Raw genomic sequence first — 56,654 nt, 5'->3', positions numbered from 1 at the left:
CAGGCCGTGGACGGGCCCGGACATGGCGATGCCGAGGCCGAGTTGTCCGGAGCGGCGTAGGAACGCGCGGCGGTCGATCGGCATGCGGTGCCTCCAGGGATGCGGGCCGGATGAGAGGGGGAGCGGGGTGCTCACCAGGGCAGGTCGGTCTGCGTGGCCGGCCCGACGCGGGCGCGGTGGGTGGTGATGTGCCAGTCGGCGGCGTCGATGGCGGTCTCGGGGTCGGGGTAGGCGCCGCCTTCGCGGACCGCGGTGAGCGCGACGAGTTCCCCGGCGGAGACCCGGCGGTAGGCGTGGACCTGGTCGCGGCAGCCGCCGTGGGCGGGGTAGTGGCGGATCGCGCACTGCCCGGTCGGTGGTCCGAGGTCGTCGCGCACTGCGCGGGGCAGCACGTCGACGGCGTGGTCGGTCATCCGCACCTCTGCCTCGCCGGGGTCGGCCGTGGCGGGGGTGTGTGGGGGGCGGGCCCAGCGCTGGGTGGTGGGCCCCGGCCCGGTCAGGGGGTGGGTGCTGACCAGGACGTGGCCGGTGCCGGTGCGGCGCAGCTGTGGCGTGGTGCCGGTGCTGGTCGCGGCGCCGGTGGGGGTGAGGGTTTCGCGGGTGCGGACGGTGAGCAGGACAGTGGTGGAGATCCACCAGGCGTCGGTGTCGTGCCAGTACCGCCCCGCGCTGTCGCGGCGGGTCACGGCGGCGTAGGTGCCGGCCGCGAACACCGGCCCGGCGGTGGGCTCGGCGGTGTGCCCGGCCGCGGACAGGGCGAGGCGCGCAGGTTCGGGCAGCCGGTCCCAGCCGACCGGCTCGTCACGGCGCCAGCGGATCCGCGCACCCTGCGCCGGGCCTTGGGCCGGCTGGGCGGTGGGCGCGGTGGGCGCGGTGGCGGGTGGGCGAGGTGTGCGGCGGGCCAGGAACCCCATCAGCGGACCTCCTCAGGACGATGGTGGCGGGCGCGCCGGTGCACGGCGGCAACGGTGAGAACGCGGACGGTCCAGCAGGCCAGCGGGATCGCGGCCGCCGTCCCGACGACCAGGGCCTCGACCGGTGCGCGGTCGTGCCCGGCCAGGGCCAGGGCCGCGGCGAGGAGTACCGCCGCGAGGACCGCGGCCGCGGCGAGCGGTCTGTGCGGGAGCGGCGCGAGCCGCCAGATCCCCAGCAACAGCCGACCACCCACGCGGTGGACGTCGATCTGGCCCACGGGCCACCCCGCCGGCCAGCGACCGCCCGGCGGGGCAGCGCCGGGCCCGCAGCCGTGCCCCGGGGCGGGCCGCCTGACGTGGTGGGGCCTGACGTGGTGGGGCCTGACGTTGTGAGGCACGGCGGGGGTGGTCGGGAGGTAGTCGTCGACGATGACGGGTGGCCCGGCCGGTGCGTAGTCGTCGTAGCGGTCGCCGTCGTCCCCGGCGCTTGTGCCCGTACCCGGGGCCCCGACGTCGTGAGGGGCAGCCTGGGCGGCGCGGATGGCGTCGTAGTCGGCCCGCCGGTGGGGGTGCGACAGGACGGCGTAGGCGGTGCTGACCTGCCCGAACCGCACTGCGGCGGCGGGGTCGGGGTTGCGGTCGGGGTGCAGGGCCATCGCGAGGCGTCGGTAGGCGCCGCTTAGCTGCCCGGGTGTGGCGTCGGCACCGACGCCGAGGTCGGCGTAGAGGTCACGCCCGAGCAGGTCCGGGTGGAGGGTCATGGCCCGACCTCCGCGAGGGCGGCGGTCACCGGCCCGGGCGGCGCCGGGACCCCGGCGGGGCCGGCGATGTGGCGGACGTGGGTGATCTTGTCGGCCCAGTCCGACAGGGGCTGCAGGATGACCCCGGTGCTGGAGTCGTAGGCGTTGACGACCAGGCCGTTCCCGACGTACATGCCGACGTGGCGGGGGTTGGTGGGGGAGCCGAGCGAGCCGGGAATGAACACCAGGTCGCCCGGGGCGATGGTCGCGGGGTCGGCAGGGGTGCCGGCGTTCTTCTGGTTGACCGTCCCGGCGGGGATCGGGACGCCTGCGGCGGCCCAGGCGGCGAGCATGAGCCCGGAGCAGTCGAACCCGTTGGGGCCCTTGGCGCCCCAGATGTAGGGCTTGCCGAGCTGGGCCAGGGCGTAGGTGACCGCGGCGCGCTGGGCGGGGTCGGAGGGGCCGACGAAGCCGGGCGGGAGCCGGGTCGGGTCGATGTTCGACGGGGCCAGCGGGACCCCGACGCCACCCTGGTCGGGGCAGGCGAACGCGGTCGAGGCCAGCTGCACGTCCGGTGCGGCACCGGGTGCGGCGGGGACGGGGTTGTCCGGGCCGACCCAGAACCGGTCGACCAGCGCCGCGGCCGGTCCTTCCTGGGGGGCGTAGCGGTCGGGGAACGCCGAGCGCTGCACCGCCTGCGCCGCGGTCCCCGGCGGCATGGTCGCCCAGCCGGGCAGGGCGATGAGGCGATCCAGGAAGATCCGGGTCGCGTAGTCGGGGTTGAGGACCTGCTCCGGTGAGCCCCAGCCCTGCGAGGGCCGCTGCTGGTAGAGGCCCAGTGAGTCGCGGTCGCCGTGGCCGACGTTGACCAGTCTCGATTCGACGATCACCGTCGAGATCGCGATGACCGCGGCCCGTTTGGGCAGGCCCTGCTGGACGACGATGTTGACGATCGTGGCGGCGTTGTCGGTCTGCTCGGCGGTCCAGTCGGTGCCGCCGATGGACTGCGACCCGCCGCCCAGGCCGCCGTCGCCGCCGCAGCCGCCGCCGGGCAGGGAGCCCCCGGCGACGATGGTCATGGCCATGCCCATCGTCAGCACGGCCCCGGCGAAGACGAGGATGACCGCGCCGATCGCCAGGGCGATGGTGCCCTTCTGGTCCACCGTCAGGTCACCCGCGTGGCTGGTCGCCGGCGGCGCTGCTGCCGTTGCCGTTGGTGGAGGAGTGCACCGGCACGAGTCGGCGGCGGGATGGGCGCTCGGCCAGGTGGGCGCTGTACTGGCGGGCTGGGTCGCGGGGCTGGTCGTCTCGTGAGCGCAGGCCTGCGTTGGTGTCGAAGATGGCGCGCTCTTTCGGGGACAGCACCGTCTGGATCTTCATGCCGGGGCGGTTCTCCAGCTTCCACAGTGCCCGGCCCTGGCCCTCCATCGCCCAGCCGGTGAGCACGGCCTGCTCACGCTCGGACAGACCCAGCTCATCGGCGAGCTCGTCACCGACCCGGGTGGACTGGCCGAGCAGGATCCGGGTCGAGCACAGGGCCAGCAGGTCCTTGGCGATGGAGACCTCCTGGGAGCCGGCGGCGCCGACCGAGAGCAGGTCCGAGGGCTTGTGCATCACCAGGAGCTGGATCTTGCGTTCGGCCCGGGACAGCCGCAGGTCGGAGTCGACGGCCTGGACGGCGCGCAGCCCGAGGCGCATCTGGCGCCACACCTCGTCCCGGACGACGATCCGCACGTCGCCGTCGTCCTGCAGGTCGGTGATCATCGAGGACCAGGAGCCGAGGCAGGTCAGAGCGACCGCGATCGCCTGGTCGCCGCGGCTGCGCAGCAGCGACAGGTCCATCGACTGGACCGGGGCGTCCCAGTCCAGGTCGAAGTTGGTGGGCTCGTCGAACAGGCCGCTGAGAGGGCCGACGACCAGGTTGGACAGGGCGTCGGTGATCTGGCGGGTGTGGTCGAGGAACTGGCGGTGGGAGGCGAAGCGGGTGGCCTGCCACAGGTCGTCGTCGGGGTGGGCGAGCTGGTCGACGACGTCGGGGATGATGATCGGGCGCAGCTCACTCGCGCCGCGTTCGGCGCCGACGAGCCGGTTGAGCACGGTGGACAGGACGTGCTCGTCGGTGACGGTCGGGTCGTAGCCCTGGGCCTCGGCCAGCGCGGTCAGCAGCCTTGTCCAGCGGGCCAGGATGCCGGTGAGTTCCTCGCGCTGCCGCTCAGCGCTCCAGGTGCCCCACCTCGATCGGATGGGCCCGAGGTCCAGGGCGTTGAGGCGGTGGTGGCTACCGCGGCCGAGCGCGATCGGGGTGATCCCGAGCGAGCGCAGCAGCGGGGTGTACTCGCCCTTCACGTCGCCGGAGATCAGGGAGCGGACGCCGAAGAGCATCATCCGCAGCATCAAAGCGACGACGGTGGAGGACTTGCCGCGGCCGGGTTCGCCGAACACCACCAGGTTCGGGTTGGTGACCATCTGGCGCAGCACCCACTCGGTGGGGTGGACGTAGAAGGCGCCCCCGGACTGGGTGTCGTAGCCCAGCCGGGCGCCGATGGCCGGGACGCCGTTGGAGGCCAGCAGCGGGAACAGGCCGCCGACCTCGGCGGTGGTGGCCCGGTAGACCGGGGCCCGGCGGGCCGCGTCGACCGCGGCCCATCCGCGACCCGGCTCACGGTGGCCCTGGCGGGGCGCGGTGGCCTGGTTGACCCGCCGCCGGCCACCTCGCCGGCCGTTGGCGCGCTCCTCGTCGGCACTGAGGGGGTCGGCGGGTGCGGAGACGGGGATGCCGTCGAGGTCGGTGAACTGGCTCAGCAGTTCGCTGGTGGTGCGCGGCTGTACGTGGCGGCGCTTACCGAAGATGCTCATGAGTCGAACGCCCTGGTCAGACGGGGCAGTCCGATCCCGACCGGGAGGGCCGCGGCGACGAACGCGGAGTCCTGGGCCAGTTCCAGGCGCAGCAGCCGGAACCGGCCCGAGGAGTCGTTCTCCAGGCGGGCGGCGTGGTCTTCGAGGTTCCACTCGGCGGGCACCGTGAGCGAGGAGGCGACGGTGAAGCGGACCAGGGCGTGCCCGGCGGCGACGGCGGCCTCCTGCTCACGGGCGCCGGTCTGGCGGCGGGTGTCGACGGCGGTGGTGTTGAACCCGCGCTGAGCCTTGGCGTCGACCAGGACGTTGTTGCGGAACCGCTGGGAGCGCACCTCCCGGGCGGCGGCGGCCTGGGACAGGATCTCGTAATGGATCTGCAGGGTGCGGCGCTCTCCTGCGGTGCGGACCGCGAGCAGCGGGCCGAGCGACCCGAAGATCGTCCCGGATTCCGGGGGCTGCACCGCGTAGGCCACCGAGGAGAACCCGTCGTGGTGATAGGCCCGGGCAGCCGGCGCGGGAGCGAGGGCGGGGCCGGCCTGAGAGATCGGTAGCCCCACCGAGCCGTCCGGGTCGGGCCGCATGAGGTGCTGGTACTGCAGGGAGGCAGCGGTAGCGGGATTGAAGCCGGTCTTGATGGCCTCGGCGACCCCAGTGGAGGTCAGCCAGGTCACCGACTGCACGCCCAACCCGCGCAGACCGTCGGCGACGGCTTCCAGGACGCGGTAGAGCGCGTAGGCGCGGCCCGCGACACCGCCGCCGGCGGCCTTGGCCGGACGGCGCAGCGCGTCCTCGGTGCCCGACACGGTCACGAACAGCTCGGTCCGCACGCTGACCGAGGCGACGTCGCGGTCGATCTCGGTGGTCACCTGCCGGGCCAGGGTGGGGGCGTCGGCGCGCTGGTGGCGCTCGCGCCACACGCTGTATTCGGTGCCGTCGTCGGGGACGGTGCGCACGAGCAGCGAGATGCGGTCGACGACCTCGCGGTGCCCGAGTCCGACGAGCATCGAGCCGAGGCGGCGGGCGAGCTCGGCGCACTCGTCGTCAGACAGCATCCCGACACCGGAGTGGGTCAGGCGAGCGGTGGCACCCCAGCGTCCCTGGTCGGTGTCGTGGATCAGGCAGATCCGCGAGCCGTGGAACTCCGGGCCGTCGGGGAACTCCAGGCGCGACAGCACGCCGGGCAGGTCGGGCTCGCTGCGGTCACCGGCCAGCCCGGCCGCGGCGCGTGATTGCCAGGGTGACCAGCGCATCAGCACTCCTGTCTGGAACATGATCAGGTCCGCGCACCAGCGGAACGCGGGGCGGCCGTGGACGGGCACGACGATCAGCACGACCGTGATGGCGGCGAACACGCCCCAGCCCAGCGCGGCCGACCACTGGTTGCGCGACATCGCGATCAGCGCCGGGGCACACACAGCGATGACCAGGAACGCCTGGACCGGGGTCATCCCGGCGATCCAGCCCATCCCTTCCTTGAGGTTGAGCCCGCGATACACCCGCGGGCCGTGGGTCTCGGGCATCGCGCTCATCGGTCACCGTCCTGAGGGGCGGGTCGGGCGGGCTCGGGGGCCCACGCCGTCGTGGTCGGGGTCGTGCTGGGGGCCGGTTCCGACGGGCCTGCGTCGGGGCGCCCCGCCTCGGGCGGCCCGGGATCGACGACCGGCGGCTCCGGACCAGGCCCTCCGCGACTGGTGCTGGTGTCGCCAGGCTCGATCGGGCCGTGGTCGCCGCTCGCGGGCTGGCCGGACAAGCCATCGGTCGCCGTCGCGCCTGCGTAGGCGCCGCCGGCTGCCGAGCCGATGTCCCCACCGCCCGCGGCGGGGGCGGGGCCGGGGTGCCCGACGCCGATCTGGGCCATCTGAGACGACCCGTAGCCGCCCGCGGCACCCGCGGCGGCCTTGGTGGCCATGTAGCCACCGACCACCGCCGCGGCGGCGACCCCACCGACCGCGCCCAGCCCGGCAGCCGCGCCACCGGCGGCCGACCCGCCACCGGCGGCGCCGGCACTGCCTGGGGCCGCACTGCCTGCGCCCGCACTGCCGGCGCTTCCGGTTCCGCCGGCACGCCCGGCGGCCGCGGGAGAGGCGGCGGTCGAGCCACCGAGCTCCCCACCACCCCCGGCCGAGGCGCCACCATCAGCGCCGCTCCCGGAGCGGGCCATGCGGGCGACGTTGATCGACTCACTCGTGCCGCCGTCCGAGCCCGGCGCCGAGGAGCCCCGGGAACCGCCACCGGAGCGCAGGGCCATCCCGGCGCCGGTGCCCGGGTCGACGAAGGCCAGCAGCCGGAAGATCACCATCGGGCAGAACAGCGACACCAGCAGCACCGCGGTCCCGGCCAGCAACCCCGCCACGCCGTGGGCGCGGGCCATCACCGAGACCCCGATCAGCAGGACCAGCGCGAGCGCGGGTTTCATCAGGATCGCCGCGAGCAGCCAGCGCAGCCCACGCCAGAACGACGAGGCGGTGGAGTCGGCGACCAGCATCGCCGCCAGCAGCGGGATCGTCGCGACCAGAACCAGGATCGCGGCCTGGCGGAAGATCATCTGCAGGGCGAAGCCGATCCCGGCCGGGATGACCCCGAACAACGCGGCCAGCCCGAGGATCATCGAGCGGACGTTGTCCTCAGCGCTGCCCAGGTCGGGGTTGTCCCCGATCCGGGCGGCGACGGTGTCGTTGGCCAGCGTCGCGCCGAAGGTCCCGTCACCGCCGAGCTGGGACAGGAAGAACGTGGTCATGCCGTCCGCGGCGCCGAGCAGGATCGCGACCATGCCGGAGGTCAGCGCGATCGCCATCCCGAACTGCAGCGGCCCGGTGAACGCCCGGAACATGCCCCGCCCGCCGCGCAGCGCGACCGAGATCAGCTGGAAGAAGAACAGGCCCAGCGCGATCAGCGTAGCCAGCGCGACCAGCGACGACCACAACGACAGACCCTGCCCACCCGCTGCGGCGGCGTCGACGGCGGCGGCGGGGTTGGGCGAGTCCGGGCGCTGCTCGACCCGACCGGTGATCGTGCTCGGGTCGACCCAGGACACCTGGTCGGCCAGCTCGAACCCCGCACGCAGGACCCACACCCCGGCGTCCCACACCTTCTGCATCGCGGCATCGAACGCGGACTGGACGATCGAGCCCAGGATTCCCGAGCCGGAGCCGCCTTTGCCTGATGACCCGCCGCCGGGGGAGGGCTCGGGCAGCGGAGGTGGCACCGGGGTGGGGTAGCGGGTCAACGGCATGGAGGTCATCGCTGGATGTCTCGCCATCCTGCGGCGACGGCCTCGTCGCTTCCGGGCCAGGCGCTGGGTGCGATGGCCGCGGTCGGACCGGAGGCGACCCTCCACTGGTCGCCGACACGTCGCATCGGTAGGCAGTCGCCCCAGCCGAAGGAGACGACCCGGCCGTTGTTGTCGGCGACGAACTCACCCAGTGCACAGGCCACGACGTAAGTGCCGTCGGCGGTGCTGCCCTTGACCATCGCACTCGTCGGGGCCCACGACATCCGCAGCCCGCTCGAGGACGCCCCGGTGGGTCGCAGGTGCGCACCGCGCCGAAGGTCGGCAAGGTCGTTGCTGGTCGTGGTCCGGTTCGCAGGCTGAGCGCCGGGTTCGGCGAGGGAGTTGTAGATCTGGGCCCAGACCTGCGGGTCTCCACCGGACAACCCGGCCTTCATCAGCTCCACCAGTTGCGCGACCGCCCCCTCAGCGGTGTCGGGGAACCCGATCGGGACCAGGGTCGCGACGAACTGCTGTGGCTGGGGAAGCACGATCGGGGGGCCCGCGGTCCGGGTGGACAACGTGTGGGGCTGGATCGCAGCCAGGGGGACCTGCAGCATCGGGCGGGCAGCGAGCTCGGCCTCCGCCGCAGGCCCGGACCCCCCGTCGCCGGTCCCGATCGGCGCCGGCTGCGCCGGCGCAGCTGCCGACGGATCCTGCCGATCGGAGAACATGCCGGTCAGCGACAGGACCAGCACGACGACGGTCGCGAGGGCCAGGGCTGTGACCGCGCCGAGGATCAGCACCGCACGGCGACGGCTACCCGAATCCGGGCGGCCCGTGCGCAGGTCAAGACGTGGTCGGTGGGGGTTGGTCGGTGGGGCCATCAGCGGGCTCCGGCGGCGAATGCGGTGATCAGGGTGTAGCCGAGTCCGAGCAGTACGGCGAGGACCAGGCTGGAGACGATCATCTGTGCGCCGCGGCGGCCGGAGCCGTGGTGGTCATAGAGCCGTCCCGCGGTGGAGGCGATGATCCCGCCGAAGAACAGTCCCAGGACGCAGACCCCGGCGATCCACATGAAGTAGCCGACCACTCTGGTGAGCATCTGGTTGCCGGGTGGTGCGACCGCGCTGATCTCGGGAATCGAGGGTGGCGAGGGCGGCGGGTCCTGCAGGGGCAGCAGGTGGATCTGGTTCAGCGACTCGCTGATCACGTGGATGGCAGACATAGCGTGTGCTCCGCAGGAGGGGTGGGGTGGATGGTGTGGTGGGGCGAGGTGTCGGGGGCTGGTGCCGGCGTGGGGGAGCCGGACACCTCAGGCCAGACCAGGGGGGACGGCCCGGTCGCTGGTCAGCGGCGTCTGGGGGAGGTGATGAGCTGCCAGGAGGCGAGCAGCGGGCGTAGCGCGTCGACGGCTTTCGCCGGGCTGGGTTCGTCGCTGACCCCGCCGACCTCCCAGGCCGGGACGTGCGGCACGAACAGGGCCTCGTCGAGCAGCGCGGCGATCCGGGGTCCGGCGGCGCCGGTGACCCCGGTGGGCCACTTGCGGGCGCCGTTGACGACGAGCTGGTAGATCGGGGTGGCCAGCCCACGCCGGATCCACGGGTCGAGGCGGGTCAGGAGTTGCTCGGCCTGGCGCAGCGAGGGCCGGGTCGGGCGCACGACCAGGATCGGGCGCTGGGTGGGCAGGCCGCGGCGCAGCCAGCCCCCGGCCCCGTAGATCGGGGTGGCGGCGGTGCGCCAGCCGCCGTGGCCGAGGTCGACGACGGTGGCGTGCAGCGGGTCCGGCGCGGGGTCGGGAAGCCAGTCCGGGGGCGGGGGCACCATCCCGGGGGTGATCGTCGGCAGGGCGGTTTGGAGCCGGGCCAGCAGGGCGTCGTCGCGCCAGCTGTAGCGCACGGTGATGTGCTCGTTGATCTGCCGGGTCCAGGGCCCGTCGACCGAGGAGGCGGCGGCCAGTCCGGAGCGGGCGGGGTCGTCGGCGTCGATCAGCAGGGCACAGCGCTGGTCCTGCTGCAGCGCATCGGTGATCGCGGCCGCGACACAGGACGCTCCTGCCCCGGCGGAGCCGGCCAGGACGGGGATCAGGGGCCCGAACGCGGCCCAGGACACCGGGCGGGACTCGGGGAATACTGTGCGCGCCCGGTCCTGGGCGGTGTCGGTGGCGGCGCCGAGCTCGGCGGCGACGTCGACCGGGTCGGGGCCGTAGCCGTAGTCGGCGGCGGCGGCCGCGGATGTGGTGTCGACGATGGCTTCGTTGTCGACGATCTCCAGGCCTCCGGGGGCGTGGGAGCGCGCCGCGGATCCGAGGAGCTGGTTGAGCTCGTACGGGCTGCGGGGCCGGGAGGTTCCCCAGCGCTGGTGCGGGTCTGCCGCGTTCCTGGGTGAGGTCATCAGCTGTTCCCTGCTCGAGGTGCGGTCTGGGCGATCGCGGGGTCGGGCGTGGACGGGCTCGGCGCCGGAGCAGGCGCGGGCTTGGGCAGGAGCGCGGCGGAGTCGGCGGCCTCGTACACCGCTCGGGCGGTGTCGTCGAAGCGCGGGGAGACGAGGGTGGTGTCGTCGCCGCCGGAGACGACCCCGACGACCTGGCCGCGGCCGCGGGCGGCGTCGGGGCCGGCAAGCCAGGGCCCGCCGGAGGCGCCCTCGGTCATGTCGCAGGTCAGGGCGAGCACCTGCCCGGACGGGCGGTCAGGGCGGTCGAAGGGCTGCACAGCGGCGTCGCCGTCGCAGCCGCGCAGCGACTGTCCGTCGTAGATGCCGGTCGCGGGGTAGCCGAGCGCAGCGACCGGGATCTGGCGGTCGGGGGCGGTGAAGCGGATGCCCTGGGCGCCGAGGACCTGCTCGGGCAGGACCCCGTCGCGGGGGAGCAGGGTCACGAACGCGAAGTCGGTCGGGGCGGCGACGTCGTCGATGGGGGAGTTGGCCTGCTGCCAGGCCGGGGGGACGTAGGCGGTGTCGACCGCCCACCGGCCGTAGGGCTCCTCGCCGGCGGCGTAGCCGGGGATGAAGAACGCACCGTCGACCCGCCAGCCACCGTCGAGCCACACACAGTGCGCCGCGGTGGCCAGCAGCCTGCGCGACCGGGATGCGACCACCGCGGCCGAGCACTGGTGGCGACCGCCGTCGACGACCAGCACCCCGACCGAGGTCGCCGAGAGCCCGCCGACCACCGGGCCGGCCTGGCCCTGCACCGGGGGCCTGGGCGCAGCCAGCGCGGTGGGTGTGCTCGGGCCGGCCGACCCCCACGGTGCGGCCGACCCGAGTCCCACCACCCGATCGCCCTGCGGGGCGTCGGAGGTCCACGACGCCAGCGCGATGACCGCGATGACCGTCATGGCGATCGCCACTCCGGTCACGGAGGTCCTCGACGCTGCGCGCCACGTGCGGTTGGTCATGGCTCAGGCCAGTCCCAGCTTCTTCGAGCACGCCGGCCACGCCGAGTAGCCGCCGCGATCGGCGCGGACCTTCTCCGCGACCGCGATCTGCTGCTCGCGGCCGGCCTCGTGCGCCGATCCGGTACCGCCGTAGGCCTCCCAGGTGGCCTGGTCGAACTGCAGGCCGCCGGAGTAGCCGTTGCCGGTGTCGATCGCCCAGTCACCGCCGGACTCGCACTGCGCGAGCCGGTCCCAGGTCGCCGCCCGGGTGCTGTCGCCCGCGGCGCCGTCCGTGGCAGCCGTGGGGGCCTTCTCCGGGTCGCGGGGCTGCTGCCCGTCAGCCGACCCGGCATCGCCGGTCCGGTCCTGCCCACCCGAGGGGGCACCGTCCGGACCGTCACCGCGAGCCTCGTCGCCGGACGACGTCGTGTCGTCCTGGCCCTGGCCGCCGTTCGACTGGCCAGCGCCGGTGTCGGTGTCGGTGTTGTTGCTGCCGGTGGCGCCGGGACGCTGGATGGGCTCGCCGGCCTGCGGCTGCTGCGCAGCACCCGAGCCCTCCTGCGACCCGCCGGAGCCAGGCCCGGTGCTATCCGCGCCAGCGCTGCTATCCCCGTCAGCGCTGCTGTCCCCACCTCCGGTGGAGGGCTGCTCCGCGCTGTCCGAGCTGCCCTGCCCCGCGTCCTGCTCATCGGGTTGGGCGGAGCCGCTGTCCGGGCTGACGCTGCTGGAGCTGGAGCTGGAGCTGCCGGTCCCGTTCTGCGAGCCGATCCCCGCGGCGTCGAGCTTCTCGGCCAGCTGCTCGGCCAGCGGGTCGGCGTCGGCGGCCTGGTGAACCTGCTCGGCCAGCTTCTCCGCGCCCACCTCCCAGGCGTCGCCGGCGCTACCGTCGCCTGCGGACTCGGTCGAGGGCTGCTGCGTCGACCCCGGGCTGGTCCCGCTACCCGCAGAGCCGTCAGACGAATCGGAGCCCGAGCCGGTGGACGAGCTGGAGGAGTCAGGGCTGCTGGAGGAGTCGCTGCCGGTCGGATCGCTGCCGGTGGTCTCCGTCGGCGAGTCCGGCTCCGACGAGTCCGGTCCGGACGAGCCGGATGAGTCGGGGGAGCCCCCGCCCGGGGTGGTGAGGTCGCCGAGCTGGTCGATCTTGTCCAGGTCCGCGGGGTCTGCGCCGAGCTTCTCGAGCTTGTCGCGGTCGAGCGCCCCCAGGATCGAGGTCCGCAGGTCCCCTGCGCCGGCGTCGGGGCTGGCACCCAGGGCCTGCATCAGCTCCCCGACCAGCTGGATCGCGATGCGCGCCTTCTCCAGATCCTCACCGGATCCGCCGCTGCCGCTGCTGCTGCTCGACGTCGAGCTGGACGAGCTACCCGAGTCTGAGTCGATTCCGGAGGAGCCATTGGAGGTGCTGCTGGTCGGGTCGCCGCTGTCGTCGGTGTCGCTGGTCGGGGGCTCATCGGACCCGGTCGAGCTGCCGGTGTCGGGCTGGGCAGCGGCGTCGCCCGAGGACGTGCTGCTGGGCTCGGGAGTCGGTGTCGGTTCGGCGGCAGACGACCTCGGCGCTGCCGGCACCGCCGGTGCTGCTGGGGCCGGATCCGGGGCCGGCTTCTGCGGTGCCGGCCGTGCTGCTGGTGCTGCTGGTGCCGCCGCGGCGGGGGCGGTGGTGGCTTCGGCGTGGCTGACGCAGGTCTCGGGCAGCGGGGGCTCGGCCTGACGGCGCGGGTTGGGCGCCGCCGGTCCTCGGCTGGTCTTCGAGCTGTCCGCGGCGGGCTTGGGCGCGGTGGCCTTGTCGAGCGCGTCTCCGGCGCCGGTGACGGCGTCGACCGCTCCGTCCGCGGCCCCACCGAGGGTCTGGCCGAGCTCGCCGATCGGGCCGGGCTCTGGTGGTGGGGGCTGGGTGGGCAGCATGTCGGCCGGGGTCGGGCCCAGGCCGGCCCGGGCCAGACGGGCCGCGACCTGACGGAGGTGCGGGTCGGCGGGGTCGAGGGTGTTGAGCTGGTCGGAGACGTCGACGGCCTTCTGCCGCCAGCCGGCGGGCTGGGTCGCGGGGGTGAAGCCGAGACCGGCGATCTCGCGGGCCAGGCCCTGGGCGCGGGTGTCGTCGCTGACGGCGAGGTCGGCAAGTAATGCGCGGGTCTGGGTGCGGGTCTCGCGGGCGGCGGCGAGGGTGCGGGCGGCCTTGCCCTCGTTGCAGCCCAGCGCAGCCAGACCGAGTTCGGCCGGGAGCGGGCTGAGAGAGAACGCGGTCACCCCGACCAGCGCTCCGGCGGTCAGGACCGCGACCGCGGCGCGGCGGGCGGCCGGACCTTGTGAGGACGGGGGCAGGTGCTCTGCCCAGGAGGGGCGGGGCTTGCGGTTTCGGGGCATGTCACAGGTCCTCTGTCGTGTGATCCGGGGGCTGACTCACAACCAGGTCGGGAAGGTCGGTTTGTTGATCAGCCGCTCCCGCGCGATTCACCGCCGCCGGAATCGCCGCTGCCGGTGTCGCCGCTGCCGGTGTCGCCGCTGTCTTCGCCGGCACCGCGACCGCTGTCCCGGCCGCCGCTGTCCGAGCCGCTGTTGCCGCCTGTGGTCAGGTCTGCCCCTGCGTTGACGCCGTCCTGGCCCGCGGAGATGTCGACACCCGCGCCCACCCCGCCGTCGGTGAGCTCGTACTGGCGGACCCAGTCGACGTGCATCGCCGCGCCGCCTGAGGCGTCGCCGCCGAAGTAGTCGAGCTGGATGGTCAGGTGCATCGGCCCGGGCGGGTTGTGGGAGGTGTCGTCGTCGGTGAACCAGGGCTTGCCGTCGACGAGGTAGGTGATCTTGTCGGGGGTCCACTCGACGGCGAAGGCGTGCCACTGGGTGGCGTCGACCTGCACCGAGCCCTGGGTCTGGGAGTTGTCCGAGCCGTAGTGCAGGAACCCCTCGACCTTCTGCCGGGTCCCGTCGGAGATCTCCATGAAGTCGACCTCGCCGCCCTCGGGCCAGTTCTCCGCGGTGGGCCAGAGCAGGAACAGGGTGTGCAGCGACCCGGCCCCGGGTAGGGACTGGGCGCAGCCCTCCCAGCGCCCGTACTGCTGGCTGTGGGGCGACCAGGCCATTCCGCCGGCGTCGCCGTTCTCCGAGCCGGTGATGGTCAGCTGCCCGTCGGCGACGCTGATCGCGTCCGGGGTCCGGCGGCCGTTGCCGCCGTGGCCGGGCCCGTCGTAGGCGTTCCAGTCCCCGGAGATCGAGGTGCCCTCGAACTCATCAGCCACCTTCGGCTCGCCCCAGCCGAGCGTGTCCGCCGCGGTGGTCTTGCACTTGCTGGCAGCTCCGCCGCCCGAGCCCGTCCCGCCGCCAGAGCTGTTCCCCGGGTCGGAGCCGTTGCCTCTGGAGCCGTTGCCTCCGGAGCCGTTGCCTCCGGAGTCGTTGCTGCCCGAGCCGTTGCCTGTGCTCGGGGCCGTACCGGTGTCGCTGGAGTCGTTGCCGGACCCACCCGACCCGCCGGAGCCGGACCCGCTGGAGTTGCCGGTGCCAGGCTCGTAGCACTGGGCCGGGATGAAGCCGGGCTTGTTCGCGCCCACGTCGAGCAGGGCTCGGCGCAGCTTCTCCGCCCGCGCGGAGGTGTCGCCAGTGAGCTCGGCAAGCACGTGCACCGCGGTGATCCGCCACCCGCACTCCACCCCGCCCTCGGGGGCGGCGGCCGGGACGAGCCCGGACGCGGTCAGGGTGGTGGTGAGCGCCAGCGCGGCGCCCACCACCAGCTGCGGGCTGATCACCGGGGACCACCGGGGTCGGTCGGCGGGGTGCGGAACCCGTGGCTGGCCAGCCCGTGGGTGCGCCGGCCCTGGAAGCCCTCGGCGACGGTCGCGGCGAGCTCGAGCGCGGCGTCGCGCGCGGCGGGGGTGAGGGCGTCGAAGTCGATGATCCCGCCGGCCTGCAGGTGCGGGTCCGGGGGAAGGACGATCACCGCGCGGCACCGTTCGGCGAAGAAGTCGCGGATGACGCGGTCGTCGATGTCGGGGCTGTGGCGGTCGTAGGACAGCACCACCACCGCGTCCTCGGTGAGGTGGCGGTATCCGTTGGCGGCCAGCCAGCGGAAGGTGCGAGCGGCGCGGGAGGCGCCGTCGTTGGTCGGGGCACCGACGATGACCAGCGAGTCGGCGTGGCGCAGGCTGCCCTGCATCGCCGAGTGCACGATCCCGGTTCCGGAATCGGTGATGATCGCGTTGTAGTAGCGGGCCAGCAGCCGCAGCGCGGCCTCGTAGTCGCCCGCGGAGAACGTCTCCGACAGCTCGGGCTCCTGCTCGGAGGTCAGAACCTGCAGGCGCCCGGCGAGATGGGTGTAGCCGGCCAGGTCGGTGTGGGCGCGGATCTCGTCCAGGGCGTAGAGCAGGTCGCGCACGGTGGTCTTCGCGGCCAGGGTCTCGCCGACGAGGCGGTCGCCCAGGGTGCCGGCGTCGGGGTTGGCGTCCATCGCGATGACCCGGTCCCCGCGGTACTCCGCGAGCGCGAGCCCGAGCAGCGCGGAGACGGTGGTCTTGCCGATCCCGCCCTTGATCGAGCCGACGACGACGCTGTGCGGGCCGGGCAGCGGGGTGCGGATCTTCTGCAGCTGATCGCGCAGCCGGGCCTCGGCCTCGGACAGTCCGGGGTTCCAGCGGCCGCCGGTCAGCTGGTAGGCGACGTGGCGCCATCCCTGCTGCGGACGGGCCCGCCGCTCGCGGACCACGCCCGACAGCACGCCGGTCTGCTCGTCCCAGGCCGGGCGGAACGCCTGCGGATCCTCCGAGGCAACCGGGCCCCGATGACCCGGGGCGGGGGGAGGTGCCACTGGGGCCGGACCTGACGGGGACGGCGCCGACGATGACGGCGCCGCCGGGCCGCCCGGCTCCACGGTCGTCAGCGGTGACTCGGCAAGGAAGGGCTCCGGTGCGGGCACCGGGCGAGACGGCGAGCTGCTCGGCCAGTTCGCCGACGCGCTCTCCTGAGCGGCCGGGGGCTCGGTCGCGGGGACCTGTGCCCCGTCGTGCCCGGCGGTCGGGGCGGCCCATCCAGCGCCCGCGTCCAGCCAGGACGGGGCGGCGGGGGTCTTGTTGTGGCCGTTGGAGGAGGACATCAGCAGCTACCTCTTGGTGGGGGTCAGGAGGAATCGGTGGGGCGCAGGTGCGGGTCGACGACCAGGTGGCCCTCGTCGTCGCGGGTGACGGGAACCGTCATCCGGACCCAGTTCGCCTCGACCGCCGTCCACGCCGGGTCCGCCTCGGGCGGGGCGCACGAGGGGCCGAGCAGCCCGGGCACGTTCACCTCTGCGGACCCGGCGTGGCGCGGGGTCTCGGGAGGCGGGCAGGCGCGCGCGTACGTGGTGACCCGCACGATCACCTCGACGAACACCACCGTGTCGCCGGGCCGGTAGAGCCGGCCCGGCAGTGGTGAGTCGGCGCGCTGCCTGCCCGCGCCCGACCACCCCCAGGTGCAGGCCTGGGGGTCAGCGAGCAGAGGCCGCAGTACCTCTGCCCGACGGCTCGGGACGTCCTCGTCGAACGACTGGAAATCGGTGGCGAACCGTCCCGCGAAGCTCGCCGCCTCCAGGTCCGAGATCGGCTCCAGGGATCGCACCGAACGGGAGAAGGAGTCCTGGCCAGCGGTGTAGCGCGTCACGGAGGCGTCGGCCGCAGCGGCGCGAGTACGGCGAGGTGGGACCCGCTCGCGGGGGAGGTCGGTGTCCAGCCGCACCTGGGATCGCGCGAGCGCACCGGCGGGCTCAGAACCGGCGGCGGCGGTGTCGACGTCGGCGGGCTGCTCCGGCGCCGGTGGCGGTTCCACCTCCTCCTCTCGCGCCCGCGCGGCCTCGCGGTCGGTGGCGGCAGGCGGAGCGGAATTGTGAGGCGGCGGTCGGAACAGGGCAGGAGCGGGTGCGTTGGCCGCGCCGTGGCCGCGGTGGTCGTCCGACTTGCTTCCGCCGTCGACGGCATCGATGCCCGAGGTCCTGTCGGCTGGTGCAGCGGCTCCGTCGGAGCCCAACCCGGGGGCAGTGCGCCACGGCGCGCTGGGAGCCGGTGCGGGACGGGACCGGATCGGCATCACACCCACCGCCCTGCGCGGTGCCGCCGAGACGTCGGTGCCATGACGAACACTTCCTCCATAAAAGTAGATCAGAATAATCCCTGGATCTGGAATACGAGACTGCGAGACGCAACTATCCGCGCGGAGCGACAGCTGGTCAACCAATCGTGTGCGAGATCCGGTTCCTAACCTGCGGGTGGGCGCCCCGGCTGGGATCCGGCGTTGGGCGCCGCTAGCGTCACAGCGTCCCGTGCCACGACCACGGGGTCGGCGCGTTCGTACGGAGGTGACTGGTGGCAGACGAGCCTCGCGTCGGCGACGCGCCGCGGACGCTGGCCGAGAAGCTGAACCACCTCGCCCGCCCGCCCGGTAGCACCCGTGCTCTCTACCTCGACGAGATCGTCGAGGGGATCGAAGCCGTGGGCGGGCAGGTCTCGCGCGCCACGCTGAACACGATGATGCGAGGACGCAACACCAACCCACGCCGAAGCACCATCGAAGCCCTGGCCACCTACTTCAAGGTTTCGGTCTCCTACCTGCTCGACGACCCGCATCCCGCCCTCACCGACAGCGAACACGAGCTGCTCGCGAAGTTGCGCGACCCCGACCTCGTCGCACTGGTCAGCGGCATCAGCGAGCTGCGCCCCGAGACCCGTCGGTCCCTCGCCCGGATCGTCGACGACCTGCGGCAGATGCAGAACAGCGAACAGGCTCACCGCTCCTCCTGAGTGACCGCGGCGCGTGCTTGGAGCGCCTGATGGGCCGTGAGTGCCGACTCGAGTGCCTCCGCGGCGAGACTCAGCCACCGTTCCGTGCTCTCGCCCCCTGGCTCCGCGGCACCGGTACCTTTCGCATCGAACGTCTGTTGAATCGAGGTCAGCGCGTGGACGGCTGCGCTGGACAGCGATGTCAGCTCGCCCTCCAGCCTGCTGATCAGCTGGGCCGTACCTCCGTTCTGCTGCGACGCCGGCTGAGCAACCGCAGATGTCAGTCCAGGAGGCGACTCGCGCCGCGGGGGCGACAGTTGCCGCTCCGCCGGACCTTGCGGTCGAAGCGAGGGTGCGCGGCGCTCACGCGCAAGCAGTGCGGCCTCCTTCGGGGCCGCTCCGTCAACGGCGCTGCGGGGAAGTAGTGCCTCGACACCTCGGGCTTCGGCGGCGGGCGCATCCTCATTCGCAGGAAGCGCGGCGGCGGTCGGCCTGGCTCCCTGCGCTGGTTCGCTGGTGTGGAGGAGGGCGGGCAGGGCCTCGTCCGGCATCGTGCACCTCGCCTCGGGCTCGGTCAGGATCGGAGAACTCCCGCAGCTTGGTGCGGTGGTCCGGCAGAACCTGGCAACTAGATGGAGATCGATTCGCGTGAGCGAAAGACGTGTGACCACTACGGTGTGGCGTCCACGTACAAGATCAGGCTGAGCTGTCGTCGACGCACCCTGAACCTGCTGTGTCGCTGAGGATGCACCGCACCTGAGCAGCGCCGATGATGGCAGCGACGGTGCCGGTAGAGCGGGGTCGGAAGGTAACACCTGACATGCATATCAGCGAAACAGCGCTGCGGCAAGATTCGCTAGTGCGAGGAGCGACGAACGTCCGAGGCGACGATGGCCCTGGCGGGCGACGTCTCACCGGCTACGCTGCGCAGCAGGCCAGAGGAGAAGGGGGACGCGGATGTCCGAGTCTCACGAGGAGAATCCCGCGCTCGGTTCGTTGGCTGAACGCATCAACTACCTGTTCGCGTCGATAGCACCTGAGCATGGCGACCGGCCGGAGTACACCGGGCAAGAGGTGATCAGCTGGCTGCGCCAGCGCGGATACGAACTGTCGGCATCGCATCTTTCGGAGTTGCGACGGGGTATCAAGACGAACCCCACCATGCGGGTTATCGACGGGCTGGCGCGATTTTTCGCAGTCCGCGTTGGCTTCTTACACGGCGACCCTGACGCTGTCCGTGACGTGATGGCAGAGATTCGTCTACGGCGTGCCCTTCGTGAGGCACAAGTGACAGACATCGCGGCAAGGGTTGCTGGCCTCGATCCCGAGCAACGCCACGCGGTCGCCGACTTCATTACCCAGATCGTGTACGAGCAGACCACGGGTAAGAAGGGAGACCTACCAGGTCGAGGCACCTCAAACAAGTAGAGAGGTGTCGAAACGTCGGAAAGATACTGAGATGATGGCCCGAACGGAATCTTCGCGGAACGAGCCGGATAGTGTCGAGACCCGTATGCGTCGATTGCTCGCACTGTTTCGTGTACCCATGGAGGGCGATGGTCCACCGTATTGGGTAACGCTCGGCGTACACCTCACAGCTGATATGGAGGTCACTTCTGTCAAGTGGGCAGGGGTGATCGGCCCCTCGATATCTGGTATCGGGGCTGCTCAGGGCGGTTGTGGGCCCGACGGGGCCGGGTGGGTGGAGGCGTGTCGGCTCGACGCGCGGTCAGACTGATATACGCGGGTTGGTCACCGCATGACCGGGTGTTCGTCGGGAGCGTTCCGCGAGTCTAGGGGCGAGCGTCGCCTCGTCCCGAGCTGATCGGGGCTGAGCTGCTCATAGCTGTATCGCGGGTCGCTCCTCGCGCTGCCTGCATCCTCTCCCGACTCCCGCCGGGGTCTGTGGCGGCCGAGCCAGAGGCTCAGCCGGTTCTCGCTGCGGCCGTTTCCTCGAGGGTGGCCAGGCTCCAGCACCAGCCGGCGAGCTCGCGGGCGACCGCGACGACAGCCACGGTCGGTCGCTTGTTGCGGTGGTCCAAGCGGGTCCAGCGCTGGTGCAGGCGCCGGTTCCCGGCGTCGGCGCGGTCGCGGACCACGGCGGGTTGCCCATCGGCGCGTCGGGCCCGTTCCCGGCTCGGGCGCAGCGGGCGGCGGTGGTGCCAGGCCGCTTCGACCAGCAGCCGCCGGGCATGCGAGTTACCGGTCTTGGTGATCCCGCCCTGGACCCGCCGCGACCCGGAGGAGAACTCCGAGGGCACCAGCCCGAGGTAGGAGCCGATGGTGGCGCCGGTGAACCGGTGCCAGTCGGCGACCTCGACGCACAGCCCGGTCGCGGTCAGCGTCGAGACGCCCCGCAGACACGACAGCCGCCCGACCGGCCCGGCCAACACCGGGTCGCTGGCGGCCATCTCGACGATCGCAGCGTCGAGCCGAGCCCGGCGGGCATGGACGGTGAACACCGCATCCAGGGCCTCGTCGAAGGCGAGCTGGACACCGCGCCGGTCGAAGTGGTGACTGCGCAGCCAGACCTCGTGCGCGGCGGTCCAGGCGGTGTTGTCCCAGACCAGGCCCTGGCGCAGCAGCAGCTTGGAGAGACGGTGGCGGGCCCGCATCAGGTCGCTGCGGCAGTCCTCGCGAGCCCGGACCAGGTCCCGGGCGGCTTCTTCGGCCTCGGTCGGGACCCGCACCCCGGGGACCTCACCGATCCGCAGCAACCGCGCCAGCCGCTCCGCGTCGCGCCGGTCGGTCTTGACCTTGTCCCCGGACGGTCGCTCGATCTTCGACGGCGCCACGACCTCGCAGGCCACACCCGCGGCCCGCAGCGCCCGCGCCAGCCCGAATCCGGTCGGGCCGGCCTCGTAGCAGGCCATCACCGGACCGGGCTGCGCACGCACCCACTCCACGATCTGCTCAGTCCGCGCCCCGATCCGCTGCGTCCGGATCTCAGCTGCACTCTCCTCGATCGCGCAACCGATCACTGATCGCGCATGGACGTCCAACCCGACCCACGTACCCTCGCCCGACACCGGCGCCTCCCCGTAAATGCGGCACCGTCACCCAACGACGGCGACCCGCGCCAACTTACGAGCGGAGGCGCCGGCCTCCATACGGTCTAGCCTGAGAGGCGGCAAAGAGTTGAATGACGCTGAGCTTATTCTATCGTCGCTCCTCAATCCGGGGACGGTGAACACGACACCGTCCGTGGATGCGGTGGATGTAGTACTCCGCTACATCGGCGGGCCTCAGCGCTATTTCGATTTGACGCAGCCCCGGTTCGAGTCCGAGACTCGTCTACTGCTGGCGCAGTTGGAAAAAATGGGCGTTTCTGCGTTTCGCATGTGTCGAGCGTATATGCGTGAATTTGATCGTGTTGCCGCATTGGAACTCCTCGTCGACGTGACAAGCAGCGTCGCCCCTCGCGCCCACGAAATCGGGTCGGAGGGCTAAGATCACGCGTCAGGGGTAGCAGGACGACTGGACGGGGACAGAACTCGATGAACGAGCGTCAACTCCGTAGCCGGGCCCGAGAGCTCCTGCGCGACTTGGGGTGTCGCCGCACCCCTTCGCCCACCGAGCTGTGTGCGCGTCTGGCGAGACGTCTCGGTCACCCGATCGAGCTGGTCGGCAGGAGCCTTCCTTCCGTCCGCTCTTTCGGCTGCGTCTTACCATTTCCCGACAAGTACCTCATTACATACCTTACTGACCTGTCAGAAGAGCGTCAGAACTACACGATCTATCACGAGGTCGCGCATATTGTGCTTGGTCATCTTCTCGTTGGCGAGACCGGCATGCCACTGTTGTGCGGATCCCTCCTTGTCAATCAGGATGATGACCCAATTGGGTCGCACTACGACCAGCGATCCGAGTGGGAAGCAGAAACGCTCGGAGCGATTCTGTCAAGCTGGTCCAAGCTGCCCATCCGCGCCGAGTGGGACGACCTAGGGCGAACAGGCAGTGCTCTTGGGCGAGCTCTCGGCGGACAGGGAGTATGAGAGAGATGTCGTACTTCCTGGCAGTGGCATGCGGAGTCGTTTTCATGTGGAGGCTGCTCCATGCATTGAGGGCGCCCCACTCGCCAGATCCCTGGGCTTCAGTGCTTTTCAGCGCCGGCCTCGGCGTGATGGTCCTACTCAACCGGCCGGATTTTTCTAAATGGGTTGACGAAGTTCTGGGATCTCACGCAGCCGGCATCGTGCGCAATCTCGTCATTGTCGGCGCTTTCGCGTCGATGCAGCTGTTCTACTTTCGTAACATTGCCGAATACAGACCGCGGCAACGCCGATACGTCGAAATCATAGCGCTGACCGCGACCGTACTGGTCATCCTGATCGTGCCGCTGTTCGTTACGGCGCCGTTCGAACTGAGCTTCACGAGTCGTGATATTCAGGACCCAGCGGTGCTGGTGTTCTTCATATCTGTAAGTGTATATCTCGTATACGCTTGTATTACGCAAGTATACTGGGCTACCCGGGACAGTGTTACGCTCTACCAAAAACAGGCTTGGGATTTCCTTGTTGTTGCAATTTCGCTCGCGGTGGGCTGCGGTGTCTATCTCATCTTGTTGGGCGCGCGAGTCTCGTATTACACGCAGGCCCTCTTCGGCTCTGGTTCTGTGTCTATAAACATGTGGTCCGGAGGCCTGGTTGCGATCCGGGTGTCCGTGTTGGCGATGCTCCTCGCGGTTTTCTACCCCGGTGCCGCCGCTGACTTCAGGCTACTTCTGCACCGTGGTGCGCAGATTTACTCCTATGCGCGGCTCGCGCCTCTGGATCGAGTCGTCCGATCGCTTTACCCGGAACTGGTTCGGCCAGGTGTACCCCTCGGCGGCGGGGACAGCAGCGAAGTCAGAAGGCGGGTGTGGAGCTTGCCGTCTCGCCTCTCGTGTGAGCTGCGCGAGCAGCGCTGTAGCGATGGATACGCGCGACTCTACAACGTGCTCGCTGGCTTCACTGCAGACGATCGGCCTGATGTTTCGGTCGCTGTCGATCAGCTCCGGAACATGCCTAGTGATCTCCCCGAGCGGGCACGGACGGGCGAAACAGTGGCCCTTGTAGAGGTGTCGGAATGGCTCCGGCGATACCGAGTTCTGCAGATACTATCCACTCAGGCTGTGAAGAGCGAAGCTAAGTAAGGATGAATGCCTCAATGGCGAAAATCGTTGTAGCGGACCGGCTCATCTCGCGAGGGCGGGAGCGTCCCGAAGGTGGGGATGCGGTGCGTGTCTCGCAGGGCCGGATCGACGCGATCGGCAGCGCAAACGAGCTCATCGCGGCAGATCCCGAGGCGACCGTCTCACGCTTCCCTGGGCACAGTATCATGCCCGGGCTCATCAACAGCCACGTCCATCTCGGTGGCGATTGCAGTAAGTCATCGTTCGACACGTTGTGTTCAGGCGCGCCCGACGACGTACGAGCCCTGATCCGGGCCAACGCACGGAGCTGCCTGCGAGCCGGATGCACCACAGTCCGAGACCTCGGGGACGCCGGTGGATACGTCGCGAGGTTCCGCGACTCGACTGCAGACGCTGACAGCGTGCGGCCCACAGTGCTCTCCGCGGGGACCCCGCTCACGATCACAGGTGGACACTGCTGGTACCTGGGCGGTATCGCGGACTCGGCGGCGGAGATTCGGTCTGCAATTGACTGTGCGGCCGGTGATGTAGACCTAATCAAGATCATGGCGGGTGGTGGGTATGTGACGTCAGAGGGACCCACCCCGTTCGACGCGCAATACTCCACTGAGCTAATCCGGGTTGCCGTTGAGCATGCTTCACGGTACGGGCTGCAAGTGGCAGCTCACGCTCACGGCACCGAGCCAATCGTTCGGTGCATTGAAGCAGGGGTATCCACCATCGAGCACTGCGGATGGCGGTCGGGTCCTGGCCAGAGGGACCAGAATGAAGAAGCCGTCCGAAAGATGGCCCAGCAGAAAACGGCCGCTGGCGACACTACCCCCGCTGTCTGGCGCGACATAGCAAAGTACGTCACAACCCCAGACTACAAGTTCGGCAGCCAGCTCACTTGGATGGCGGAGAATGATGTTCGAATCCTGATCGGAACAGACTCTGGAGTGCCCGGAACCGAGTTCGATCAGCTAAAACTGAGCATGGAGTTGTATGAAGAGCTGGGCTTCGCTCGTCGCGATATCATCGACATGGTCACAACAGGAGCGGCCGAGGCTCTCGGAATCGGCCATAAGACAGGGGATCTGAAGGCAGGGCTGGCGGCCGATCTGCTGATCGTAGCGGGCAACCCGCTCAATGACCTCGATTGTCTACACCGGCCACATCGAGTTATCGCTCAGGGCGTTGTGTACTCGCAGCAAGATCTTGTCGACGAGCAGAGTTAGAAGGGTCGAACGGACGCTTCTGACGCCCCCTCATCCGGCGGTGGGGCTCGCGGCCTGCTGCGCCGGGGCGCGGTAGTCCGGTCGCCGTTCCGGGCTCGGTGGACTCGCGGCTCCCACAGCGAAGTACTCGTTGACCAGCAGCGGAGCCGTCGACGCGGTCACGGCCCTGTCCTGGCCGGTTCGACCGTCGAGCACCAGCGGCCCGGCGGGGGGCGTCGCGGTGCAGCCTGCCAGCACGGCCGCGACCACGAGCGCCGCGGCCGCAGCACCCCGGCCCCGCCGCTGTGGTCTAGCGGGTGAACAGGTCGCTACCGAGGTAGATGTCCCAGTCGGCGTCTTCAAGGCCGTGTCCCCCGGATCGCAGGTGGTAGCTCATGCCCGGGCCGCGGAAGCCCTTCCCCGTGGCCGGCGGCCAGGTCGCGGACGACAGGCCGGTCTCCCCGAGCCCGTAGAGCTCATAGACCGGGGCGGCACCGAGGTAGGACAGGAACTCGCCCTGGGGGTCGGCGTTGCCGTCGTCGGCGGCCGAGGCGACCACGACCCGGCCCGGCGCGATCAGCGCGAGCAGCTCGTTCTGGTCCACCGGCAGGGCGTCGGCGTTGCCGTCGTAGCGCTTGTAGGTCTCGGGGAACCAGTGCGGGAACTGGGAGTTGATCGCCGAGATCGACTCCCCAGCCGAGTCGCGGCGGGCGAGCTTCGCGCCGGTGGAGCCGGAGTTGTTCGAGATCACCACCGGAAACCGCGGATCTTGAGCGCCGGCCCACAGCGCGGCCTTCCCACCGCGGGAGTGCCCGATCACCGCGACTTTGCCCGGGTCGATGCCTGTGCTGGTGGCGTCGTCGGTCTGCAGGTAGTCCATCGCCCGGCTTGCGCCCCACGCCCAGGCGCTGATCGTGCGCCCGGCGTCGGCGGGCAGGTCCTGGCTGGGCGGGTAGAAGGCGTTGATCACGCCGTTGCGGTAGGAGCCGGCGTCGTCGGGGGCGATCTCCTCGGCGTTGAGCGCGGCCAGGGCGTACCCGGCCCCGGTGATCGTCGCGGCGGGGGCGTAGCCGCCCGAGCCGGGATCATCCCCGACCGAGCCGCGGTGGTCGATCAGCAGGAACGTGCCCTTCGGCGTGCCCGACGTCGGCGTGAACAGCCGCAGCGTGAAGCTCGCGTCCCCCTGCGGGCCGGTCACTGTGATGGTGACCTTCTTCGCCGAGCCGCCTCCGCCGCCGGCCTCGGAGTACGTCGTCTTCGCCGGCGTAGGCAAGGTCGTGCCGTAGACGTTCTCCTCGAACGCCGCGAGCAGCTCCGGACGCTGCTGCTCCCAGGCCCGCGCACTGGTGATCCGCTCACCGGAGCCCGACACCAGCGGATCCGGGACACCCAGGTCATCGAGCGGACCCGCCACCCGGGCCACAGCCGCCGCCGACACCGGACGACTCTCGGCGCTGGACCCCGCGGTGCGGGTCACCGTCGAGCCGGACGTCCCTGCGGGAAGCACAGCTGCGACGACCACGAGAGTCCCCACCAGAACACCGATCGACGACAGCCGCCGCCGCCCGTAAGCAGGCATCATCTGTATCCATTCTTCGATACAGAGGAGGCTAGTAGATCTGCTAATATAGATCCACCCGTGCGAGGGCACGAAGCTTCACGAGACGGCGCAGCGGGGGACTCCCATCCCGCGGTAGGTGTACGGTCCGCGAGATGAACTACGCCCCTGACAAACAGGACGCGCTCATCGCGGACGGCCTGCCCCTCAGGGGCGTCGCCAGATGCCGTTCTTGGTCTGGGTCAGTCCGAGAGTGGCCGGGGTTAGGCAGGTGCCGGTAGGGCGGTGGGCGTCCCATAGTGCGGCGTCGTCGAACACCTGCCCGCAGCCGTCGAAGCGGCGACAGCAGTGCGCGCGGTCTGCGCCCACCCAGTCTCGGTCGCAGCATGCGACCCGCACGATCTCTCCCACGATTGCGTCATCCTGCCATCGGTGACACACCGGACCCGGGTGGACGGGCCGCGCGCAGAGCGGTGGGCACCTAGGGCGTGTCTCCTAATGCCCTTAGCCAGGTGATGATCGCCTTCAGCACGACTCCGCCACGGAAGGTCAGGGCGAGTTTGTCGTAGCGGGTCGCCAGGCCGCGCCACTGTTTGACGTCACAGAACCCGCGCTCGACGACGTTGCGGCCGCGGTAGTCGACACGGTCGAACGCGGGTGGTCGACCGCCGCGCGAACCTCGCCGTTGAGGGACTGTCAAGTTTCCGGTGGTCTTCATCGACGCGATTCATGTGAAGATCCGCGACGGGAAGGTCGCCAACCGGCCCATCTACGTGGCGCTCGCCGTCACCTGCGAGGGACGCCGCGAGATCCTCGGGCTGTGGGCCGGTGACCCGAACACCGCAGGTGAGGGCGCGAAGTACTGGCTGCACGTGCTCACCGAGATCCGTAACCGCGGCGTCGCCGACGTGCTCATGGTCGTCTGTGACGGGCTCAAAGGACTGCCCGACGCGATCGAGCAGACATGGCCCGCTGCGATCACCCAGACCTGTGTCGTGCACCTGCTGCGCAACAGCTTCCGCTACGCCGGCCGCCAGCACTACGACGCCATCGCCCGAGCGCTGCGACCGGTCTACACCGCACCGACCGAGGCCGCGGCCACCGAACGGTTCGCCGAGTTCCGCCAGGCATGGGGCGAGCGCTACCCGGCGATCGTGCGGCTCTGGGACAGCGCCTGGGCCGAACTCGTGCCGTTCCTCGCCTTCGACGTAGAGATCCGCACGATCATCTGCACCACCAACGCCATCTGGGCGTGAACGCCCGGATCAGACGGGCGGTCAAGGCCCGCGGGCACTTCCCGAACGAGACCGCCGCCCTCAAATGCGTCTACATGGCGATCATGAGTCTCGATCCCACCGGAGCAGGACAACGCCGCTGGTCGATCCGTTGGAAACCAGCCCTCAACGCCTTCGACATGGCCTTCGACGGACGCCTGTCCGCCGGACGCCGATAGCCCTCAACAGCCAGAGTTACACCGGATACACCGGATACACCGGGTCGAGGGGCCGGCTCTGCCAGTCGGCCATGGCGTCGAGGACCTTGTCGGTGATCGTGGAGATCGTCTGCCGCGAGACCTGGGCGCCGTAGACCTCGGCGAGGTGAGCCTGGACCTCACCGGTGGTCAGGCCCTTCGCCGAGAGCGACAGCACCATCTCATCCACCCCGGACAACCGCCGCTGGCGTTTGGCCACGATCTTCGGTGTGAACGAGCCGTCCCGGTCACGGGGGACCTCGACCTCGACCGGTCCAGCCTCGGTCAACACCGTCTTCGACCGGTGACCGTTGCGGGAGTTCTTCCCGTCGCGCCCGGCCGGGTCGTGGGCTTCATAACCGAGGTGGTCGGTGATCTCACCCTCGAGGGCGGACTCCAGAACCCGCTTGGTCAGCTGCGCGAGCAGCCCGTTCGCCCCGGTGAGGTCGAGCCCGTTCACACGGGCACGACCGGCGAGCTGAGCGATCAACTGCTCATCGACCGGATCGAGCTCTCCCACCCCGTCACCGTCGAGCGCGGCGTCGAGGTCGGTCACCGGCTCCGCTGCCTGGCCTGTCATCGGGTCCACACTCCTTGATCGGAGTTACACCGATGTTCTTACAGTCCCCATGGCGGGAGGGGGTCAAAGTTCCCGGTACCCGCGCGGGGTCAGGTTCTACGAACCGACGACACCCCCAGTCCGCCGGCGGGTCGGGCAGCTCCAGCCAGTCCCACTGGGTCTCCTCGCCCGGCGGGTGGGCGATGATCGCGACGTCGCGTCCCCGGGTGGCCTGACACGGCTCGCAGTGCGGGCGCAGCCCGTAGCGGCGCAACGCCCGGGTGAAGGTCGAGTACCCGCCCTCGTAGCCGAGCTCGGCCAGCTCGTCGAGCAGCGTCACCGCCCACAGGTGCGGATCATCGCCCAGCCGAGCCCGGCAGTAGGCGACGAACGGAGCGAACGGATCCGGACCCGCCGCACGTCGTCGTCCCGGGACGACCTGCCCGGACAGATACCGGCGGATCGTCTTGCGGTCACGCCCCAGATGCCGGGCGATCGCCGAGACCGACCAGCCCCGCGCGTGCAGCGCATGTACTTCCACATCTTCCTCCAGCGAGAGCATCCACCCTCCAGCCCGACGATCCGGTGATCACCGAACCGTGGCCCGAAAGGGCACTGAGCAGCGCAAACGACGCGCCGCACGGACTCATCAACTGAGGAAGTTCAGGTAGCGAGACTGGCCCATTTCAGAGAGCACCATCACCGTTTCCGATGCCCTTGCTGGTCAGCAGGCTCGGGAATGACCGCGACGATCCCGCGCTCACGCAGATGCCGGCGGATCGCACGCGAGGAGTAGGCCTTGTCTGCGCGGACCCGCTCCGGGCGAGTCCGCGGACGACCGGGGCCGACCCGGTCGATACGCAGATGACGCATCAGGTGCAGGAACATCGGGGCGTCGCCGGCCTGGCCGGGACCGACGAGTACGACCAGCGGACGGCCGTGGCCGTCAACGAGCTGGTGGATCTTCGTGCCGAGCCCGCCGCGGGACCGACCGAGTGCGTGATCGTCGGGCTCCACGCGCAGATTCTTGTAGTTCGATCCTGCCCCCTGTGTCCCGCTTGAGGGTCGCGGCGTGCTGATGAGCACGAATGATCGACGAGTCCACCGACACCGCCCAGTCCACCAGCCCCGCGGAGTCGGCATCGGCCAGCAGAGCTGCACGAACCCGATCCCAGGTGCCGTCACCGCAGTAGCGGCGATGCCGCTTCCACAACGTCTGCCAGGGCCCGAACTCGGTCGGAACGTCACGCCAGGCCAGCCCGCAGCGGAACCGATAGATGATCCCCTCGACCACCCGGCGGTGATCGGCGAACGGGCGACCCGGCAGACCGTCCGAGGTCGGCAACAACGGCTCGAGCCTCGCCCACTGGGCATCGTTCAGGACAGCTCGCCGCGACACCCGACGATCATCCCGCAGTCCCGAGCGACCAGATTAGGAGACACGTCCTAGCCCTGGTGATTCACGGAGCTGCGGATTGACCGCGTGATCGGCTGGCGGCGGATCCGGTCCGGTTCGTTCGATGGGTGGGCATGGCGAAGGGGCCGGCCTGCGCGTTCTGCCGGGAGCTCCCGCCGCTCGTCGTGTCGGGCTTCGGAGATCAACCAGCAGGAACAGGCAACGCGCACAGCCGCGCGAACGCGCGGGCGAGATCGACCGCCCAGGGCCAGGACCGTTGGATGCGGACCCAGACTCGGCGTTGCCCGCGGGTGATCCGCGCGGCGGTGTGCAACAACCGGTAGCGCAACGCCTTCGGCTCGACCTTCGCCAGGTCGCCGTCGAGAAGCAGGCGCTGGGTCCAGGTGATCAGGTCGACCGCGAGCATGACCACGGTCAACCACGCCGCGTTGACGGCGAAGGACCGGGACGGGAAGTGGTTGAGGCCGGTGTCCTTGCCGCAGCGGATCCGGTCCTCGACCCGGGCGTGGGCGCGGTGGCGGGCGTCGAGGAAGGCGAGCTGCCCGACGCGGGTGTCGGTGGCGAACGCGGTGTAGCGCCAGCCGTCACGCTCCTCGAACGCATCGAGCTGCGCGCCGGGATGCGGCCGTTCACGACGGACGACAACGCGGGTCCCGGCCGGGTAGTCGACCAACGCGGAGGCGGGGAGCAAGCCGGTGATCTCGGCCAGCCCGGCGCCGTCACGGTGCCCGCCGTCAGCGTCGACCGCCTCGGCCCACACCGTCTTCGGGACCAGGCTGATCACGGTGCGTTCGCGGTCGGTGACGGCCCAGCCGACGGAGAACTCACAGCTCACCGCTGTGTCTTGTTGCGCTCGGATGTGGGCGAGGAAGGCTTTCGTGGCGCCCGCGGTGTCGGTGCGGACCAGGATCGGGTGCCCGTGACGGAACGCGTCAGGGATCTGGGCGAGCGCGTCGTCGAGCACGCTGATGTGATCCGCGGCGGTGTTCGCACCGGCGTTCCCGCGGCGCAAGCGGGCGGCGAGGAACTCGCCGGTGTTGTCGCAGAACGCCAGCATCGGGTGATACCCGAACGTCTTCTTGAACGTGGGCGTGGCCTGTTCCTTCTCGCTGTGGGCGATGACGATCGTGGCGTCGAGATCGATCACCAGCACGTCCCGGCCGTGCCGGCGCAGGTCGCGGCCGGCGACCCGAGCCGCGGGAAACGCGCGACCATCGACGTCGGCGTGCTGGGCCCAGACCACCTCCCGGGCCCGCGCCCGCCCCGCCGCGATCGAGGACAACCGGCGCTCGTCGAGCTTGTCGAGCAGTCGCCAGCAGGTCGAGTCCGATGCCACCGACCCGAACACCGCGCCCTGATCGGCCAGGACCGCGATCTCGCAGATCCTCGTGGCCCCGTCGGCGACCGCGACGGCCAGATCGACCAGCACCCGCCCCGGATCATGACGCGCCCGAGCTCGTCGCAGCGGTGCGAGCGCGGTCGAGAGTTCACTGAGCCCTTTTCAACCTGCCGTTCCGGCAGCTCAGGGGCCTGGTTGTGTGGGTGCAGACGCCGAGCTGGCGAGCCGGTGACCTGTGCAGCTGTGGTCAGAGCAGTTGCGCTGCAACCTTCGCGATCTCCTGACGCAGAAGCTCGCTGGTCAGGTTGAAAAAGGCTCACTGGCCAACGTGGTCCGGTCGGCGACATCGGCCAGCAGACGCGACCCGACGTGCGACACCACCCCAGCGCCGTCGGCGGTCACGATGACCGGTGGGCGCGTGCTTGTAGTCTGCACTCGGAAAGTGCCTCCTCGACCATGGCGGACAGGGCTTCGACACCCGCTGTCTTACCTGGTCACGAGGCACTTTCTTCAGTTGGGGTCGGAGATCACCGGCACAGCCCGTGAAGAGTCCGGGCTAGCTCGGTCAACTGCGCCAACTCGATATGTGGGTAGCCCCATGTGTCAGGATGCGCCACCGCAACAATCAGCGAGAGTTGCCGCGAAGCACCTTCTCCTGCAGAGCGCGGAGCTCGTGACACGGCTCGATACCAAGGTCACGGTTCAGAACGGTCCGGACCTCATGAAAAACCTGTAGCGCCTCGGCGCGGCGATTGGTCGCGGCCAATGCCTGCATGAGGGAGCGAGCAAAGTTCTCGCGCAGAGGGAAGGTTGCAGTGAGTAGTCGGAGTTCGGGGAGCATCATGTTCGGATCGCCAGCCTTCAGTGCCAGCTCGATTCTCTCATGTCGCGCCGACAAGATGACCTCGCGGATTTCGTCGGCGTAACTGATGAGAACGGGACCGAGGGCGATGTCTGACAGCGGCACCGTCGGCGTACAGGAAAGTATTTGATCATACTCGCGCAGCGCCTGTTGTGCATCTTGAGCCGCTAAACTGCGGGCAGTTCCGAGCTTGTCGCGAAATCTGTGGATATCAATGCTTTCTCGTTCTAAGCACAAAATATACCCAGGTCTCCGTGTGGCGATAACTTGCTTCCCGAGCGGTTTGTCAGCGAGCTTGTCTACGATTTTGCGGAGCCCGTAGATGTAGGTCTGAGTAGTAGTAACTGCGGTTCGAGGAGGATTCGACGGCCACAGTTCATCGATCATGCTCTCAATTGAGACGGTCGTACCGACGCGGAAGGCGAGTAGCGCCAGGACCTGGCGGTACTTCGGTGCTTCGGGAGTACCTATCCGGCCAGCGTACTCCACTTCTGTTGTGTTGAGAATGCGAATATCTAGCTCTTTCGATGCCGCGTTCAAACTGAGACTCTTTTCGCTTGGAGCGCGCCCATCCGACGCGATGAAAGGCTTGGATGACTTCGGCGATTCATCTCGGTCGGACACTCGGCCTGGCATGCTTCCGAGTCTGTGCGGAACGGCGAGTGGATGTCACTAGAGCGAACGGGCAACGGCGCCCCAATCGTCGCGCTCACTGTCGGTAACCGTTATTGCCGCATCCCGCCTGAGGGGCCCTTGACGCGGCCGCAATAGCTGTTTTGCGATAGCTTACACCTAGGTAATGGGCCGGACCCCCGAATTTCGATCACGTCGAGTCACCGCGCAAGTATGCGAGGTCTCCGCGTTACGGTGTGACGTCGAACACAACTTCGTTGCATTGGCTGGATCCTGGTTTGGGGGCAATGGCCCTTGCGGCGGGGTCATCGCCTTCGACACCTGATGCTCCATGGATGAGAAGTCAGTTGCAGAGGCGCAACGGATCAGTTATTGGATTTTCGGCGAGTCGCCGTTCGAGCCGCGGGTAGAAGTGCGGCGAGCGCCGCGACGCCGACCATCAGAGCGGTCATGCATTCGAATGCAGTCGCAGTACTCAGGACGGAACCGTTAATGACCGGGCCTGACGCACTGTATGCGGACGCTGTCGCAATAGTGGCAATAGTGGCGAGTCCGACGGCGCCGCCCACCTGCTTCGTCGTATTCATTAGGCCCGATGCAGCACCTGCGTCCCGGTCGGTGACTCCGGACGTGACGAGCGTGCTTAGCGGCGTGTTGATCAAGCCGGTTCCTGTCGACATCACGATTGCCGGGCCGAGCACGCCGGTCCAATATGTGTCGGTGACTCCGACTCGGCTCTGCCACCAGAACCCGGCGGCGGCCAGCAGTGCGCCCGCGAACAGAACGGTCCGTTCCGGGACCCTTCGCATCACCCGTGGAGCGATCTGGGCGCCGACGAGCACAGTGATGACGGTGTGCGGCAGAAATCCCAGACCGGCCATGCCTGCGGAGAGCCCGAGTCCCTGCTGCATGTAGAGAGACAGGAAGTACCACATAGGCATCAAGCAAGCGCCCGCCAGCACGATCGCGACGTTGCCCGCCGAGATCGAGCGTAGGGCGAACAGTCGCAGTGGTATCAGCGGTGACGACGACCACCATCCTTCGTGGGCCACGAACAGTGTCAGCGCCAGTGCGGCGACGCTCAGGGCGGCGAGGGTGACCGGGGAGGCCCAGCCCCTGGTCTCCGCGCCGGAGACAGCGAAGGTCAATGCCGTCATCGATACGGTCGCGGCCACGGCTCCGGGCACGTCGAGACGCTGACCATCCACAGACGCATTCCCGGCCGGCAGGGTCCGAGCTGCTGCGATGAACGCGATGGCCCCGATCGGGAGGTTGACCAGGAGTGTGGCCCGCCACGTCAGGAACTCGGTCAGGATGCCGCCGAGCAGACTGCCCGCAGCGCCCGCGGCTGAGGCGAGTGCCGTCCACGTCGCCAGCGCGCGAACCCGTCGCGGGCCCTCGGGGAACGTTGTGGTCAGGATCGTTAGACTGGTCGGTGCCAGCACCGCCGCGCCCAGTGCCTGTGCGGCGCGGGCCGCGATCAGAGTGTCCGCCGTCACGGCCAGCCCGCCTACGACGCTCGCGACGACGAATATTGCGAGCCCCGCCAGGAGCATGCGTCGGAGCCCGTACAGATCGGCCAACCGGCCGCCCAGCAGCAGGAATCCGGCGAAGACGAGGGCGTAGCTCGTCACCACCCACTGCAGGCCAGCCGGAGAGAACCGTAGCTCCTCCTGGATCGCTGGGAGCGCCACGTTCACCACGGACGCATCCAGTACGACCATGAACTCCGCGGCACATGCCACCGCCGTGATCAGCCAGGCCGCCGCCGGGGTGCGCTGCGTGGACCAGGTTTTGGAGCCGGGTTCTCGTGAGGTGCCGTCCCGCATGCGTCGTCGCCTCGCGTCGTAGGATCACTAAGTCAATGTGGTTCCATCGATATACTTTAGCCGCGCCGCCGGTCGATCGCACGATCAAGGAGCCGTCGTGGAACTCACGCCTTTCCCATTCGCCCAGCCTCCGGAGAACGAGGAGGAGCCCGAGTACGCTGACCTGCGCGAAAGCGCACGCGCCCACGGGGTGGAGCTGCCGTACGGCGGCCACGCATGGCTGGTGACACGTCATTCGGACGTCCGGTTCGTGCTGGGGGACCGGCGCTTCGGACGGGCCGCGACATCACAGCCCGACGTCCCGCGGCTGCTGCCGGAACCGGGTAGCGAGGGGCTTCTGCAGTCCCTCGATCCGCCGGACCACCGCCGTGTGCGGGGTGCGGTGCAGGGCTCCTTCACCGCCCGTCGCATGCGACGGCTGCGCCCACGTGTCGAGCAGATCGTCGCTGGACTGCTCGATGACATCGAGGCGTCCGGCGAGCCTGCCGATCTCGTCGCGTCTTTCGCAGTTCCGCTGCCGGTCGCGGTGATCTGCGAGGTGCTCGGGGTCCCGCCTGTGGATCGGGCCGATTTGGCGCGCTGGTCCGCGGCGCTGTTGTCGACGTCCGGGGCTCAGCCGGCCGATCGGGAGAGGGCCCACAGGGAGATGCTCGGCCTGTTCGACGGGCTCCTCTCGGACCGGGCCGCGCGCCCGCGGGACGACGTGTTGAGCACGCTTGCCCACGCCGGGCGGCTGACTCGCGCCGAGGCGATCGCCCTCGCATCAGACCTGCTGCTGGCGGGCCACGAAACGACCGGTGCGCAACTAGCGAACTCGGTGTTCGTGCTGCTGCGGGCCGGTGGGTTGCACCGGCTGGGGGAGGGGGGCGCCGCGGTGCGTCGGACCGTGGAGGAACTGATGCGCTTCGTCCCGCTCGGTGCGGGAGGTACGCGGTGTCGGGTGGCGCATGAGGATGTCGTCGTCGGAGGGGTTTCGGTGCGCGCCGGTGCGGCCGTCTTCGCCGTCACAACGTCCGCCAACCGCGACCCAGCGGTGTTCCAATGTCCACAGCGTCTCGACCCACAGCGTGCGCGCGTCCCGCACCTTGCGTTCGGCTACGGCGACCATCACTGCCTCGGGGCGCCGCTGGCCCGGCTGCAGCTTCAGGTCGGGCTGGATAGTCTGCGTGTCCGAATGCCGCGGCTGCGGCCCGCGGAAGGCTCCGGAATGACCTGGAGGACCGGGTCGCTGGTGCGGGGGCCAGAGAGATTTCCCGTCGTGTGGTCGTGAGCCGCTTCGACATCCCGGTCGGAACCGGTCACCGAGCGAGCCCAGCGGCCAGTTGCTCAACAACGGCATCCTGCGCAGCCCGGTTGGCGGCCGCGTCGGGACCGGGCAGCGCCGCCGTCGCCGCCGAGAAGCCATGCGCGACCTGCCGAGTCCGGCGGGCTATGCCGCACAGGCTGGACCCCGGTCCGGCCTCGACGAGGTGGATCGGCCCGTCCGTGTCGAGCAGCCGGTCCAGGGTCGGTCCGAAATACACCGGTTCGGCGGGCTGCCCGGCCCAGAATGACGGGTCCCGGGCGCGGCCGTCGTCGAGTGGTTGCTGGGCGTAGCACGACCACAACCGTGTGCGAGGTGCGTGCAACGTGGCGCGGGCGAGTGGGGGGACATCCGGGATCCACATCGCGGGGCTGTGGAAGGGCTGTCGGGCCCGCGCGCGGAAGCTGGTGAATCCGGCGTCGGTGAGGGCAGCACGTACGTCGTCGAGGTCGCGATCGGCTCCCGCGAGCAACAGCTGGCGCCGCGCGTTGACGGCGCCGACAACGACCGAGCCGCGCAGGTGTGGCGCGACATCGTCGACTGAGGCGGCTACCGCGAGCATCCCACCCGCCGGGACGCGGGCCGACCAGGCGATCAGCCGGTCGATCCACGACAGCCCCGTCTCCAGGTCAAACACCCCGGCCACATGCGCGGCAGCGACCTCCCCGACGCTGTGCCCGATCAGCACCGTCGGTTGCAGACCGCGGGCGATCAGGGAAGCCGCCGAGGCGCAGTTCGTTCCAAACAGCAGCGGCTGGGCGACCGACGCGTCGTCGAACCCATCGATGTCCTTCCCCGATAGCCAGATCCTTCGCAGCCGTCGTCCGTGCACACCGAGCAGGTCGAACACACGGTCCATCACAACGGTGAACGGGCCATTGACGTCGTAGAGACCGGCCGCCATACCGGGGAACTGGGCTCCCTGGCCGGGGAACATGAACCCGACGTTCCGGTCGGGTGGATTCATCCCACGGACCGCGCCGAGTTGACGAACGCGAGCATCTCGTTCGGTGTGGTGAGCGTGCCGAGGACGTCCTCCGGAATCTCGACGCCGTGGCGGCGCTTGAGCACGGCGGCGGACTGCATCAGGGCCAGCGAGTCGTAGCCGAGCTCGTCGAACGCCTGGTCGCCGAATCCGTCCGTGTCGCCGGCGTCTGTCGCGCCGGCGGCATCGATGAGCAGCTCACGCAGTTCGGGCAGGGTCAGAACGGACATGGTGACTCCTTAGGGTCGGCGGTGTCGTGGGTCGTCACGCGCGCTCGACGACGAGCGCGGAGTTGAATCCCTCAGCGCCCCGGGCCAGGATCAGCACACGGTGCACGGTGGCGGGCCGGGCGTCACCGACGACCAGGTCCAGCCCGTAGTGCGCGGGCGGCTCCGCGACGTTGACGGTCGGCGGGATGACGCCGTCCCGGACGGCGAGCAGCGCGAAGGTGGCGTCCAGCGGCCCGCCGCCCGCCATCAGACGTCCTACGCCACTCTTCGGTACCGACACCGGTACGCCGCGTGCGCCGAAGACGGCGCTGATCGCTTCGGCTTCCTGGGCGTCGAGGGCCGCGGCGCCGGCGCCGTCGGCGAGCACCAGATCGATCTCCCCGGGTGCCCGACCGGCCTGCGCCAGCGCCTGCCGGGCCGCGCGCTCGAGCCCGTCCGGCCGGTGTCCGGGCGGATCGAACGTGGCGGCGTGGCCGGTGAGCCGGCCGTAGGGGTTGTCGCGCCCGCGTCCCGACGCGTGTCCGGCGGCCTCTAGGACCAGCAGCGCACCGCCCTCACCGGGCACGTGGCCGTTCGCGCGGGCATCGAACGGCAGGTATGCCAGCTCGGGGGAGCGGGCCTCGCTGACGGTCCCGGATGCGCAATGAGACGCCCAGCCCCACGGGTCGAAGGACGACTCGAACCCGCCAGCCAGGACGACGTCCAGATCCCCGCGATGGATCCCGCGTAGTCCGTAGCCGATCGCGTCAAGTCCGCCGCTCTGCTCGGCGGACAGGACGCTGCTCGGACCCTTCACCCCGTGACGGATGCTGATCTGACCGGTGTTAACCGCATAGAACCATGCGAAGGACTGGTAGACGCTGACCGCGTCCGGGCCCTGTGTCCAAAGCTTGGCCATCTCACGGTGGGTGAACTCGAACCCGCCGGTCGCGTTGGACGTGGTGACCCCGATACGTTCCGGGTCGAGTGTCGGCGGGTCGAGCCCGGAGTCGGCGACGGCCTCGTCCGAGGCGAGCAGAGCGAACCGGGTGACCCGGTCCGTCTGGGTGAGCGTGCGGGACCCGAAGTGCTCGGCGGCGTCGAAACCGTCGAGGCGCCCGGCCAGCCGGGAGCGGTGTGCCGAGGGGTCGAATGAGCCGATCATGTCGATCGCGCACTTGCCCGCGACTGCGGCTTCCCACACCGGCTCCCGCCCCAAGCCACTGGGTGCGACGACCCCGATTCCGGTCACCAGGACGTCGACGGCGGCGGTCATCGCAGGCCTCCTCGGGCCAGCACCATCGCGCTCTGAAACCCGCCGAAGCCACTGCCCACGGTAAGCACGCGGTCCAGCCGGGCGTCTCGGGACTGTCGTGGGACGTAGTCCAGGTCGCAGTCCGGGTCCGGCGTGGTGAGGTTGGCGGTGGGGGGCACGACGTCGTCGCGCATCGCGAGCACACAGGCCGCGATCTCGATTGACCCGATGGCACCGAGCGAGTGCCCGATCATCGACTTGATGGAGCTGACCGGGATGTCATAGGCATGGTGGCCGAAGCTCCGCTTGAACGCGCCTGTTTCGTGCCGGTCGTTCTGCTTGGTGCCCGAACCGTGGGCGTTGATGTAGTCGATCGCAGACGGGTCCAGCCGGGCCTGCGTCAGCGCCGAGTCGATCGCCATCGACATCTCCTCACCGCCCGGGGCCAACCCGGTCATGTGGTAGGCGTTGCATCGGTTCGCGTAGCCGACGATCTCGGCGAGGACAGTGGCGCCCCGTCGTCGCGCGTGCTCGTACTCCTCCAGCACGAGCATCGCGGCCCCTTCGCCCAGGGCGAAGCCGTCACGGTCCCGGTCGAAGGGGCGGCTGGCCGAGCCGAAGTCCTCGGTCCGCGGGGTGGTGGCCCGGATAACGTCGAACGAGGCGGCTGCGACCGGCGTGATCGGGGCCTCGGTGGCCCCCGCGACCATGACGTCGACCGTGCCGTCCGCGACGAGAGCCCGGGCGTGTCCGACGGCGTCGATCCCGGATGTGCAGCCGGTCGACACGATCGTTGCCGGCCCGCGCGCGCCGGTCGCGCCGGCGACCTCGCGGACAATCGAGCCGGGGCTGAAGTGGTCGAACACGTGCGGTGGCAGGTAGGAGGGGTCGACGAGCCACTCGCGACCGGTGTCGGAGAGCACGAGATAGTCCTGCTCCAGGCTGGTCGAGCAGCCGACAGCGGTCCCAATCGAGATCCCGGTCGCTCCACCGAGGTCACCCCCGAGGTCCAGCCCGGCTGATGCAACGGCGCCGCGGGCGCACGTGACGGCGAACAGCGAGGCACGGTCCATGCGCTGCCGCTCGCGGGAGGAGAAACCACGCGCCGTCGCGTCGAAGTCGATCTCTGCGGCGACCTTCGACCGGAAGGCGGACGCGTCGAAGGCGGTGACCCGTCGCGTGGCGGTCCGCCCGTCGACAATCATGTCCCAGAACCCCGCGGTGTCCTGCGATCCGGGGGCGAGGACGTCGAGACCGGTCACGACGACTCGTCGGTCCACGGTGGTGCTCCTCTCTGTGTGTGCGCTCATGCGTCGCGAAGCGGACCGATATGCAGGCCAGCGACCCGCCAGGCCGACCCGTCCCGACGTGCGGTGAGCGTCACCCTGAACCGTCCGGTCGTGTCGGCGGTGCCGTTGCGGCCGCGCTGGTGCTGCACCGCGACCACGACGGCTGCGTCGTCCCAAGCCCGCACGTGCACGTCGTCGAGGTGGATCTCGTCGTTGACGACGCGGCCGCTGCGGTAGCGGCCGGTCCACTCCTCGCGGGTACGGGTCCAGCCGAATGGTCCGACCCCGACGAAGTCGGGGTCGAGCAGCTCCTCCAGCCATTCGCCGTCGTTCGACTCCTCCGCGGCCCGCCACCGCTCGACGAGCTCGTGCACGGTCCCGGCGTGTGACACGGTCACGGCTCAGCCCTCGCCGGGGACGATGTTGGTGTTCAACCGGAACGTGTTGTCCGGGTCGTAGTCGGCCTTGATCCGGCGCAGCCTGCGCAAGTTGTCCGCGCCGAACGCGTCGACCGTCCGATGTCCCTCGGACTCGTTGAAGAAATTCACGTATCCGCCGCCGGTCATGTGCGGCTCCAGGGCGGCGTGGCTGTCGACTGCCCACGCGACATGCCGCGAGTCGTGGGCGGGGTCGCGCCACGCGGAGGCGAAGTTCGCGACGAACGGCGAGGTCCGATGCCCGAACGCGGTTGCGTCGGCGGGCACTCGGGAGATCGCGCCCCCCAGGTACAGGACCTCGAGCTGAGACATCGGCGAGGTCATCGACGCCCCGGCGGCCAGTAGGGCGTCGATCGCGGCATCCGGAAGCCGGTCCAGGTAGCCGCTCTTGAAGTAGGCGCGGTCCGGGAGAACCGGGCTGGGGAACGAGTAGCCCTGCAACGACCGGTACGGCAGCGTCGTCGTCGCGACAGCGGCCGGGCGTCCGACGTCGCGGACCGCCTCGAGCGCAAGGTCGCCTTCGGACACGTCGCCGATCCAGCACGCCGACCCGCACAGAACGGGCTTCCCGTGGAGGTGCTTCGGGACGTCCGGCACGGGCGGGGCCAGACGCAGGTAGAACACCCAGGTCAGCTCGTCGGGCGCCTGCGACATGTACGCGGCCCAGTCGCGCAGCACGCGGGGGCCGTCGTCGAGCGGGTGGTAGGCGACGGCGAAGCGGACGGCGCCGACGTGGTGCAGGTCGAACTCGAACGCTGTCGCGACGCCGAAGTTGCCGCCGCCGCCGCGTAGCGCCCAGAACAGGTCGGGGTGATGCTCGGTGTCCGCCCGCATTTGCCGCCCGTCGGCCGTGACGACATCCACTGCGGTCAGATTGTCGATCGCGAGCCCGTGCTTCCGGCTCAGCCATCCGAAGCCGCCGCCGAGGACCAGTCCGCCGAGCCCGGTGTGTGCGACGACCCCCGCCGGCGCGGCCAGTAGATGGGCCTGCGTCGCGGCGTCGAACGCGCCGAGCAGCGCACCGCCCTCGACCCGGGCATGTCGCGCCTGCGGGTCGACGTCGACTGCTGACATCATCGACAGGTCGACGACGACGCCGTCATCGCAGGTGGAGTGCCCCGCCACGCTGTGCCCGCCGGCGCGCACGGCCAGCGGCAGACCGTGCTGTCTGGCGTGCGCAACCGCGATTGCCACATCCTCCGGGCACACGCACCGTGCGATCAGCGCGGGCCGCCTGTCCACCGTCCTGTTCCAGACGTGGCGCAGGCGCTCGTAGTCCGCGTCCTGCGGCCGGACCAGCGTGCCGCGGAATCTCTCCAGCGCAGAGGGTCGGTCCGTCTGCATCGTCGGCATCGCGCTCCCTGGTGACGGTCTCGTGCTCAGCTGGGCCGGACAGATGGTCGGAAGCCAGCTTCGAGCCCAAATCCAGCGGAGTTCGTCCGGGAGCCGGTCGACATCGCCTCGAACGGCGCCCCATCGACGTCCTGCAGCGTCCGCGCCATGTCGGCACCCACGTCGACGAAGGAGGAGACCGGATGTCGGAGACTCGGAGCGTCGCCCTCGTGACCGGCGGGACGTCGGGCATCGGACTGGCGACCGTGCGCGCCCTTGCGGGCGACGGTCGAGCGGTCGCGTTCTGCGGCCGCGATGAGGAGCGCGTGGCTGCGACCGAGGCCGCTCTCGCGGCGGAGGGACTCGAGTGCCGCGGCTACGTATGCGACGTGCGGGACCGCGACGGCGTCGAGAAGTTCGTGGACGCCACTGTCGATGACCTGGGCGAACCGCGGATCCTGGTCAACAACGCCGGCCGCGGCGGGGGCGGCCGGACGGCCGAGCTGGACGACGACACCTGGCTCGACGTCCTGGACACCAACCTCAACGGCACCTTCTGGACCACCCGCGCGGTGCTGCGTCGGACTACCCCCTCACCCGCAGTTCGCATCGTCATGATCGCCTCCACCGGCGGGAAGCAGGGTGTCCCGATGGGTGCGCCGTACTCGGCGTCCAAAGCCGGCGTGATCGGGTTCACGAAGGCGCTGGCCAAGGAGCTGGCGCCCACCGGGACGACGGTTAACGCGGTGTGCCCGGGCTACGTCGAGACCCCGATGGCCGTGCAGATCCGCGAGCACTACGCACGGCTGCAGGACACGTCGGCCGACGAGATCCTGGACCAGTTCCGGGCGAAGGTGCCGATGGGCCGCTACTCGACGCCGGAGGAGGTCGCCGCCATGGTGCGCTATCTCTGCTCCGACGAGGCTGCGACGGTCACCGCGCAGGCCCTGAACGTCTGCGGGGGCCTGGGCAGCTATTGACACCGCACTGCCGTCGATCCCCGCCGCCCCGACGAGGAGATGTCATGCCCACCGTCGATCAGCCGTACTACCGTCCCGGCCGCCTGGCGTTCTACGACCGTGTGGTGCTCGGCCTGTCCAACCGGCTGCTATGGCGATGTCCGACGCCGGTGATGCTGCAGCGCTACGACCGGATGTTGCGCGCCCGACACCTGGAGATCGGTCCGGGCAGCGGCTACTACCTTGACCACGCCCGATTCCCGGTTGAAAACCCGACGCTCGTGCTGGCCGACCTCAACCCCTCGCCACTGGAGTTCGCAGCAGCCCGGGTCGCCCGGCTGCGACCCCGCACGCACGGGGTCGACGTACTGGCCGACTCGCTCGGGTTGGACGAGGTGTTCGACTCGGTCGGTCTCAACTACGTGCTGCACTGCCTGCCCGGCGGAGAGGAACCGAAGCGCACCGTGTTCGGCAACATCCGGGAAGTACTCGCGCCGGGCGGCAGGGTGTTTGGTGCGACCGTGCTCGACCGGGGTGTCCGGCACACAGCCGTCTCCCGGCGTGTGAATGCCCTGTACAACCGGACCGGTGCCTTCCACAACGAGGGCGACGACCCTGCGATGCTGGCTGCAGCGCTGGATTCCGTGTTCGGCAACAGCACGGTCCAGGTGCGCGGCGCCGTCGCCTTGTTCGAGGCCGTCCGAAACCCCGAGCCGGGGGACGTCCGCCGGTGAGCGCGTGGGCCGTGCGTCATCCCGATGCCGCGATTCCGGCGAACGCGCTGTGGTCGACGCCATTCGCCCGGTGGAGGGGGGCACTGGCCCGGGTCTCCAGCCTGGACGTCGCGGTCGCTGCGACGCGGGCGGCGACGTCCAGGCTGCCGCTAGACGAGGTCGACGGCCTGGTGCTCGGTTGGACCGTGCCGCAGCCGGAGATCTTCTACGGCGCCCCGACCGTCGCCCGCCGCGTCGGTTTGTCTGGAGTGTCTGGCCCGATGATCGGGCAGGCCTGCGCCACGTCGGTGGCGTGTCTGCACGCGGCGGCCACGTCGCTCCACGCTGGCGGCGGCGCGCAGCTAGTCGTCACGGCCGACCGAGTGAGCAACGGCCCGATGTTGACCTGGGGCTCCTCGGGGCCGGGCGGGGCCGAGCGCGAGGAGAGCTGGGTCCGCGCCGCGTTCGCCCGTGATCCCGGCACCGACCGCGGCATGCTGGCCACCGCCGAGACCGTCGCCCGCGACGCTGGGTTCCGGCGCTCCGACGCGGACGCTCTGGCCGTGCTTCGCTACGAGCAGTACCGGGCGTCCTCATCGTACGAGGCCAGGCGCCGGCATACCGTCCCGGTCGAGGTTATCGACCCGGACGGTGTCCCGGTCCGTCTCACGGACGACGAGGGTGTGCGGACGCGGAGCACCGAAGGCGTCGCGGCCGAGCGAAGCGTCGTCCGGGACGGCGTTCATACAGCCGCGACCCAGACCCACCCGGCCGACGGCGCGGCCGGCGCCCTGGTCACCCGCACCGCGCACGCCCGGTCACTCGCCTCGGGCGGGCCGGTGGTCACCGTCCTGGCGTCCGGGTTTGCGCGGGTCGGCTCAGGACGGATGCCAGAGGCTCTTGTGCCAGCGGCCAGGGCTGCGCTGGATAGCGTGGACCTGAGGATCGAGGACGTTGACGCGATCACCACGCACAACCCGTTCGCGGTCAACGACCTCTACTTCGCCCGCGAGATGGGTGTGACACTCGAGTCGATGAACCGTGTCGGGTCCAGCCTGGTATTCGGTCACCCACAGGGACCGACCGGCTTGCGGTCGATCGCCGAGCTCGTCACCGTGCTGTGCCTGCGCGGGGGAGGTGTGGGTCTGTTCAGCGGCTGCGCCGCAGGGGACTCAGGGGCCGCGATAGTGGTACGGGTCGACTACTGATCAGGGTCCGAGCTGTGGTTGTTCAGTCGGTATTCCGGCCGAGTAGGCGGTCGAACAGCGTGCGCCCGCCCCCGCGCCGTCGCGGGGGCGGGCCGCCCTCGCCCGGGTTGGAGTCGTCCGGGCCGGTGTTCCCCCCGTGAGTGCCGCCCTGCTGGCTCGTACGAGACGCGTGCCACCGTTGCACGACGTCGTCGACGTCCACGGTGGACAGTGACACGTGCGGCGGGGTCGGAACGCGCCGCCACTCGGTGATCCGCTCGTTCAGGTCGTCCAGCAGCTCTCGCACCTCGCTCTCGGAGCGCCGTCCGGCCACGGCATCGCCGATCTGCTCGATCTCCCGCCGGAGTCGGAGGGAGATGGGCAGGTGGGCGTCGCCCGTGATGCCCTCCCGGTGAACGTATCCGTCGATCCACCAGTTCTCGTGATATCGCTTGCCCGCGTCGGCCAGGGGCTTGCCCCGGTAGGGGTTGTCGCCCAGGCCTTCGGACAGCCCCGACTGCTCGATCTGCCGGTCAACGATCGAGCGGTACTTCTCCCAGTACGCCTCGCTCATGCCTATCCGTTCCTCGTGGTGCCGGAATCAGGTGACCGGGGTGAGGTCGTCGCGCCGGATCCACTCAGCGTGCACGGACAGCCGGCCCGCGCCGTCTTCGTGCAGGAGGCTCTCACCGGTGGTCGTCGCCATTAGTGTCGTCGGGCCGCCGTGCACGATCTCGTAGACGAGGGCGTAGAAGCCGGTGCGGATCCGGTTCCCGTCTCGCTCGACTGAGAGCATGCCCAACCAGTGTCGCCGGTGGGCGCCACGCTCGACCAGCGCCGCGTGGGCCGCGCAGACCTCGTCCCGGATGGCGGTGCGTCCGTGGGACGGGTCCGGCCGCGCGTTCGTGGAGAACATGCCGTCCTCAGTGAACGTGGCGGCCCACCCGGCGGCATCCCCGTCGTCGAGGCGCTTCAGTCGGCGGACGTAGAAGTCCTCGACCCGAGCGCGCAGCTTCATGTCGAGCCCGGTTGTGGTGCTCGCGGCGGTCACGATGGTCTCCCGTCGTCGGGCAATTGGTCGCCATGGAGGATGCACCGCCGAGTAGGAGCCGGCGTCGTGTCGCGATCAAGCCGAGGCCGCGGACGCCCGACTGAGCGATTAAAACGATGGTGTCACATCGAAGAATTGGTGTGCAAGACAGCGAGGACGTCTCCACACCGGACAACCTGTCCCGGCGTCACCAGGGCGTCGGTCAGGAACCCGGAGACCTCGCTGAGCACCGGGATCTCCATCTTCATCGACTCTAGCAGGCAGATCTGGCGTCCCGGCTGGACCAGGTCGCCTACCGAGACGGTGACGTCGAGGACGGTCGCCACCAACTCGGCTCGGATCTCGTGCCGTCCCGGCCTGCTCACAACGAGTCCAGAGGGCCGACGAATCGCGCCGTCGCATCGCCGACCCAGAGCGCTGGCTCCGGTCCGGTTGGCCCGATCCACACCTGCTCGATCCCCAGCTCCGCGTAGCCGGCCATGTCCCGCATGAATCCGTCCGGGTCTGCAAGCGGGTCACCGGTGAACAGCAGCGTCCGGGTCACATCGCTCGGTCGGCGCCCGACGTCCGTGCAGTGCCGGTCCAGCACATCGATCTTGCGGGCGACCTCGTCGTGCCCATGGCTGAACAGGTTGCAGGCGTCACCCAGTTCGGCCACGAGCCGCAGGGTGCGCCGCTCGCCCATACCGGCGATGACCACCTTCGGGGTTCGGTTCAACGGCTGTGCCGCGCACACGGTTCGTTCGAGGTGGTAGTGGCGACCGTGGAACGGACCGTCGTCATCGCTCCACATCTGGCGGCAGATCCTCACCGCCTCGTCGACCCGATCGAATCGTTCCGCAGTCGGGGGGAACGGCACGCCGAGCGCCTGGTGCTCGTAGGCGAACCACGAGGCGCCGATCCCAAGAAATGCCCGGCCCCCGGACAGCGCGTCGAGCGTCGCGACCGTCGTGGCCAACAGTGCTGGCTCCCGGTAGGTAACGCCCGTGACCAGCAGACCCAGCTCTATCCGGTTCGTCGCGTGCGCCAGGTAGCCGAGCGTCGTGTAGCCCTCCAGCACCGGCGCCCGGCTCGGCGCGCCCGTGGTCGGGTCCGGCTCGCCCATCCAGTGGTCGATCAGAGTGAGGGCCGTCGCGCCGCCGTCCTCAGCGGCTCGCGCCGCATCGGCCAGTGCCGGTCCGATCGGACCGGGGCAACCAGCAGCCGCGTAGTCGTATAGATGGATCGCCAGGCGCATCGCGTCCCCGTTCGGTCACCGGATGGTGGCCGGATCGTCTCCGGACGGTGTCCGGCCCGGACCGCGTGATCATGGGAGGAAGTTAGGGCGATCACCGGTATATCGCGGCGATCTCCGCGAGGACGATGTCGTGCGCCGTCTCGGAGGCGGCGATGCCGATCAGCACGTAGTAGGCCAGTCCCTCGGCGAGTGCGGACAGCCGGACGGCGATGGCGTGCGGCTGAGCACCGCCGTCGATCACACCGGTCTCCTGATCCCGCCGGATGAGCCCGGCGAGGTCGTCGCAGTGCAGATGCTGGTAACGGGAGCGCAGCCGGGTGGCGACCTCATCGTGGTGCAGGGCGAGGGCGGTGTACGCCTGACGGAACTGGACGTGCGCCCGGGTCACCTCGTCGTAGGGGATGAGTTCGGTCAACACCGCCTCCAGGACCGCGCGCGGCACGGCCGACGAGAGGTCACATCCGACGCGCTCCCGGACGCGGACGCTGCTGCGGGCGTTGAGATCTTCGAACGCGGCAGTCAACATCTCGTCCTTGGACGGGAAGTAGTGCTGGACGCGCCCCGGCGAGACGCCCGCGACCGCAGCCACAGCGGACTGGGATACCGCGAGTGGCCCGTGCTCGGCAGCCAGCTGCCCGACCGCGGCGAGGATCTCCCCCCGACGCTGATCATGAGCGGCCCCCGGACCGCGTGTCCGAGTCACGGTGCGGTTCTCCGCCCGGGCGCCCATGTGGACACGGCTACCACCTCGCGGACGGCCCGGCGCTCACCCGACGCCCTCCAGCAGGGAGTCATCACGCAACAGCCCTAGCACCGCGGCGACGTCTTTGTCGAGCGCCCGATCCGCATCGACCGTCCGGCTCACAGCCCGGACCCGGTCGTACACCGCACGGGTCCGCCCCAGAAGTTGGGGTCCCCGCAGGTCAGCGGCCTGGCACAGGGCCAGGAGGTGCAGGACCACCGCCCGCTCACCGATCTCGACGACGTCGCGGGCCTGTCGCGCAGCCGTCGCCCCCATCGACACCTTGTCCTGATTGTGGCATTCGGTGGAGCGAGAGAACACCGTCACCGGCACGCAGCGGCTGAGCGCGTCAGCGGTGAGTGACGAGCAGGCCAGCTGGACGCCCTTGAAGCCATGATGCAGTCCCGCCTGCGGGTCGTCGTGCAGAACCGGCCGCACGAGGTTGGGCGTTAGGCCGTTGTTGAACTTCTCGTCGACGACGAGCTCGAGCTGTCGGTCGAGCAGGTCCAGGACGCTCGCTACGGCGGTCTTTAACGTGTCCATCGCCAGGCCGACGTGGCCGCCCGCGAAGTTGCCACCGCTGACCACTGCGCCGGTGGCACTGTCTACCAGTGGGTTGTCGTTCGCCGAGTTGACCTCGATGACCAGCCAGCGCTCGACCCACTCGAGCGCGTCGCGCAGGACGCCGAGGAACTGCGGCGCGCAACGCAGCGAGTACTGCTCCTGGATCTGTTCGGCCAGCACGCGGTAGCCGGTATCGCTCGTCCCAGCCCGGTCCACGACGTCCTCGTAAGTGACAGCGAGACCGCTACCGGCCAACAGGCCTCGGATCGCGCGGGCCGACGCGACCTGGCCCGGGTGCGGCTTGGCGACGTCGTGCAGGAAGGGCGCGAACGGTCCGGTGATGCCGCGCAGCACCTCGGTGGTCAGAGCGGTGTTGACCTCAGCGAGCAAAAGCAGACGACGAGCGTCCGCCGCGACGAGCGTCCCCAGCGCGGTCATGAACGCCGTGCCGTTGACCAGGCTCAACCCCTCCTTTGCCGCCAGCTCGAAGGGCTCGAGGCCGGCTGCCTCCAGCGCCATGGCCGCTGGGATTCTTCGCCCGTCCAAGTCAGCCTCCCGCTGGCCGGTGAGCACAGCAGCGACGTAGGACAGGGGCACCAGATCGCCGCTGGCACCGACCGACCCCTCCTCCGGAATAATCGGCGTGACGCCGCTGTTGAGCAGGTCCAACAGTGCCTCCAGCAGCGCGGGACGCACTCCGGAGTGGCCACGCGCCAGACTGTTCGCCCGGACCATCACCACCGCCCGCGCGACGTCGATGGGAAGGGTCTTGCCAGTGCCGCAGCCGAGAAACCCGATCAGGTTCCGCTGAAGCTCGGCCGTGCAGCGTCCCGCGATCTGACGCCGGACCGAGTCGCCGAAGCCAGTGGTCACCCCATAGACCGGACGGCCCTGCTCGACGAGGTCGGTGAGCACCTGTCTGCTCGCGGCCGCACGATCCGCGACACCCGGTGACGAAAGCTCGGCGACGGCGCCTCTGCGGGCGACATCGACCACGTCACGCAGGGTCAGTGACACGCCATCGACGCCGATCCGGCGCGGATCGATAACGGCCGAGCATGACTGGTGCCCGCGGAACTGGGTCATGGTGGGGTTCTCCCGATCGACGCTGCGGTGTCACCGCAACTGTGCGGCGCAGCTGTCGCGGTGGCGTCGAGCGAGGATGGGGACATCGTCGGCGCGGTTCACAAAGGGATGTTGCGGTTGCGTCCGGTCCTGCGCGGCGCTGCCGCGAGCGCCTCGATCAGCCGCTCACGCGTCGTGGCCGGGGCAATCACCTCATCCACCACGCCGAGATCGAGCGCGCGGTCGACGCCACCGGCCGTACGTTCGTGTTCGTCGGCGAGCCGGTCGTGTAGCTGCTCGCGTTCGTCATCCGGCGTGGCGGCCAATTCACGGCGGTGCAGCACGCCGACTGCCGCCCGTGCGTTCATCACGGCGATCTCGGCGCCCGGCCAGGCGAACACCGCGGTCGCGCCGAGAGCGCGCGAGTTCATCGCGATGTAGGCGCCACCGAAGGCTTTGCGCGTTACCACTGTCACCCGGGGCACAGCAGCGTCGGCGAACGCGTGCAGCAGCTTCGCACCGCGGCGCACGACACCCTCCCACTCCTGTCCGATCCCGGGCAGGTAACCGGGCACGTCGACCAGTACGACCAGCGGTACCCCTGCCGAGTCGCATAGACGCACGAAGCGGGCAGCCTTCTCGGCCGACGCCGAGTCCAGACATCCGCCCAGGCGCAGAGGGTTGTTCGCGACGACGCCGACGCTCCGGCCGCCGAGCCGCCCGAACCCGATCACGATGTTCGGCGCGTAGCGTTCCTGCAGCTCCTCGAAACCATGCCCATCCGTGGCCGGTGCATCCAGGAGGGCGATCACGAGCGGCCGCACGTCGTAAGCCCGACGGCGGTTGGCGGGCAGCACAGATGCCGGATCCGTTGCGCTGTCGCGGCCCGTGAGCGGGCCGAAACTACCCGGCTGCCCGAGGTAGCCGGTGATGCGACGGGCCGCGGCCAGAGCCCCAGGCTCGCCGTCGGCTACGTGATGCACCACCCCGGAGCGCAGAGCGTGTGTGTCCGGACCACCGAGCTCGTGGGCGTCGACCCGCTCGCCCGTGACCGACCGCACGACGCCTGGACCGGTCACGAAGATCCGCCCGGCCGGTGCTATCACGACCAGGTCGGTCAGTGCGGGACCGTACGCGGCGCCGCCGGCTGCGGGTCCCAGCACCACCGAGATCTGGGGAATCCGGCCGGACGCGCGAACCATCGCCGCAAACACCCGGCCGACCGAGTCGAGCGCCTCCACTCCCTCCGCTAGACGTGCCCCGCCGGAGTGCCAGAGCCCAATGACAGGGCGGCGCAGGCGCAGGCCGGCTTCGACGGCGTCGACGATCCGACGGCACCCGGCCTTTCCCATCGCGCCCCCTTGATATGCAGCGTCTGTCGCGTAGGCGACGACCGGTACACCGCCTACGGCTCCGAGCGCACTCACAACGCCTGAGTTGTTCGGACATCCCAAGAAGTCAGCAACCCCCGGGTCGAGGAACCTCTGTAGACGTTCAGAGGCGGTCCCGGGGTCGGCGGGCGTGGCGGCGGCCGCCGCGGGCGGGGTCGTCGTTCGCGTCATACCGGGATCCTCCGGGGCTGGAGCCGACCGAACATCGAGCGTGGTTCGAGTCGCCAAGGACCGCGGGCCCGGCGCGGTCGGCTGCCCACCTGCGGTGCGCGTCCCCGATCCTGGAGTCCTCCGTCCGTCTACAGGTCGGTGATCTCGACGTCGGGGTCGAGGTGGGTCAATCGGTCGGTGTCGGCGCTCAGTGCTGGCCAGCGGCGTTGGCGGGCGGTGTGCAGGACGTGGCCGGCGAGTGCGTCGAAGGCGTCGGCGTGGTCGAGCAGCGTGGTCACCGCGGCGGCGTCGTCGAGTTCGCTCACGATGACCGAGGGGTGGCCGATGAGCTCGGCCAGCTGTGGCCAGGTAGGGCGGGTCGACGTAGAGCACAGCGTCGGGGCGCCGTAGGTGGTGATCACCTCAACCGCGGGCCGGTTCTCGCGATCAGCACCGTGCGCAACCGCTCCGTGGCGTGGAGGTCGCCGACCCGAGCGGCGGGACGGGGTTCGACCGGGGCGGGGTGGAGGCAGAGCAGCCGGCGCGTCCCGCAGCGCCGGCGTTGTTGAAGCTCTGGTTGCAGCGCACCCCAGCGGTGGGCTCGTTCGACCGGGGTTGAGTTTGGCCTGGCGGCGCGCAGACGTCGTACTCCGCGCGAGTACGGGGTGAGCGCGCAGACCCAGGCCAGCTCGTCTGGCTGGCGGCGAGCTGTGTGACGCGGTCGCGTCTTGGGCGTCGGGTGCGGCCGAGCGGCTCGTCGTTGGGCTGGAGGGCGTTCACCAGAGGCCCTCCTGGATCTGGCAGCTGGTTGGGCGGCAGCCGGGACAGATCGGTTCGTCGAGGTGCCAGCCGGCTGCGGTCAGCCACGTCCGGGCGGGCTCGGGGACCGTGCCGTCGGGGGCGGCGGCGAGGTCTCCGACCAGTAGTGGGCCGTCGCCGCAGCGCTGGCAGGTCAGGTCGGTGATCGGCCCGGCGGGTGCGCAGGCTCGGCAGTAGCAGGCGGTGGTGGGTCCGTCGGGGCCGTCGACGAGCCACACGGCGCTCATCAGGATCTGCTGCAGCGGGTCGCCCGGGGGGCAGCCGCACCGGTCGCAGCACAGGGTCGGTCCGCTCGAAGCGTGCGGAGCGGGGGCGCCCATCTCCGGGCGCGCCGAGCCCCCAGACGGTCGGGGCCGGCCAGGCGTCGGGTCAGGTGTGGGGGACGTGCCGGCGCGGAATGCGGGGTTCATGGGGACCTCACTCCTGGTGGGCGGTGTCGCCGGGCTGATCGGTCGGGTCGCCGGGCTCGGTGGCGGCGGGCTCGGTGACGTCGGGATCGGTGGCGGTGGGGCCGGGTCGGCGCTGCGCGGCGCGGGGCCGGGCCCGGCGGGCGGGCGGACGCGCTGGCTCGGCGCCCGGATCGACGTCGATGCCGTCGGTGTCGACGTCGTGGCCGGCGGTGCGGTCGGCGGTGCGGCGTTGGGCGCGGGCCAGCTCGGTGCGCAGGTCGGCGACCTGGGTGGCATGGCGGGTCTGGGCGTCGGTGAGGCGCTGCTCGCCGTAGGCGCGTTCGCGGTCGACGTCGTGGACGAGCTGGGCGCGCAGCGCGGTCAGGCTGCTCTCCGCCGCGGCCCGGGCGGCCCGGTACTCCGCGGCCTGCTCCCGGACCTGGTCCACCTCGTCGGCCAGGCGGGCGCGGTCGGTCTCGGCGCGGTCGAGGTCGCGCCGGGTCGCCGCGAGATCCGCGGCCGCGGTGTCCCGCTCGGCGACGGCGGTCTCCAGCTCCGCGCGCACCCCGCCCAGCTGGGTGGTCAGCTCGGCGGTGACCCGCTCGGTCTCGGCCCGGGCCGCGTCCCGCTCGGTGGTCAGGTCGGCGACCTGCTGTTCCAGCTCGGCCCGGGTCGCGGTGAGCTGGGCCTCGGCCGCCTCGCGGGCGGTAATCGCCTCGGTGCGGGACAGCTCGGCGGTGTCGCGTTCGGCGATCGCGTCGGCGGCGGCGTCGTCGGACGCGGCGGCCGAGCGGCGCGCGGCCTCGGCCACGTCCCGGGCGGCGCGGGCCTGGGCGCGGGCCTCGTCGGCCGCGGCCTGGGCGAGGTCGATCTCGGCACGCGCGGCGCGGCGGGCGGCGGCGATCTCCGCGGCGACCGCCTCGGGGTCGGCCAGGGTGCCGAGCGCGTCCCGCAGCTCGGTGCCGCCCTCCTCCAACCGCGCGATGAGCGCGACGACCTGGTCGGTCACGGTCTGCCCGGCCCGGGCGATCGGGCGGGCCAGCGCATCGTCGGGCTCCCCACGCCGGCGCGCCGGGACGCCGCCGTCGGCGATCCGCTTGGCGTTGACCCGGTCGTGCATCACCCCGCCCACGACCTGGTAGCAGTACTTCGGCCGCCGCCCGGACCCGGCGTACTCCATCGTGTTCGCGCAGCCCCCCGGGAACTGGCACGGCTCCAGCTCCGGCCCTCCCACGCGCGCGGACAGCGAGTGACCGACTACGACAGCCGACCCGAGCTCACCGCGACGCCTATACGTCCGACGCTCACAACCCGAGGGGAGAGGCCGGGGCGTTCACAGGTCAGCGCCGGCGGCTCGAGGTCGTGGTCCGACCCGCGTCGTGTCGAGACGTGCCCGACGGAGTGCGCTAGCGTCGCTCACTCACCGGTTCAGGCCACTGTGGAGGTCGAGATGGCGAGCAAGTTCGAGGTCTACAAGGACCGTGCCGGGAAGTTCCGGTTCCGGCTCAAGGCCGGCAACGGCGAGGTCGTGGCCTCCGGCGAGGCATATGAGACTAAGGCCGGCGCGCACAAGGGCTGCGAGGCCGTCCAACGCGCTGCCGCCGACGCCACGATCGTCGACGTCGACTCCTGAGACGCCGACTCCTAGACGCAGGACGGACGGTAGCGCAGCGCCTGCGCCAGCCCGATGACCAGCGGCACGAGCAGCAGGATCGGGCTGATCGTGCCGGCCGCGATCGGGGCGAGCAGGAACAGGCAGACGAACAGCATCGACGAGGCGACCGCGGGGACACCACCGAGGAGGTCGTGGCGCCGCCGGCGGCGGCGGTGCCCGGTGGCCGAGCGGGCAGGCCCTGACGGGACAGGGGTTCGTACGAAGCTGGACTCACGGGGCCGCTGCTCGGACGCGGAGAACCCGCTGCCGGAGGGAGGAACCGGGGCCGTATGAGGAGTCAGCGCCGTGGGGGAGTCGGTGACGGTGGGAGGGCGTAGCCGCCGGTGCCGTAGAGCTCCGTCGGCGGGGTCCGTGTGGTGTCGGGGCTCGAGGACGTCAGCCCGGCGATGGTGACCACCGCCAACGCGAGGAACACGACCACCGAGGCGAGGATAGCGCCGGTCAGGCCGGCGGCGCGACCGCCCAGGGCCCGCGAGCGGCGCAGCCCGATGATCGACAGGACCAGGCCGGGACCTGCGGCGCCGATGTCGGAGGAGCCGGGGCAGAGGCCCACGCCGGCAGGTTCTGCGCGGCGGGCAGACCCGGCTGGGTCCACGTGGTGGGCGCGGGCTGCGTGGCGGAGCCGGTGCTGGCGTGCTGCTGATTGCTCATGCCAGGTCCGACCTCGTTACCGGTGAACCGGTTCCCACCGGATCCAAGATTGTTCCCACCCGCTCCACAGAACTTCCCCGGGCCGAGGACTCCCCCGCCCGGACCTGGCGGGCTGCCCCCCTGCGGCGCTCGGGGGTGAGCCGCGTCGCGGGACGCTGGTCGTCGACGACCCGGCGCCCGGCCGACCGACCGCACCGCGGCCAGGCCTCTGGTCCGCACCCGGAGCACGACGACCGGACCGGGCAGCCAGCAGCGGGACCCGCCCGGCCGTCGGTGCCGCGCCGGTGTCGCGGAGCACCTCGTCCAGGCAGCGCCACCGAAGCGCCACCCCGATGGGGGGTGACGGTCAGCGGGGGCGAGCCTCCGATGTCGTGCAGGAACGACACCGGAGGCCGTGCGTCGGGGTAGGGGTCGGCCGGGAACTCGCGGTCCGGCCGGGGGACGGGATCCATGCGCTCGGACCGTAGAGCAGCGGACGTCGTGCGCTCAGCGGCGTACCCGGGGGTGGAGGCGGCGCAGCAGCGCGATCGCCAGCGCGAACAGCACCAGCACCGAGGCCGCGGTGGCGACGACGACCACCGGCATCGGGGTGCCCGCGGGCAGCAGGAACTGCGGCCACAGGATCGCGACCAGCATGCACACGCCGGCGATCAGGCCGCGCTGAAGCGCCGAGACCTCTGGCGGGAAGAAGATCAGCCGTCGCAGGGTGGACATCCGGCGATGCTACGGGGCTGTCGGGAACCGATCACCGGTTCCCGTCATCCGTCGGTGATGGCCACGTACACCACGCGGAGAGAACCGGACATCGCGAGCCGCATGGCGAGCGTCGGGGTGTGGAATGTCCGGGCTCGGCGGCGGTGTCAGCGGTGGGTCAGGGTGCACCACATCGCAGTGGTGCCGGTTTGCAGCGCGGACAGGGTGAGGGTGTTGTCCTCGACGGTGTAGCGGCCGGTTCCGGGGAAGGCTCGGTACTCGGGCGGTTCGGTGAAGGTCAGACTGAGCTGGTCGTCGTCTGTGGAGTACGACCCGGACGCCAAGATCGAGCGTCTCACCAGTAGGGACGTGAAGGTGAAGGTGTCGTCGTCGGCGAAGTCGAGGGTCAGCGGCGCCTGGACCGCGGAGGCCTGGGGTGAGGCCGAACAGGTGCCGACCCACTGTCCGCGTAGGTCGGAATCGGGTCCGGCGCAGCCGGTGAGTCCACCGGCGATCAGGAAGACGGTCAGCGCCGCGATCCGGAGCCGGCCGCACCGCGCGACGCCCCGGACGGCTCGCTTGATGATTCCGGCCGGTGTGATCCTCTGACTCAGCTGGTTCGGGCTCATGCGGGGCGCTCTTGGGAGACACGGGGGCCGGGGTGGCAGTCGGGACAGACCGGCCCGGCGGGGCCGGTCAGCCGCCAGCCCACGGCGGTCAGCCAGGTGCGGGCGGGCGCGGGCAGCGCCTCATCGGGGCCGGCGGCGAGCTCGCCGACCAGTAGCGGCCCGTCGCCGCAGAGCAGGCAGGTCAGGTCGGTGATCGGCCCGGCGGGCGGGCAGGCCCGGCAGTAGCGCGCGGTGGTCGGGCCGTCGGGCCCGGGGATCAGCCACACCGCGCTCATCAGGATCTGCTGCAGCGGGTCGGCCGCGGCCTGCCCGCACCGGTCGCAGCACAGCGACGGCCCGGCGCCCGGGGCGTGAGCGGGCGGCCTGGTCGGGGTGGCCATCACCGGTCGCGGCGCGGCGGTGGGCCCCCGGTGTGGGGGAGGACCAGCCTGATGAGCAGGGGGAGGGGATGCGGGTCCGGTGGGGAAGGCGGAGTTCACGGGGGCCTCACTCCTGAGCATCGGGGGCGACGGGTCGGGTCTCGTCGGCAGGTGCGGTGTCGGTCGTGGTGACGGGTGTGGTGGCGGTGGGGCCGGGCCGGCGCTGCGCCGCCCGGGGTCGGGCCTGACGTCCGCTCGTGCCTCGACCGGACCCGGAGTCGGTCGCGAGGCCGGTGTCGGGTTCCGGAGTCCGGCCGGTCATCTGTCCGCGCAGCCGCGCGAGGTCGGTGCGCAGCTCGGCGAGCTGGGCGCCGTGGCGGGTCTCGGCGTCGGCGAGGCGCTGTTCGCCGTAGGCGCGTTCGCGGTCGACGTCGTGGGCGAGCTGTTCGCGAAGGGCGGCCAGGCTGCTCTCCGCCGCGGCGCGTGCGGCCCGGTGCTCGACGGCCTGTTCGCGGACCTCGTGCAGCTCGTCGGCCAACCGGGCGCGGTCGGTCTCGGCCCGGTCGAGGTCACGGCGGGCTGCGCCCAGATCTGCGGCGGCGGTGTCGCGTTCGCCGACCAGCACCTCCACCTGCCGGCGGGCGTCGGCGAGCTCGGTCTCGACGCGCGTGTGCTCGCGGGCCAGCGCTGCCAGGTCGGCGGTGACCCGGGCAGACTCCGCGGTCGCGGTGTCGCGTGCGGCGATCGCGGAGTCGCGTTCGGCGGTGAGCGTGTCCCGCTCGGCGAGGGCTGCGGCCAGCTCGGTGTCGCGCTGCTCGAGCTCGGCGCGGACCTGCGCGATCTCGCCCTCGAGGACGTCGTGTGCGGCGATCGCGGTGTCACGGGCGAGTTCGGCGTCGGCGCGGGCCTCGGCGGCCTCGGCGGCTTCGGCATCGGACGCGGCCGCGGAGCGTCGCGCGGCCTCGGCATCGGCGCGGGCGGCGCGGGCCTGGGCGCGGGCCTCATCGGCCACGGCCTGCGCGGCGTCGACCTCGGCGCGCGCGGCCCGCTGGGCCGCGGCGATCTCCGCCGCGACCGCCTCGGGATCGGCCAGCGTGTCCAGGGCGTCGCGCAGCTCGCTGCTGCTGTGGTCCAGGCGCGCGATGAGCGCGGCGACCTGGTCGGTCACACTCTGACCGGCGCGGGCGATCGGGCGGGCCAGCGCGTCGTCGACCTCACCACGGCGCCGGGCGGGCGTGCCGCCGTCGAGGATCCGCTTGGCGTTGACGCGGTCGTGCATGACCCCGCCCACTACCTGATAGCAGTACTTCGGCCGTCGCCCGGACCCCGCGTACTCCATGGTGTTCGCGCACCCGCCCGGGAACTGGCACGGCTCCAGCTCGGGCCGGCGCAGCTGCACCCGCCACGCTGGCCCGCCCGAGGACCCTTCGGCCGTGAGAGCGCCGGCCGCGGTCGGGGCCTCGGCGTCGGCTCGGACGTCCGGTGTCGCGCCGTCATCGGCCGGGATGCCCGCAGAGGGCTGCTCGCTCACGACGCCGATCCTCCAGCAAACGTATCGTTACGTCAATAGTTACGTATTAAGTAATGTTATACCGCAACGATACAAAACACCTTCAGGCTTGGCGGGATCATGCAGGGAGTGCCGCGAGCAGAGCTGCGTGCCAGGCGACAGAAGCAACATTATGTTGCGTAGCATGGAAATGCAGGTTAACCGGCTCTTCTGTCGTCGTGTGGAGCTTCCAGACAGAGAGT

At 70.6% G+C, this 56,654-nt stretch carries 51 protein-coding genes and 7 pseudogenes (1 of these 58 only partly in view); 10 read left to right on the top strand and 48 right to left on the bottom strand.

What is annotated here, in order from left to right; all coding sequences use genetic code 11:
* The 15 genes and pseudogenes from AFB00_RS31150 to AFB00_RS31080 form a co-directional block, all read right to left on the bottom strand.
* A pseudogene (locus AFB00_RS31150) lies at positions 1–84 on the bottom strand (alkaline phosphatase PhoX); its annotated part reaches 1,253 nt to the left of the window's first position; the annotation flags it as partial.
* A gap of 47 nt (positions 85–131) precedes the next feature.
* On the bottom strand, positions 132–914 hold the full coding sequence (locus AFB00_RS31145; RefSeq protein WP_068801071.1) for a hypothetical protein: 783 nt from the start codon (positions 912–914) through the stop codon (positions 132–134).
* The gene (locus tag AFB00_RS31140; RefSeq protein ID WP_068801070.1) at positions 914–1,675 is read right to left on the bottom strand and encodes a J domain-containing protein; all 762 of its coding nucleotides are present in this window, start codon (positions 1,673–1,675) and stop codon (positions 914–916) included. Before AFB00_RS31140 ends, AFB00_RS31145 begins: the two co-directional genes overlap by 1 nt.
* Positions 1,672–2,817 (bottom strand): C40 family peptidase, encoded by a 1,146-nt coding sequence (locus AFB00_RS31135; protein WP_068801069.1) that lies wholly within the window; start codon positions 2,815–2,817, stop codon positions 1,672–1,674. Before AFB00_RS31135 ends, AFB00_RS31140 begins: the two co-directional genes overlap by 4 nt.
* A gap of 7 nt (positions 2,818–2,824) precedes the next feature.
* Complete coding sequence (locus AFB00_RS31130) at positions 2,825–4,510, bottom strand: ATP-binding protein (RefSeq protein ID WP_231974590.1); 1,686 nt, start codon at positions 4,508–4,510, stop codon at positions 2,825–2,827.
* Entirely contained in the window at positions 4,507–6,039 is a 1,533-nt protein-coding gene (locus tag AFB00_RS31125; RefSeq protein ID WP_068801068.1) for an SCO6880 family protein, read from the bottom strand. The genes AFB00_RS31130 and AFB00_RS31125 overlap by 4 nt, the downstream gene beginning before the upstream one ends.
* Positions 6,036–7,607 (bottom strand): hypothetical protein, encoded by a 1,572-nt coding sequence (locus tag AFB00_RS31120; protein ID WP_068801067.1) that lies wholly within the window; start codon positions 7,605–7,607, stop codon positions 6,036–6,038. Before AFB00_RS31120 ends, AFB00_RS31125 begins: the two co-directional genes overlap by 4 nt.
* 140 nt (positions 7,608–7,747) lie before the next feature.
* On the bottom strand, positions 7,748–8,524 hold the full coding sequence (locus tag AFB00_RS31115) for a hypothetical protein (protein ID WP_083276286.1): 777 nt from the start codon (positions 8,522–8,524) through the stop codon (positions 7,748–7,750).
* An 80-nt stretch (positions 8,525–8,604) separates the two neighbouring features.
* Complete coding sequence (locus AFB00_RS32840; RefSeq protein ID WP_156819940.1) at positions 8,605–8,946, bottom strand: hypothetical protein; 342 nt, start codon at positions 8,944–8,946, stop codon at positions 8,605–8,607.
* 122 nt (positions 8,947–9,068) lie between these two features.
* Positions 9,069–10,112: a hypothetical protein gene (locus tag AFB00_RS31105; RefSeq protein WP_083276284.1), complete on the bottom strand. Its 1,044-nt coding sequence runs from the start codon at positions 10,110–10,112 to the stop codon at positions 9,069–9,071.
* A complete protein-coding gene (locus AFB00_RS31100) occupies positions 10,112–11,074 on the bottom strand; it encodes a trypsin-like serine peptidase (protein WP_156819939.1) in 963 nt (320 codons plus the stop codon). Before AFB00_RS31100 ends, AFB00_RS31105 begins: the two co-directional genes overlap by 1 nt.
* Before the next feature lie 42 nt (positions 11,075–11,116).
* The gene (locus AFB00_RS35700; RefSeq protein WP_068801065.1) at positions 11,117–13,450 is read right to left on the bottom strand and encodes a transglycosylase family protein; all 2,334 of its coding nucleotides are present in this window, start codon (positions 13,448–13,450) and stop codon (positions 11,117–11,119) included.
* A 68-nt stretch (positions 13,451–13,518) separates the two neighbouring features.
* Positions 13,519–14,826, bottom strand: a complete 1,308-nt coding sequence (locus tag AFB00_RS35395) for a glycoside hydrolase family 16 protein (protein WP_068801064.1) — start codon at positions 14,824–14,826, stop codon at positions 13,519–13,521.
* On the bottom strand, positions 14,823–16,166 hold the full coding sequence (locus AFB00_RS31085) for a MinD/ParA family ATP-binding protein (protein ID WP_231974588.1): 1,344 nt from the start codon (positions 16,164–16,166) through the stop codon (positions 14,823–14,825). Before AFB00_RS31085 ends, AFB00_RS35395 begins: the two co-directional genes overlap by 4 nt.
* A 23-nt stretch (positions 16,167–16,189) precedes the next feature.
* Complete coding sequence (locus AFB00_RS31080; protein WP_068801062.1) at positions 16,190–16,873, bottom strand: hypothetical protein; 684 nt, start codon at positions 16,871–16,873, stop codon at positions 16,190–16,192.
* A 533-nt stretch (positions 16,874–17,406) separates the two neighbouring features.
* Here AFB00_RS31080 and AFB00_RS31075 point away from each other — a divergent pair.
* Both AFB00_RS31075 and AFB00_RS31070 read left to right on the top strand, forming a co-directional pair.
* Positions 17,407–17,841, top strand: a complete 435-nt coding sequence (locus AFB00_RS31075; protein ID WP_068801061.1) for a transcriptional regulator — start codon at positions 17,407–17,409, stop codon at positions 17,839–17,841.
* 936 nt (positions 17,842–18,777) lie between these two features.
* Positions 18,778–19,248 carry a hypothetical protein gene (locus AFB00_RS31070; RefSeq protein WP_068801060.1) on the top strand — a complete coding sequence of 157 codons (471 nt, stop codon included), beginning with the start codon at positions 18,778–18,780 and terminating at the stop codon, positions 19,246–19,248.
* Positions 19,249–19,745: 497 nt separating this feature from the next.
* Here AFB00_RS31070 and AFB00_RS31065 read toward each other — a convergent pair whose 3' ends face one another.
* Complete coding sequence (locus AFB00_RS31065) at positions 19,746–20,849, bottom strand: IS110 family transposase (RefSeq protein ID WP_197520039.1); 1,104 nt, start codon at positions 20,847–20,849, stop codon at positions 19,746–19,748.
* A gap of 971 nt (positions 20,850–21,820) precedes the next feature.
* Between AFB00_RS31065 and AFB00_RS31055 the strand changes: the two genes are divergently transcribed.
* Together AFB00_RS31055 and AFB00_RS31050 are read left to right on the top strand one after the other, a co-directional pair.
* On the top strand, positions 21,821–22,954 hold the full coding sequence (locus AFB00_RS31055) for a hypothetical protein (RefSeq protein ID WP_156819938.1): 1,134 nt from the start codon (positions 21,821–21,823) through the stop codon (positions 22,952–22,954).
* A gap of 83 nt (positions 22,955–23,037) precedes the next feature.
* Positions 23,038–24,171 carry an amidohydrolase family protein gene (locus AFB00_RS31050; RefSeq protein WP_197520038.1) on the top strand — a complete coding sequence of 378 codons (1,134 nt, stop codon included), beginning with the start codon at positions 23,038–23,040 and terminating at the stop codon, positions 24,169–24,171.
* A 30-nt stretch (positions 24,172–24,201) separates the two neighbouring features.
* Here the strand turns inward: AFB00_RS31050 and AFB00_RS35565 are convergent, their stop codons facing one another.
* From AFB00_RS35565 to AFB00_RS32800, 4 genes and pseudogenes are all read right to left on the bottom strand, one after another.
* Positions 24,202–24,333, bottom strand: coding sequence for a hypothetical protein (locus AFB00_RS35565; RefSeq protein ID WP_257785268.1), 132 nt, complete (start codon positions 24,331–24,333; stop codon positions 24,202–24,204).
* A 127-nt stretch (positions 24,334–24,460) separates the two neighbouring features.
* Positions 24,461–25,588 carry a glucuronyl esterase domain-containing protein gene (locus AFB00_RS31040; RefSeq protein WP_231974586.1) on the bottom strand — a complete coding sequence of 376 codons (1,128 nt, stop codon included), beginning with the start codon at positions 25,586–25,588 and terminating at the stop codon, positions 24,461–24,463.
* A 327-nt stretch (positions 25,589–25,915) separates the two neighbouring features.
* On the bottom strand, positions 25,916–26,107 hold the full coding sequence (locus AFB00_RS36545) for an FDXHR family putative zinc-binding protein (protein WP_442965902.1): 192 nt from the start codon (positions 26,105–26,107) through the stop codon (positions 25,916–25,918).
* Positions 26,108–26,189: 82 nt separating this feature from the next.
* Positions 26,190–26,393 (bottom strand): annotated as a pseudogene (locus AFB00_RS32800) (transposase); the annotation flags it as partial.
* A 16-nt stretch (positions 26,394–26,409) separates the two neighbouring features.
* Between AFB00_RS32800 and AFB00_RS31035 the strand changes: the two are divergent.
* Positions 26,410–27,161, top strand: a pseudogene (locus AFB00_RS31035) (IS256 family transposase); the annotation flags it as partial.
* Between the two features lie 34 nt (positions 27,162–27,195).
* Here the strand turns inward: AFB00_RS31035 and AFB00_RS31030 are convergent.
* The 6 genes and pseudogenes from AFB00_RS31030 to AFB00_RS31010 all read right to left on the bottom strand — a co-directional run.
* Positions 27,196–27,759: pseudogene (locus tag AFB00_RS31030) on the bottom strand (transposase); the annotation flags it as partial.
* A 112-nt stretch (positions 27,760–27,871) separates the two neighbouring features.
* Positions 27,872–28,300 (bottom strand): annotated as a pseudogene (locus AFB00_RS32795) (helix-turn-helix domain-containing protein); the annotation flags it as partial.
* Positions 28,301–28,440: 140 nt separating this feature from the next.
* Positions 28,441–29,137 (bottom strand): annotated as a pseudogene (locus tag AFB00_RS35390) (IS5 family transposase); the annotation flags it as partial.
* Between the two features lie 199 nt (positions 29,138–29,336).
* Positions 29,337–30,929, bottom strand: a pseudogene (locus AFB00_RS31020) (IS1380 family transposase).
* A 190-nt stretch (positions 30,930–31,119) separates the two neighbouring features.
* A complete protein-coding gene (locus AFB00_RS32780; protein WP_197520034.1) occupies positions 31,120–31,980 on the bottom strand; it encodes an AfsR/SARP family transcriptional regulator in 861 nt (286 codons plus the stop codon).
* A 374-nt stretch (positions 31,981–32,354) separates the two neighbouring features.
* Complete coding sequence (locus tag AFB00_RS31010; protein WP_068801052.1) at positions 32,355–33,818, bottom strand: MFS transporter; 1,464 nt, start codon at positions 33,816–33,818, stop codon at positions 32,355–32,357.
* A gap of 97 nt (positions 33,819–33,915) precedes the next feature.
* Here AFB00_RS31010 and AFB00_RS31005 point away from each other — a divergent pair, with 97 nt between their 5' ends.
* Positions 33,916–35,088, top strand: coding sequence for a cytochrome P450 (locus AFB00_RS31005; protein ID WP_068801051.1), 1,173 nt, complete (start codon positions 33,916–33,918; stop codon positions 35,086–35,088).
* A 28-nt stretch (positions 35,089–35,116) separates the two neighbouring features.
* Here the strand turns inward: AFB00_RS31005 and AFB00_RS31000 are convergent, their stop codons facing one another.
* The 6 genes from AFB00_RS31000 to AFB00_RS30975 are packed head-to-tail and all read right to left on the bottom strand — an operon-like array spanning position 35,117 to position 40,640.
* Complete coding sequence (locus AFB00_RS31000) at positions 35,117–36,088, bottom strand: acyltransferase domain-containing protein (protein ID WP_068801050.1); 972 nt, start codon at positions 36,086–36,088, stop codon at positions 35,117–35,119.
* Complete coding sequence (locus AFB00_RS30995) at positions 36,085–36,336, bottom strand: acyl carrier protein (protein WP_068801049.1); 252 nt, start codon at positions 36,334–36,336, stop codon at positions 36,085–36,087. Before AFB00_RS30995 ends, AFB00_RS31000 begins: the two co-directional genes overlap by 4 nt.
* A gap of 34 nt (positions 36,337–36,370) precedes the next feature.
* Positions 36,371–37,591: a beta-ketoacyl synthase N-terminal-like domain-containing protein gene (locus tag AFB00_RS30990; protein ID WP_068801048.1), complete on the bottom strand. Its 1,221-nt coding sequence runs from the start codon at positions 37,589–37,591 to the stop codon at positions 36,371–36,373.
* Positions 37,588–38,850: a beta-ketoacyl-[acyl-carrier-protein] synthase family protein gene (locus AFB00_RS30985; protein WP_068801047.1), complete on the bottom strand. Its 1,263-nt coding sequence runs from the start codon at positions 38,848–38,850 to the stop codon at positions 37,588–37,590. Before AFB00_RS30985 ends, AFB00_RS30990 begins: the two co-directional genes overlap by 4 nt.
* A 26-nt stretch (positions 38,851–38,876) precedes the next feature.
* Entirely contained in the window at positions 38,877–39,257 is a 381-nt protein-coding gene (locus AFB00_RS30980) for a nuclear transport factor 2 family protein (protein ID WP_083276271.1), read from the bottom strand.
* A gap of 3 nt (positions 39,258–39,260) precedes the next feature.
* The gene (locus AFB00_RS30975) at positions 39,261–40,640 is read right to left on the bottom strand and encodes an FAD-binding oxidoreductase (RefSeq protein ID WP_156819937.1); all 1,380 of its coding nucleotides are present in this window, start codon (positions 40,638–40,640) and stop codon (positions 39,261–39,263) included.
* A gap of 191 nt (positions 40,641–40,831) precedes the next feature.
* Here AFB00_RS30975 and fabG point away from each other — a divergent pair, with 191 nt between their 5' ends.
* Genes fabG through AFB00_RS30960 form a run of 3 tightly spaced genes read left to right on the top strand, consistent with a single transcriptional unit; the run spans position 40,832 to position 43,508 of the window.
* Complete coding sequence (gene fabG, locus AFB00_RS30970) at positions 40,832–41,608, top strand: 3-oxoacyl-ACP reductase FabG (RefSeq protein ID WP_068801045.1); 777 nt, start codon at positions 40,832–40,834, stop codon at positions 41,606–41,608.
* A 44-nt stretch (positions 41,609–41,652) separates the two neighbouring features.
* Positions 41,653–42,321, top strand: a complete 669-nt coding sequence (locus AFB00_RS30965; RefSeq protein WP_068801044.1) for a class I SAM-dependent methyltransferase — start codon at positions 41,653–41,655, stop codon at positions 42,319–42,321.
* A complete protein-coding gene (locus tag AFB00_RS30960) occupies positions 42,318–43,508 on the top strand; it encodes a thiolase family protein (protein WP_231974585.1) in 1,191 nt (396 codons plus the stop codon). Before AFB00_RS30965 ends, AFB00_RS30960 begins: the two co-directional genes overlap by 4 nt.
* A 22-nt stretch (positions 43,509–43,530) precedes the next feature.
* On the opposite strand, the gene AFB00_RS30955 is transcribed toward AFB00_RS30960, so the two are convergent.
* The 10 genes from AFB00_RS30955 to AFB00_RS30910 form a co-directional block, all read right to left on the bottom strand.
* Positions 43,531–44,061, bottom strand: a complete 531-nt coding sequence (locus AFB00_RS30955; RefSeq protein WP_068801043.1) for a J-domain-containing protein — start codon at positions 44,059–44,061, stop codon at positions 43,531–43,533.
* Positions 44,062–44,088: 27 nt separating this feature from the next.
* Positions 44,089–44,538, bottom strand: a complete 450-nt coding sequence (locus tag AFB00_RS30950) for a nuclear transport factor 2 family protein (RefSeq protein ID WP_083276270.1) — start codon at positions 44,536–44,538, stop codon at positions 44,089–44,091.
* A gap of 122 nt (positions 44,539–44,660) precedes the next feature.
* Entirely contained in the window at positions 44,661–44,903 is a 243-nt protein-coding gene (locus AFB00_RS30945) for a biotin/lipoyl-binding carrier protein (RefSeq protein ID WP_068801042.1), read from the bottom strand.
* Positions 44,900–45,775, bottom strand: a complete 876-nt coding sequence (locus tag AFB00_RS30940) for a TIGR03560 family F420-dependent LLM class oxidoreductase (protein WP_068801041.1) — start codon at positions 45,773–45,775, stop codon at positions 44,900–44,902. Before AFB00_RS30940 ends, AFB00_RS30945 begins: the two co-directional genes overlap by 4 nt.
* A gap of 91 nt (positions 45,776–45,866) precedes the next feature.
* Positions 45,867–46,505, bottom strand: a complete 639-nt coding sequence (locus AFB00_RS30935; protein WP_068801040.1) for a TetR/AcrR family transcriptional regulator — start codon at positions 46,503–46,505, stop codon at positions 45,867–45,869.
* Between the two features lie 36 nt (positions 46,506–46,541).
* Positions 46,542–48,167: an HAL/PAL/TAL family ammonia-lyase gene (locus AFB00_RS30930; RefSeq protein WP_068801039.1), complete on the bottom strand. Its 1,626-nt coding sequence runs from the start codon at positions 48,165–48,167 to the stop codon at positions 46,542–46,544.
* A 98-nt stretch (positions 48,168–48,265) separates the two neighbouring features.
* Positions 48,266–49,708, bottom strand: a complete 1,443-nt coding sequence (locus tag AFB00_RS30925) for an acyl-CoA carboxylase subunit beta (protein ID WP_068801038.1) — start codon at positions 49,706–49,708, stop codon at positions 48,266–48,268.
* Positions 49,709–49,836: 128 nt separating this feature from the next.
* On the bottom strand, positions 49,837–50,109 hold the full coding sequence (locus tag AFB00_RS34405; RefSeq protein ID WP_068801037.1) for a hypothetical protein: 273 nt from the start codon (positions 50,107–50,109) through the stop codon (positions 49,837–49,839).
* A 354-nt stretch (positions 50,110–50,463) separates the two neighbouring features.
* Positions 50,464–50,733 carry a hypothetical protein gene (locus AFB00_RS30915; protein ID WP_156819935.1) on the bottom strand — a complete coding sequence of 90 codons (270 nt, stop codon included), beginning with the start codon at positions 50,731–50,733 and terminating at the stop codon, positions 50,464–50,466.
* Between the two features lie 190 nt (positions 50,734–50,923).
* Positions 50,924–52,129 (bottom strand): hypothetical protein, encoded by a 1,206-nt coding sequence (locus AFB00_RS30910; protein ID WP_156819934.1) that lies wholly within the window; start codon positions 52,127–52,129, stop codon positions 50,924–50,926.
* A 216-nt stretch (positions 52,130–52,345) separates the two neighbouring features.
* On the opposite strand from AFB00_RS30910, the gene AFB00_RS30905 reads away from it, so the two are divergent.
* Positions 52,346–52,528, top strand: coding sequence for a YegP family protein (locus AFB00_RS30905; RefSeq protein ID WP_068801081.1), 183 nt, complete (start codon positions 52,346–52,348; stop codon positions 52,526–52,528).
* 11 nt (positions 52,529–52,539) lie between these two features.
* Here AFB00_RS30905 and AFB00_RS35560 read toward each other — a convergent pair whose 3' ends face one another.
* The 6 genes from AFB00_RS35560 to AFB00_RS30880 form a co-directional block, all read right to left on the bottom strand.
* Positions 52,540–52,665, bottom strand: coding sequence for a hypothetical protein (locus AFB00_RS35560; RefSeq protein ID WP_257785267.1), 126 nt, complete (start codon positions 52,663–52,665; stop codon positions 52,540–52,542).
* Between the two features lie 182 nt (positions 52,666–52,847).
* On the bottom strand, positions 52,848–53,123 hold the full coding sequence (locus tag AFB00_RS30900) for a hypothetical protein (RefSeq protein WP_068801034.1): 276 nt from the start codon (positions 53,121–53,123) through the stop codon (positions 52,848–52,850).
* Between the two features lie 584 nt (positions 53,124–53,707).
* Positions 53,708–53,935 carry a hypothetical protein gene (locus tag AFB00_RS30895; RefSeq protein WP_068801033.1) on the bottom strand — a complete coding sequence of 76 codons (228 nt, stop codon included), beginning with the start codon at positions 53,933–53,935 and terminating at the stop codon, positions 53,708–53,710.
* A gap of 146 nt (positions 53,936–54,081) precedes the next feature.
* The gene (locus AFB00_RS30890; RefSeq protein ID WP_068801032.1) at positions 54,082–54,543 is read right to left on the bottom strand and encodes a hypothetical protein; all 462 of its coding nucleotides are present in this window, start codon (positions 54,541–54,543) and stop codon (positions 54,082–54,084) included.
* Positions 54,540–54,923 carry a hypothetical protein gene (locus tag AFB00_RS30885; RefSeq protein ID WP_068801031.1) on the bottom strand — a complete coding sequence of 128 codons (384 nt, stop codon included), beginning with the start codon at positions 54,921–54,923 and terminating at the stop codon, positions 54,540–54,542. Before AFB00_RS30885 ends, AFB00_RS30890 begins: the two co-directional genes overlap by 4 nt.
* Positions 54,924–55,029: 106 nt before the next feature.
* The gene (locus tag AFB00_RS30880; protein WP_068801030.1) at positions 55,030–56,433 is read right to left on the bottom strand and encodes a hypothetical protein; all 1,404 of its coding nucleotides are present in this window, start codon (positions 56,431–56,433) and stop codon (positions 55,030–55,032) included.
* Between the last annotated feature and the right edge of the window lie 221 nt (positions 56,434–56,654).

The organism is Pseudonocardia sp. HH130630-07, assembly GCF_001698125.1.
GTDB lineage: Bacteria > Actinomycetota > Actinomycetes > Mycobacteriales > Pseudonocardiaceae > Pseudonocardia.
This window is presented reverse-complemented; position numbering and strand designations above follow the sequence as displayed.

What these genes read in the sequence shown, in the direction of transcription:
- AFB00_RS30890 (WP_068801032.1), bottom strand. Translation starts at nt 54,543, where the DNA reads ATGAGCCCGAACCAGCTGAGTCAGAGGATCACACCGGCCGGAATCATC.
- AFB00_RS31105 (WP_083276284.1), bottom strand. Translation starts at nt 10,112, where the DNA reads ATGACCTCACCCAGGAACGCGGCAGACCCGCACCAGCGCTGGGGAACC.
- AFB00_RS30895 (WP_068801033.1), bottom strand. Translation starts at nt 53,935, where the DNA reads ATGTCCACCCTGCGACGGCTGATCTTCTTCCCGCCAGAGGTCTCGGCG.
- AFB00_RS30915 (WP_156819935.1), bottom strand. Translation starts at nt 50,733, where the DNA reads ATGAGCGCCGTGTGGCTCGTCGACGGCCCCGACGGACCCACCACCGCC.
- AFB00_RS31140 (WP_068801070.1), bottom strand. Translation starts at nt 1,675, where the DNA reads ATGACCCTCCACCCGGACCTGCTCGGGCGTGACCTCTACGCCGACCTC.
- AFB00_RS31010 (WP_068801052.1), bottom strand. Translation starts at nt 33,818, where the DNA reads ATGCGGGACGGCACCTCACGAGAACCCGGCTCCAAAACCTGGTCCACG.
- AFB00_RS35700 (WP_068801065.1), bottom strand. Translation starts at nt 13,450, where the DNA reads ATGCCCCGAAACCGCAAGCCCCGCCCCTCCTGGGCAGAGCACCTGCCC.
- AFB00_RS31055 (WP_156819938.1), top strand. Translation starts at nt 21,821, where the DNA reads ATGTCGTACTTCCTGGCAGTGGCATGCGGAGTCGTTTTCATGTGGAGG.
- AFB00_RS30995 (WP_068801049.1), bottom strand. Translation starts at nt 36,336, where the DNA reads ATGTCCGTTCTGACCCTGCCCGAACTGCGTGAGCTGCTCATCGATGCC.
- AFB00_RS32840 (WP_156819940.1), bottom strand. Translation starts at nt 8,946, where the DNA reads ATGTCTGCCATCCACGTGATCAGCGAGTCGCTGAACCAGATCCACCTG.
- AFB00_RS30975 (WP_156819937.1), bottom strand. Translation starts at nt 40,640, where the DNA reads ATGCAGACGGACCGACCCTCTGCGCTGGAGAGATTCCGCGGCACGCTG.
- AFB00_RS30935 (WP_068801040.1), bottom strand. Translation starts at nt 46,505, where the DNA reads ATGGGCGCCCGGGCGGAGAACCGCACCGTGACTCGGACACGCGGTCCG.
- AFB00_RS31070 (WP_068801060.1), top strand. Translation starts at nt 18,778, where the DNA reads ATGTCCGAGTCTCACGAGGAGAATCCCGCGCTCGGTTCGTTGGCTGAA.
- AFB00_RS30885 (WP_068801031.1), bottom strand. Translation starts at nt 54,923, where the DNA reads ATGGCCACCCCGACCAGGCCGCCCGCTCACGCCCCGGGCGCCGGGCCG.
- AFB00_RS31000 (WP_068801050.1), bottom strand. Translation starts at nt 36,088, where the DNA reads ATGAATCCACCCGACCGGAACGTCGGGTTCATGTTCCCCGGCCAGGGA.
- AFB00_RS31125 (WP_068801068.1), bottom strand. Translation starts at nt 6,039, where the DNA reads ATGAGCGCGATGCCCGAGACCCACGGCCCGCGGGTGTATCGCGGGCTC.
- fabG (WP_068801045.1), top strand. Translation starts at nt 40,832, where the DNA reads ATGTCGGAGACTCGGAGCGTCGCCCTCGTGACCGGCGGGACGTCGGGC.
- AFB00_RS30965 (WP_068801044.1), top strand. Translation starts at nt 41,653, where the DNA reads ATGCCCACCGTCGATCAGCCGTACTACCGTCCCGGCCGCCTGGCGTTC.
- AFB00_RS31130 (WP_231974590.1), bottom strand. Translation starts at nt 4,510, where the DNA reads ATGAGCATCTTCGGTAAGCGCCGCCACGTACAGCCGCGCACCACCAGC.
- AFB00_RS31120 (WP_068801067.1), bottom strand. Translation starts at nt 7,607, where the DNA reads ATGCAGAAGGTGTGGGACGCCGGGGTGTGGGTCCTGCGTGCGGGGTTC.
- AFB00_RS30955 (WP_068801043.1), bottom strand. Translation starts at nt 44,061, where the DNA reads ATGAGCGAGGCGTACTGGGAGAAGTACCGCTCGATCGTTGACCGGCAG.
- AFB00_RS30990 (WP_068801048.1), bottom strand. Translation starts at nt 37,591, where the DNA reads ATGACCGCCGCCGTCGACGTCCTGGTGACCGGAATCGGGGTCGTCGCA.
- AFB00_RS30930 (WP_068801039.1), bottom strand. Translation starts at nt 48,167, where the DNA reads ATGACCCAGTTCCGCGGGCACCAGTCATGCTCGGCCGTTATCGATCCG.
- AFB00_RS30905 (WP_068801081.1), top strand. Translation starts at nt 52,346, where the DNA reads ATGGCGAGCAAGTTCGAGGTCTACAAGGACCGTGCCGGGAAGTTCCGG.
- AFB00_RS35560 (WP_257785267.1), bottom strand. Translation starts at nt 52,665, where the DNA reads ATGCTGTTCGTCTGCCTGTTCCTGCTCGCCCCGATCGCGGCCGGCACG.
- AFB00_RS30940 (WP_068801041.1), bottom strand. Translation starts at nt 45,775, where the DNA reads ATGCGCCTGGCGATCCATCTATACGACTACGCGGCTGCTGGTTGCCCC.
- AFB00_RS31085 (WP_231974588.1), bottom strand. Translation starts at nt 16,166, where the DNA reads ATGTCCTCCTCCAACGGCCACAACAAGACCCCCGCCGCCCCGTCCTGG.
- AFB00_RS31145 (WP_068801071.1), bottom strand. Translation starts at nt 914, where the DNA reads ATGGGGTTCCTGGCCCGCCGCACACCTCGCCCACCCGCCACCGCGCCC.
- AFB00_RS30925 (WP_068801038.1), bottom strand. Translation starts at nt 49,708, where the DNA reads ATGACGCGAACGACGACCCCGCCCGCGGCGGCCGCCGCCACGCCCGCC.